The sequence below is a fragment of the Kitasatospora sp. NBC_01266 genome (genome assembly GCF_036242395.1).
In the GTDB taxonomy this organism is placed as follows: domain Bacteria; phylum Actinomycetota; class Actinomycetes; order Streptomycetales; family Streptomycetaceae; genus Kitasatospora.
Map to the genome: position 1 here is coordinate 4,397,019 of NZ_CP108458.1, position 57,671 is coordinate 4,454,689.

General features: G+C 71.0%; 47 protein-coding genes and 1 pseudogene (2 of these 48 cut by a window edge). 23 read left to right on the forward strand and 25 right to left on the reverse strand.

Going from position 1 to position 57,671, the window contains the following annotated elements; genetic code table 11:
- The 9 genes from OG403_RS19160 to dnaA form a co-directional block, all read right to left on the reverse strand.
- Positions 1 to 594, reverse strand: the 5' portion of a protein-coding gene (locus tag OG403_RS19160) for a cyclopropane-fatty-acyl-phospholipid synthase family protein (RefSeq protein ID WP_329566014.1). The gene continues 819 nt to the left of window position 1, outside the view; only the first 594 of its 1,413 coding nucleotides appear in the window; its start codon is at positions 592 to 594; its stop codon lies off the left edge, out of view.
- A 323-nt stretch (positions 595 to 917) separates the two neighbouring features.
- Positions 918 to 1,637: a DUF3566 domain-containing protein gene (locus OG403_RS19165; protein WP_329566016.1), complete on the reverse strand. Its 720-nt coding sequence runs from the start codon at positions 1,635 to 1,637 to the stop codon at positions 918 to 920.
- A 142-nt stretch (positions 1,638 to 1,779) separates the two neighbouring features.
- Positions 1,780 to 4,404, reverse strand: coding sequence for a DNA gyrase subunit A (gene gyrA / locus OG403_RS19170; RefSeq protein WP_329566018.1), 2,625 nt, complete (start codon positions 4,402 to 4,404; stop codon positions 1,780 to 1,782).
- Positions 4,405 to 4,569: 165 nt separating this feature from the next.
- Positions 4,570 to 6,594 carry a DNA topoisomerase (ATP-hydrolyzing) subunit B gene (gene gyrB / locus OG403_RS19175; protein WP_329566020.1) on the reverse strand — a complete coding sequence of 675 codons (2,025 nt, stop codon included), beginning with the start codon at positions 6,592 to 6,594 and terminating at the stop codon, positions 4,570 to 4,572.
- A gap of 260 nt (positions 6,595 to 6,854) precedes the next feature.
- On the reverse strand, positions 6,855 to 7,364 hold the full coding sequence (locus OG403_RS19180; RefSeq protein WP_329566022.1) for a DUF721 domain-containing protein: 510 nt from the start codon (positions 7,362 to 7,364) through the stop codon (positions 6,855 to 6,857).
- A gap of 67 nt (positions 7,365 to 7,431) precedes the next feature.
- A complete protein-coding gene (gene recF / locus OG403_RS19185; protein WP_329566024.1) occupies positions 7,432 to 8,565 on the reverse strand; it encodes a DNA replication/repair protein RecF in 1,134 nt (377 codons plus the stop codon).
- Positions 8,566 to 8,647: 82 nt separating this feature from the next.
- Positions 8,648 to 9,523: a phosphogluconate dehydrogenase (NAD(+)-dependent, decarboxylating) gene (gene gnd, locus OG403_RS19190; RefSeq protein WP_329566026.1), complete on the reverse strand. Its 876-nt coding sequence runs from the start codon at positions 9,521 to 9,523 to the stop codon at positions 8,648 to 8,650.
- 131 nt (positions 9,524 to 9,654) lie between these two features.
- Entirely contained in the window at positions 9,655 to 10,785 is a 1,131-nt protein-coding gene (gene dnaN / locus OG403_RS19195; RefSeq protein ID WP_329566028.1) for a DNA polymerase III subunit beta, read from the reverse strand.
- 940 nt (positions 10,786 to 11,725) lie between these two features.
- Complete coding sequence (gene dnaA, locus OG403_RS19200; RefSeq protein WP_329566032.1) at positions 11,726 to 13,696, reverse strand: chromosomal replication initiator protein DnaA; 1,971 nt, start codon at positions 13,694 to 13,696, stop codon at positions 11,726 to 11,728.
- A gap of 448 nt (positions 13,697 to 14,144) precedes the next feature.
- On the opposite strand from dnaA, the gene rpmH reads away from it, so the two are divergent.
- The 9 genes from rpmH (at position 14,145) to OG403_RS19245 (ending at position 20,934) form a co-directional block, all read left to right on the forward strand.
- Entirely contained in the window at positions 14,145 to 14,282 is a 138-nt protein-coding gene (gene rpmH / locus OG403_RS19205) for a 50S ribosomal protein L34 (RefSeq protein ID WP_329566034.1), read from the forward strand.
- Between the two features lie 20 nt (positions 14,283 to 14,302).
- A complete protein-coding gene (gene rnpA / locus OG403_RS19210) occupies positions 14,303 to 14,728 on the forward strand; it encodes a ribonuclease P protein component (protein WP_329566037.1) in 426 nt (141 codons plus the stop codon).
- A complete protein-coding gene (yidD, locus tag OG403_RS19215) occupies positions 14,725 to 15,126 on the forward strand; it encodes a membrane protein insertion efficiency factor YidD (protein ID WP_329566039.1) in 402 nt (133 codons plus the stop codon). The genes rnpA and yidD overlap by 4 nt, the downstream gene beginning before the upstream one ends.
- Before the next feature lie 3 nt (positions 15,127 to 15,129).
- Positions 15,130 to 16,299, forward strand: a complete 1,170-nt coding sequence (gene yidC, locus OG403_RS19220; protein WP_329566041.1) for a membrane protein insertase YidC — start codon at positions 15,130 to 15,132, stop codon at positions 16,297 to 16,299.
- A gap of 72 nt (positions 16,300 to 16,371) precedes the next feature.
- The gene (locus tag OG403_RS19225) at positions 16,372 to 16,911 is read left to right on the forward strand and encodes a Jag family protein (RefSeq protein WP_329566043.1); all 540 of its coding nucleotides are present in this window, start codon (positions 16,372 to 16,374) and stop codon (positions 16,909 to 16,911) included.
- Between the two features lie 167 nt (positions 16,912 to 17,078).
- The gene (rsmG, locus tag OG403_RS19230) at positions 17,079 to 17,840 is read left to right on the forward strand and encodes a 16S rRNA (guanine(527)-N(7))-methyltransferase RsmG (protein ID WP_329566045.1); all 762 of its coding nucleotides are present in this window, start codon (positions 17,079 to 17,081) and stop codon (positions 17,838 to 17,840) included.
- 248 nt (positions 17,841 to 18,088) lie between these two features.
- Positions 18,089 to 19,072: a ParA family protein gene (locus tag OG403_RS19235; RefSeq protein ID WP_329572367.1), complete on the forward strand. Its 984-nt coding sequence runs from the start codon at positions 18,089 to 18,091 to the stop codon at positions 19,070 to 19,072.
- Positions 19,069 to 20,148 carry a ParB/RepB/Spo0J family partition protein gene (locus OG403_RS19240; RefSeq protein WP_329566047.1) on the forward strand — a complete coding sequence of 360 codons (1,080 nt, stop codon included), beginning with the start codon at positions 19,069 to 19,071 and terminating at the stop codon, positions 20,146 to 20,148. Before OG403_RS19235 ends, OG403_RS19240 begins: the two co-directional genes overlap by 4 nt.
- Positions 20,149 to 20,316: 168 nt before the next feature.
- Complete coding sequence (locus OG403_RS19245; protein ID WP_329566049.1) at positions 20,317 to 20,934, forward strand: GNAT family N-acetyltransferase; 618 nt, start codon at positions 20,317 to 20,319, stop codon at positions 20,932 to 20,934.
- Positions 20,935 to 21,032: 98 nt separating this feature from the next.
- Here the strand turns inward: OG403_RS19245 and trxA are convergent, their stop codons facing one another.
- The 7 genes from trxA to OG403_RS19280 all read right to left on the reverse strand — a co-directional run bounded on the left by trxA (position 21,033) and on the right by OG403_RS19280 (position 31,482).
- Complete coding sequence (trxA, locus tag OG403_RS19250; protein WP_329566051.1) at positions 21,033 to 21,374, reverse strand: thioredoxin; 342 nt, start codon at positions 21,372 to 21,374, stop codon at positions 21,033 to 21,035.
- A 110-nt stretch (positions 21,375 to 21,484) separates the two neighbouring features.
- The gene (gene trxB, locus OG403_RS19255; RefSeq protein WP_329566053.1) at positions 21,485 to 22,456 is read right to left on the reverse strand and encodes a thioredoxin-disulfide reductase; all 972 of its coding nucleotides are present in this window, start codon (positions 22,454 to 22,456) and stop codon (positions 21,485 to 21,487) included.
- A 158-nt stretch (positions 22,457 to 22,614) separates the two neighbouring features.
- Entirely contained in the window at positions 22,615 to 23,586 is a 972-nt protein-coding gene (locus tag OG403_RS19260; RefSeq protein ID WP_329566055.1) for a zf-HC2 domain-containing protein, read from the reverse strand.
- The gene (gene sigM, locus OG403_RS19265) at positions 23,583 to 24,356 is read right to left on the reverse strand and encodes an RNA polymerase sigma factor SigM (RefSeq protein WP_329566057.1); all 774 of its coding nucleotides are present in this window, start codon (positions 24,354 to 24,356) and stop codon (positions 23,583 to 23,585) included. The genes OG403_RS19260 and sigM overlap by 4 nt, the downstream gene beginning before the upstream one ends.
- 80 nt (positions 24,357 to 24,436) lie before the next feature.
- Positions 24,437 to 26,410, reverse strand: a complete 1,974-nt coding sequence (locus tag OG403_RS19270; RefSeq protein WP_329566059.1) for a protein kinase family protein — start codon at positions 26,408 to 26,410, stop codon at positions 24,437 to 24,439.
- Positions 26,411 to 26,616: 206 nt separating this feature from the next.
- Positions 26,617 to 28,953, reverse strand: a complete 2,337-nt coding sequence (murJ, locus tag OG403_RS19275; protein WP_329566061.1) for a murein biosynthesis integral membrane protein MurJ — start codon at positions 28,951 to 28,953, stop codon at positions 26,617 to 26,619.
- Positions 28,954 to 29,118: 165 nt separating this feature from the next.
- Positions 29,119 to 31,482 carry a DUF6049 family protein gene (locus OG403_RS19280; RefSeq protein WP_329566062.1) on the reverse strand — a complete coding sequence of 788 codons (2,364 nt, stop codon included), beginning with the start codon at positions 31,480 to 31,482 and terminating at the stop codon, positions 29,119 to 29,121.
- A gap of 329 nt (positions 31,483 to 31,811) precedes the next feature.
- Here OG403_RS19280 and OG403_RS19285 point away from each other — a divergent pair, with 329 nt between their 5' ends.
- Entirely contained in the window at positions 31,812 to 33,260 is a 1,449-nt protein-coding gene (locus tag OG403_RS19285; RefSeq protein ID WP_442911077.1) for a CCA tRNA nucleotidyltransferase, read from the forward strand.
- A gap of 67 nt (positions 33,261 to 33,327) precedes the next feature.
- Here the strand turns inward: OG403_RS19285 and OG403_RS19290 are convergent, their stop codons facing one another.
- The 4 genes from OG403_RS19290 to OG403_RS19305 all read right to left on the reverse strand — a co-directional run bounded on the left by OG403_RS19290 (position 33,328) and on the right by OG403_RS19305 (position 38,070).
- A complete protein-coding gene (locus OG403_RS19290) occupies positions 33,328 to 34,308 on the reverse strand; it encodes an LppU/SCO3897 family protein (protein WP_329566064.1) in 981 nt (326 codons plus the stop codon).
- A 351-nt stretch (positions 34,309 to 34,659) separates the two neighbouring features.
- Entirely contained in the window at positions 34,660 to 35,973 is a 1,314-nt protein-coding gene (locus tag OG403_RS19295; protein WP_329566066.1) for an MFS transporter, read from the reverse strand.
- Positions 35,974 to 36,168: 195 nt separating this feature from the next.
- Positions 36,169 to 37,251: an inositol-3-phosphate synthase gene (locus OG403_RS19300; RefSeq protein ID WP_329566069.1), complete on the reverse strand. Its 1,083-nt coding sequence runs from the start codon at positions 37,249 to 37,251 to the stop codon at positions 36,169 to 36,171.
- Positions 37,252 to 37,386: 135 nt separating this feature from the next.
- Positions 37,387 to 38,070 (reverse strand): PadR family transcriptional regulator, encoded by a 684-nt coding sequence (locus OG403_RS19305; RefSeq protein ID WP_329566071.1) that lies wholly within the window; start codon positions 38,068 to 38,070, stop codon positions 37,387 to 37,389.
- Positions 38,071 to 38,641: 571 nt separating this feature from the next.
- On the opposite strand from OG403_RS19305, the gene OG403_RS19310 reads away from it, so the two are divergent.
- Both OG403_RS19310 and OG403_RS19315 read left to right on the forward strand, forming a co-directional pair.
- Entirely contained in the window at positions 38,642 to 41,473 is a 2,832-nt protein-coding gene (locus OG403_RS19310; RefSeq protein WP_329566073.1) for a transglycosylase domain-containing protein, read from the forward strand.
- 131 nt (positions 41,474 to 41,604) lie between these two features.
- Complete coding sequence (locus OG403_RS19315) at positions 41,605 to 43,251, forward strand: glycosyltransferase family 87 protein (RefSeq protein ID WP_329566075.1); 1,647 nt, start codon at positions 41,605 to 41,607, stop codon at positions 43,249 to 43,251.
- 45 nt (positions 43,252 to 43,296) lie between these two features.
- On the opposite strand, the gene OG403_RS19320 is transcribed toward OG403_RS19315, so the two are convergent.
- From OG403_RS19320 to OG403_RS19330, 3 genes are all read right to left on the reverse strand, one after another.
- Entirely contained in the window at positions 43,297 to 44,367 is a 1,071-nt protein-coding gene (locus tag OG403_RS19320; RefSeq protein WP_329566077.1) for an alanine racemase, read from the reverse strand.
- A 54-nt stretch (positions 44,368 to 44,421) separates the two neighbouring features.
- Entirely contained in the window at positions 44,422 to 45,540 is a 1,119-nt protein-coding gene (locus OG403_RS19325) for a lipid II:glycine glycyltransferase FemX (protein ID WP_329566080.1), read from the reverse strand.
- Between the two features lie 292 nt (positions 45,541 to 45,832).
- Positions 45,833 to 46,132: a hypothetical protein gene (locus OG403_RS19330; RefSeq protein ID WP_329566082.1), complete on the reverse strand. Its 300-nt coding sequence runs from the start codon at positions 46,130 to 46,132 to the stop codon at positions 45,833 to 45,835.
- 334 nt (positions 46,133 to 46,466) lie between these two features.
- Between OG403_RS19330 and rpsF the strand changes: the two genes are divergently transcribed.
- The 4 genes from rpsF to rplI all read left to right on the forward strand — a co-directional run bounded on the left by rpsF (position 46,467) and on the right by rplI (position 48,250).
- On the forward strand, positions 46,467 to 46,757 hold the full coding sequence (gene rpsF / locus OG403_RS19335; RefSeq protein WP_327067976.1) for a 30S ribosomal protein S6: 291 nt from the start codon (positions 46,467 to 46,469) through the stop codon (positions 46,755 to 46,757).
- A 98-nt stretch (positions 46,758 to 46,855) separates the two neighbouring features.
- Entirely contained in the window at positions 46,856 to 47,470 is a 615-nt protein-coding gene (locus OG403_RS19340) for a single-stranded DNA-binding protein (protein WP_329566086.1), read from the forward strand.
- A 79-nt stretch (positions 47,471 to 47,549) separates the two neighbouring features.
- Positions 47,550 to 47,786, forward strand: coding sequence for a 30S ribosomal protein S18 (gene rpsR / locus OG403_RS19345; RefSeq protein WP_030304537.1), 237 nt, complete (start codon positions 47,550 to 47,552; stop codon positions 47,784 to 47,786).
- 17 nt (positions 47,787 to 47,803) lie between these two features.
- On the forward strand, positions 47,804 to 48,250 hold the full coding sequence (gene rplI, locus OG403_RS19350; protein ID WP_329566089.1) for a 50S ribosomal protein L9: 447 nt from the start codon (positions 47,804 to 47,806) through the stop codon (positions 48,248 to 48,250).
- Positions 48,251 to 48,338: 88 nt separating this feature from the next.
- On the opposite strand, the gene OG403_RS19355 is transcribed toward rplI, so the two are convergent.
- Complete coding sequence (locus tag OG403_RS19355; protein ID WP_329566091.1) at positions 48,339 to 49,757, reverse strand: MATE family efflux transporter; 1,419 nt, start codon at positions 49,755 to 49,757, stop codon at positions 48,339 to 48,341.
- A gap of 443 nt (positions 49,758 to 50,200) precedes the next feature.
- Between OG403_RS19355 and dnaB the strand changes: the two genes are divergently transcribed.
- From dnaB to OG403_RS19380, 5 genes and pseudogenes are all read left to right on the forward strand, one after another.
- Positions 50,201 to 51,772 (forward strand): replicative DNA helicase, encoded by a 1,572-nt coding sequence (gene dnaB, locus OG403_RS19360; protein ID WP_442910938.1) that lies wholly within the window; start codon positions 50,201 to 50,203, stop codon positions 51,770 to 51,772.
- A 213-nt stretch (positions 51,773 to 51,985) separates the two neighbouring features.
- On the forward strand, positions 51,986 to 53,404 hold the full coding sequence (locus OG403_RS19365; protein WP_329566093.1) for an acyltransferase family protein: 1,419 nt from the start codon (positions 51,986 to 51,988) through the stop codon (positions 53,402 to 53,404).
- Positions 53,405 to 53,685: 281 nt separating this feature from the next.
- Positions 53,686 to 54,249, forward strand: a complete 564-nt coding sequence (locus OG403_RS19370; protein ID WP_329566095.1) for a sugar O-acetyltransferase — start codon at positions 53,686 to 53,688, stop codon at positions 54,247 to 54,249.
- Between the two features lie 9 nt (positions 54,250 to 54,258).
- A pseudogene (locus tag OG403_RS19375) lies at positions 54,259 to 54,927 on the forward strand (HAD family hydrolase); the annotation flags it as partial.
- Between the two features lie 147 nt (positions 54,928 to 55,074).
- Positions 55,075 to 55,551, forward strand: a complete 477-nt coding sequence (locus OG403_RS19380; RefSeq protein WP_442911078.1) for a class I SAM-dependent methyltransferase — start codon at positions 55,075 to 55,077, stop codon at positions 55,549 to 55,551.
- Between the two features lie 60 nt (positions 55,552 to 55,611).
- Here OG403_RS19380 and OG403_RS19385 read toward each other — a convergent pair whose 3' ends face one another.
- A complete protein-coding gene (locus tag OG403_RS19385; protein WP_329566097.1) occupies positions 55,612 to 56,049 on the reverse strand; it encodes a winged helix-turn-helix transcriptional regulator in 438 nt (145 codons plus the stop codon).
- A gap of 109 nt (positions 56,050 to 56,158) precedes the next feature.
- Here OG403_RS19385 and OG403_RS19390 point away from each other — a divergent pair, with 109 nt between their 5' ends.
- Both OG403_RS19390 and OG403_RS19395 read left to right on the forward strand, forming a co-directional pair.
- Positions 56,159 to 56,821, forward strand: coding sequence for an FMN-dependent NADH-azoreductase (locus OG403_RS19390; protein WP_329566099.1), 663 nt, complete (start codon positions 56,159 to 56,161; stop codon positions 56,819 to 56,821).
- Positions 56,822 to 57,011: 190 nt separating this feature from the next.
- Positions 57,012 to 57,671, forward strand: the 5' portion of a protein-coding gene (locus OG403_RS19395) for an MBL fold metallo-hydrolase (protein WP_329566101.1). Its footprint extends 312 nt past the window's final position; the window shows 660 of its 972 coding nt (coding positions 1–660); it begins with the start codon at positions 57,012 to 57,014; its stop codon lies off the right edge, out of view.

Sequence of the window (57,671 nt, forward strand, 5' to 3'; positions counted from 1 at the left end):
CAGACCGAGCTTGCGGCAGATCAGGTCGAGCTTGGCGAACTGGGCGTCCTCCAGGCTCTTGCCCTCGGGCGTCCAGTAGGCGCAGGAGTAGACCATCGAGCTGCCCAGCACCAGGCGGTAGAAGTCGTTGCCGACGTCGTAGTGGTGGCTGATCGCGGCCCGGTCCCGGCCCCGGCTGTGCAGCCGGCCCACCGGGCGGGCCTCCTCGGGCGGCAGCGCCGGGCGCGGGCCGAGCGCGCCGATCCTGGCCAGCACGGCGAGTGCCCGGCGGGCGGCGGGGCCGGTCAGCTCGCCGGGGCCCAGCCGCAGGGCGCGCAGCTCGGGGCGCTCGGCGAAGTGCGCCGCCTCGGACAGCACCCGGTAGAGGTCCTCGCCGGGGCCGAGCTCCAGGTCCCCGGAGACATAGGCCCGGGCCAGGCCCAGCTCGCCCGGCGCCCAGAGCAGGCGGCGCAGCGCGCGGCGGTTGCGCAGCAGCAGTACGGGGGCCTCCGGCGCCCCCGCCACGCTGCCGTCCCAGGTCTGCAGCCGGAACGGCAACTGGCTGCCGAGCAGCTCCTCCGCCGCGCCGACCAGCTGCGATGCGATCTGTGCCATCCGTGAACCTCCGCGCAACCGAGGGGAAGTCGCCGCGTGACGAACCGCCCACTGACCTGAACCGGTAGCCGTGCAGAACGCTTCAGCCAACCCAGCCGTGGACAACCGCCCTTCGAGGCACGCCGAAGGGACGGTGGCTGTCACCCGATTGACGCCGGACAACGAAGCGGACCCCTCCGATCCAACAACCGAAGGGGTCCGCGCATGCCGTTTTTCGCAAAACTGGTTCGTACTGTAGGACGTTTCTCCGAACGCCCCGCAGCGCCTGACCGCCCGCCTGGCGGGCGGTCAGTTCGCCTGCCACCTCATCAGTGGCGGGCGGCTCACTCCTCTTCGGCGAGGGTCAGCTCGATACCGCCGGTGAAGCCGGCCGCCGCGTTGTAGATGAACGAGGACAGCGTGCAGAGCGCGGTGAGCAGCACCACGTCCACCACTGCGATCAGCGCGGTGTAGGTGATCACCTTGCCGAAGCCGACGTAGTCCATGATGTTGATGCCGCCGCTGCTGCCGCCGGTGCCCGAGCCGGTGGCGTCCTTCAGCATGTTGCCCACCGAGCTGAAGACGCCGAGCGAGTCGAGCGTGGTCCACAGCACCGCGGCAGCCACGATCATGACGATGCCCAGCGCCAGCGACAGCAGGAAGCTGACCTTCATCACCGACCACGGGTCGGCCTTGATCACGCGCAGCCGCGCCCTGCGGGTGCGGCCCGCCACCCCGGACGGGGCGGCGGCGGGGGCGGCGGCGGCCGGAGCCGGCCGGCGCGGCGCACCGGCCGCCGGCGGGGCGCCGGCGTTGACCCGGGTACCGCGCGCCGGGGTCGGCTGCCCCTTGGTGTACGTCGTCGGCTGGGAGTAGCCGTTCGGGCCACCACCGCCCGGCGGTACCGGTGGCTGCGGCGGAGCCGGGTTGTACCCGCCGCCGGGGCCCACCGTGGACATCAGCGAGGTGGAGGCAGCCGGGTGCTCGGCCGGCGGCTGCGGTACACCTCCGTACGGCGCACCGCCCGGCGCGGCACCTCCCGCTGCACCCGTGGTCCCACTCACTCTGGATCCTCCCGCAGTTCCTCGCCGGTGCGCGCCTTACGCCCCGGTGGCCTCCACTGTGCGGCATCAAGCTGAGAAGCCCGAAACCGGGGCAGGCCGGTACTCCCACCACTCACGCGGAGTACCGGCTGCCCGATGTCCATCAGCCCAGGTCAGCGCCGTCAGACGGGGACGGTGCGGGGTTCGCCACACCGTCGGCCGCAGCCTGCGTGGCGTCGGAATCGCCCTCGAGCGCCAGGTCCTCGGCACTCTCGTCGTCCTCCGCCTCCGCGTTGCGGGCCATGCCCACCACCGCGTCGCGCTTTCCCAGGTTGATCAGTTGGACGCCCATGGTGTCACGTCCGGTTTCACGAACTCCGGAAACCCTGGTACGAATCACACCACCCGAGAGGGTGATCGCCATGATCTCGTCGGTCTCCTCGACCACCAGCGCCCCGACCAGCGAGCCGCGGCCCTCGACGATCTTCGCCGCCTTGGTGCCGAAACCGCCGCGGCCCTGGATCCGGTACTCGTCCACCGAGGTCCGCTTGGCGTAGCCGCCGTCGGTCGCGGTGAAGACGAAGGTGCCCGGACGGACCACGTTCATCGACAGCAGCTCGTCGTCCTCGCGGAAGGCCATGCCCTTCACGCCCGAGGTGGCCCGGCTCATCGGGCGCAGCGACTCGTCGGTGGCGGTGAAGCGGATCGACTGGGCCTTCTTGGAGACCAGCAGCAGGTCGTCCTCGGCGGAGACCAGCTCGGCGCCGATCAGCTCGTCGTCCCGACCGTTCTCGTCGGTGCGCAGGTTGATCGCGATCAGCCCGCCGGAGCGCGGCGAGTCGTAGTCCTTCAGGTGCGACTTCTTCACCAGACCCTCACGGGTGGCCAACACCAGGTACGGCTTGTCCTCATAGGTGCGCACCGCCATCACCTGGGTGATGTGCTCCTCCGGCTGGAAGGCCAGCAGGTTGGCCACGTGCTGGCCGCGGGCGTCGCGCCCGGCGTCCGGCAGCTCGTAGCCCTTGGCCCGGTACACCCGGCCCTTGTTGGTGAAGAAGAGGATCCAGTTGTGCGTGGTGGTCACGAAGAAGTGGTCGACGAGGTCGTCCTGCTTCAGCTGTGCGCCGCGCACGCCCTTGCCGCCGCGCTTCTGCGAGCGGTACAGGTCGCTGCGGGTGCGCTTGACGTAGCCGCCACGGGTGATCGTGACGACGATGTCCTCCTCCGCGATCAGGTCCTCCACCGACATGTCGCCGTCGAAGGGGATCAGCGTGGAGCGCCGCTCGTCGCCGTACTTCTCGACGATCGCGGTCAGCTCCTCGGAGATGATCTCGCGCTGGCGGGCCGGCGAGGCCAGGATCGCGTTGTACTCGTCGATCTTGCGCTGCAGCTCGTCGTGCTCGTCGGTGATCCGCTGGCGCTCCAGGGCGGCCAGCCGGCGCAGCTGCATCTCCAGGATCGCGTTGGCCTGCAGCTCGTCGATGGTGAGCAGGCTCATCAGGCCGCTGCGGGCGGCGTCCGCGCTGTCCGAGGCCCGGATCAGCGCGATCACCTCGTCGATCATGTCCAGCGCCTTGAGCAGCGCGCGCAGGATGTGCGCCCGCTCCTCGGCCTTGCGCAGCCGGAACCGGGTGCGCCGGACGATGACCTCGACCTGGTGGTTGACCCAGTGCCGGATGAAGGCGTCCAGCGAGAGCGTGCGCGGCACGCCGTCCACCAGGGCCAGCATGTTGGCGCCGAAGTTGGTCTGCAGGTCGGTGTGCTTGTAGAGGTTGTTCAGCACCACCTTGGCGACCGCGTCGCGCTTGAGCACGATCACCAGGCGCTGGCCGGTGCGCGAGGAGGACTCGTCGCGCACGTCCGCGATGCCGGCCACCCGGCCGTCCTTGACCAGGTCGGCGATCTTCAGCGCCAGGTTGTCCGGGTTCACCTGGTACGGCAGCTCGGTGATCACCAGGCACTGGCGGCCCTGGATCTCCTCGACCTCGACCACCGCGCGCATGGTGATCGAGCCGCGCCCGGTCCGGTACGCCTCCTCGATCCCGCGGCGGCCCACGATCAGCGCCCCGGTCGGGAAGTCCGGGCCCTTGATCCGGTCGATCAGGGCTTCCAGCAGCTCCTCGTTGGAGGACTCCGGGTGCTCCAGCGCCCACAGCGCACCGGAGGCCACCTCGCGCAGGTTGTGCGGCGGGATGTTGGTGGCCATGCCGACCGCGATGCCGGTGGCACCGTTGATCAGCAGGTTGGGGATGCGCGACGGCAGGACGGTCGGCTCCTGCGAGCGGCCGTCGTAGTTGGCGGCGAAGTCGACGGTCTCCTCGTCGATGTCGCGCATCATCTCCATGGCCAGCGGCATCATCTTGCACTCGGTGTAACGCATCGCCGCGGCCGGGTCGTTGCCGGGCGAACCGAAGTTGCCGTTGCCGTCCACCAGCGGCATCCGCAGCGACCAGGTCTGGGCCAGCCGCACCACGGTGTCGTAGATCGAGGTGTCGCCGTGCGGGTGGTAGTTACCCATCACGTCGCCGACCACGCGGGCGCACTTGTAGTAGCCCTTCTCGGGCCGGTAGCCGCCGTCGTACATCGCGTACAGCACCCGGCGGTGCACCGGCTTGAGGCCGTCGCGGACCTCGGGCAGCGCGCGGCTGACGATCACGCTCATCGCGTAGTCGAGGTAGGAGCGCTGCATCTCGGTCTCGAGCTCGATCGGCTCGACCCGGGAGACAAAAGTGTCGGTGGCGGTGCCTGCGTCCGGCTGCTCGCCGTCGGGACGGTTCTCGTCGACCACTGGTGGTCAGTTTCCTTTCACGCGTGACTGGAGTGCGATCTATCACGGTCGCTTGGTGAGCTGCTCCTGCGCTGCGGGCGGGTGCCGCTGTGCCGTTCGGCGTTTCTCGGCGACAACCCCACCCTCCACTGCGTCGCAGCTCAGTCGCTCAGAAGTGACTTCTCGTCACACGTCCAGGAAGCGGACGTCCTTGGCGTTGCGCTGGATGAAGGACCGGCGGGCCTCGACGTCCTCGCCCATCAGGACCGAGAAGAGGTCGTCGGCGCGGGCCGCGTCCTCCAGGGTGACCTGCATCAGCAGCCGGTGCGCGGCGTCCATGGTGGTGATCCGCAGCTCCTCGGCGTTCATCTCGCCCAGACCCTTGAAGCGCTGGATCGCGTCGTCCTTGGGCAGCCGGCGCCCGGCCGCCACGCCCGCCTCGATCACCGAGTCGCGCTCACGGTCGGAGTAGACGTAGTCGAAGTCGTCCTTGCCCCACTTGATCTTGTACAGCGGCGGCATCGCCAGGTACACGTAGCCGGCCTCGACCAGCGGGCGCATGAAGCGGAAGAGCAGGGTGAGCAGCAGGGTACGGATGTGCTGCCCGTCGACGTCGGCGTCGGCCATCAGGACGATCTTGTGATAGCGCAGCTTGGACTCGTCGTAGTCCTCCTGGATACCGCAGCCGAAGGCCGAGATCAGCGCCTGGACCTCGGTGTTCTGCAGCACCTTGTCGATCCGGGCCTTCTCGACGTTCAGGATCTTGCCGCGGATCGGCAGGATGGCCTGGGTGCGCGGGTCGCGGCCCTGCTTGGCCGAGCCGCCGGCCGAGTCACCCTCGACGATGAAGATCTCGCACTCGGCCGGGTCCTTGGACTGGCAGTCGCTCAGCTTGCCCGGCAGTGAGGCGCTCTCCAGCAGCCCCTTGCGGCGGGTCAGGTCGCGTGCCTTACGGGCCGCCATCCGGGCGGTGGCCGAGTTGATCGACTTGCGGATGATGTCCGCGGCCTCGGTCGGGTTGCGGTCCAGCCAGTCGTTCAGCTGCTCGTGCACCACCTTCTGGACGAAGGTCTTCGCCTCGGTGTTGCCCAGCTTGTCCTTGGTCTGGCCCTCGAACTGCGGCTCGCCCAGCTTGACCGAGATGATCGCGGTCAGGCCCTCGCGGATGTCCTCGCCGGAGAGGTTCTCGTCCTTCTCGCGCAGCAGCTTCTTCTCCCGCGCGTAGCGGTTGACCAGGCCGGTCAGCGCCGCGCGGAAGCCCTCCTCGTGGGTACCGCCGCCGTGCGTGTGGATGGTGTTGGCGAAGGAGTAGACCCCCTCGGTGTACGAGGTGTTCCACTGCATGGCGATCTCCACCGAGATCGTCTTGTCCTTGTCCTCCGCCTCGAAGTCGATCACCGAGGGGTGGATCACCTCACCCTTGCGGGAGTTGAGGTCCCGCACGAAGTCGGCGATGCCGCCCTCGTAGTGGTAGGTGACGGAGAGCGGCTTGCCCTCGTCGTCGGTGTGCTCGGGCCGCTCGTCGGTCAGCGAGATGGTCAGGCCCTTGTTGAGGAAGGCCATCTCCTTGAGCCGGCGGGAGAGCGTCTCGAACGAGTAGACGGTGGTCTCGAAGATGTCCGGGTCGGCCCAGAAGGTGACGCTGGTACCGGTCCGCTCGGTCGCCTCGTGCTGGACCAGCGGGGCGGTCGGGGCGCCCAGCTTGTAGTCCTGGGTCCAGCGGTGGCCGTCGGTGTGGATCTCGATCGCCAGCTTGGTGGAGAGCGCGTTCACCACCGAGACGCCGACGCCGTGCAGACCGCCGGAGACCGCGTAGCCGCCGCCGCCGAACTTGCCGCCCGCGTGCAGCACCGTGAGGACGACCTCGACGGCCGGCTTCTCCTGGCCGGGGACGATGCCCACCGGGATACCGCGGCCGTTGTCGACCACCCGGACGCCGCCGTCGGTCAGGATCGTCACGTCGATGGTGTCCGCGTGCCCGGCCATCGCCTCGTCGACGGAGTTGTCCACCACCTCTTGGACCAGGTGGTGCAGGCCGCGCTCACCGGTGGAACCGATGTACATGCCGGGGCGCTTGCGGACCGCGTCGAGGCCCTCGAGCACCTGGATGTTGCTGGCGGTGTAGGAGGTACCCGAGGACGGGTCGGTGGGGACGGGGGACTGGCTGGACTCGCCGGAATCGGCCACGAAGCGCCCTCTCTGGCACAGCACGGGCCGCATCCCCGCCCGGGTTCGGGCGAGCGTGCGACCACGGCGTTTCGACTCAGTTACCGCAAGCGGCAGTGTTTGACTCTCAGTCTACCGGTACCGCCGACAGAGATGGGCGTTTGGCAGGCCCTGAGGGCGGATTTGCCGCCCCGAATCCCCTCCGCACATGTCCCGATACTCGCCCCGGGGGCTCAGCGGCCTCACAGCGGCCGCCAGCGGTTCCGGAAGTATCCGCTCCGTCAAGGCCGGAACCGGGCGCCGTGTCACCCCCAGGTGTCGCGCGGACCCCGGCTGCCCGGCGCCCGCAGCCGGCCGTACCGGCGCTCCGGCGCGGACGGGCCGAGCACCCGGATCACCTTCACCGTGCCGTGCCCCAGCTCGTGGTTCAGACGGGCCACCAACTGCCTTGCCAGCAACCGCAACTGAGTCGCCCACGCGGTGGAGTCGCAACGCACCGTCAGGACCGCCTCGGCCTCCGCGAACTGTTCCGGGGTGCAGTGCGCGGCGATGTCGGGGCCGACGATCTGCGCCCACCGGCCCATCACCCCGCCGACCGCGGCCGGCGCCTCCCAACCACGCTCCGTGATCAAACGATTGAGCGCCGCCCCCAGCGGCACCGGATCCCGGCCGTCCGCCCTGGCCCCGCTGCGCAGCCCGTGCCGCTTCGCCTCACGCTTCTCGCGCACCTGCTCGCCCCGCTGGCGGGCCTGCTCCTTGGCCGCCCGCAGCGCGACCCGCGCCAGGTCGACACCGGAAAGCTCCGGATCGCTCATCTTCGTCCCCAGCCTGTGGACAGTCTTCTTGCCGCTCCGCCTCCCGGCGGACCATCCAGCGTACGACTCATGAGCCGATCCGGGTCACTTCCCCACCCGAGACCGCGTAGCGCGCTCCCGCGAGCGCCTTCGGGACGTCCTCCGGGACCGCCGCCGTCACCAGCACCTGCTCGCCACCGGCCACCAGCTCGGCCAGCTGCTCACGCCGCCGGGCGTCCAGCTCGGCGAAGACGTCGTCCAGGATCAGCACCGGCTCGCCACCGTCGGCGCGCAGCAGCTCGTAGGAGGCCAGCCGCAGCGCCAGCGCGAAGGACCAGGACTCGCCGTGGCTCGCGTACCCCTTGGCCGGCAGCGTGCCGAGCAGCAGCGACAGCTCGTCGCGGTGCGGCCCGACCAGCGTCAGCCCGCGCTCGGTCTCCTGCTTGCGCACCGCCCGCAGCGCCTCGAGGAGTTGCTGGTACGCCTCCTCCCGGCTGCCTGGCAGTCCGCCCTCGAAGGAGGAGCGGTACTCCAGGCGGGTCGGGCCGCCGCCCGGCGCCAACCGCTCGTACGCCTGCTCGACCAGCGGCCCGAGCGCGGCCACCAGCTGCAGCCGGAATGCCGTCAACTCCGCACCGGCCTGAGCCAGATGACCGTCCCAGACCTCCAGGGTGGACAGGTCGGCGCCCTTGCCACCGCCTGCCCGGCGGGCCATCGCCGCGGTCTTCAGCAGCGCGTTGCGCTGCTTCAGCACCCGCTCGTAGTCCGCGCGCACCCCCGCCAGCCGCGGCGCCCGGGCGGTCAGCAGCTCGTCCAGGAAGCGCCGGCGCTCCCCGGGATCGCCCTTCACCAGGGCCAGGTCCTCGGGGGCGAAGAGCACGGTGCGCAGCAGGCCCAGCACATCGCGCGGGCGCACGTTGTCCGAGCGGTTGATCCGGGCCCGGTTGGCCTTGCCGGGAGTGATCTCCAGCTCCACCAGCGTGGTCCTGGACCGGTCCACGATGGAGCCGCGGACCACCGCCCGCTCCGCGCCCTGGCGCACCAGCGGGGCGTCGGTGGCCACCCGGTGGCTGCCGAGGGTGGACAGGTAGCCGATCGCCTCGACCAGGTTGGTCTTGCCCTGCCCGTTGGGCCCCAGGAACGCGTTCACGCCCGGATCGAGGGGCACCTCGACCCGGGCGTAGGAGCGGAAATCGGCGAGCGACAGATGCGCGACGTGCATGGGTGTGGACTGCGCTCGCCTTCCGGGGCTTGCTGGGACTACTGAACTACCGTGACTGCCTTGATTATTTGGACTACTTGGACTACTTGGACTCGACCGCGTGGCCGCCGAACTGGTTGCGCAGCGCCGCAATCATCTTCATCTGCGGGGAGTCGTCCTGGCGCGAGGCGAAGCGGGCGAAGAGCGAGGCGGTGATGGTCGGCAGCGGCACCGCGTTGTCGATCGCGGCCTCCACCGTCCAGCGGCCCTCGCCGGAGTCCGCCGCGTAACCCCGCAGCTTGTCCAGGTGCTCGTCGCCGTCCAGCGCGCGCACCGCCAGGTCGAGCAGCCAGGACTTGATCACGGTGCCCTCCTGCCAGCTGCGGAAGACCTCGCGCACGTCGGTGACCTCGTCGACGGCCTCGAGCAGCTCCCAGCCCTCGGCGAAGGCCTGCATCATCGCGTACTCGATGCCGTTGTGGACCATCTTGGCGAAGTGACCGGCACCGACCTTGCCGGCGTGCACCGAGCCGAACTCGCCCTCGGGCTTGAGCGCGTCGAAGATCGGCTGGACCTTCAGGACGTGCTCGGCGCCACCGCCGTACATCAGCGCGTAGCCGTTCTGCAGACCCCAGACCCCACCGGAGACGCCGCAGTCCACGAAGCCGATGCCCTTGGCGGCCAGCAGCTCGGCGTGCGCGATGTCGTCGGTCCAGCGCGAGTTGCCGCCGTCCACCACCACGTCGCCGGGGGCGAGCAGGTCGGACAGTTCCTCGATGGTCGCCTGGGTCGCGGCACCGGCGGGGACCATCACCCAGACCACACGCGGGCCCTGGAGCTTGTCGACCAGTTCCGGGAGGCTCGCGACGTCGGCGAGGTCGGGGTTGCGGTCGTAACCGATGACGGTGTGGCCGGCGAGGCGGATGCGCTCGCGCATGTTGCCGCCCATCTTGCCGAGACCGATGAGGCCGAGCTCCATGACAAGTCCTTACCTGGGATGTCGTGCCTGACGGCGGCGCCGTTGCCGCGACACAAGAGCCTACGCCGCAGGGTGTCCACAGACTGTGCATCGTCTGTGGACACCCGTCACGTCGTCAGGTCATACCGGGCTCAGCCGGACAGGCGGACCGGCATGATCAGGTACTGGTAGGCCTCGTCGACCTCGGCGTCCAGTGCGGCCTTGCCCTTGAGCAGGGCCGGCTTGGTCGCGGTGGTGAAGCAGAGGTTGGCGAAGGGGGAGTCGATGGCCTTGAGGCCCTCCTCCAGGTAGCCGGGGTTGAAGGCGATCGAGATGTCGTCGCCCTCCAGGTCCGCCTCGATCCGCTCGGTGGCCTGCGCGTCGTCGCCCGACCCGGCCTCCAGGGTCAGCACGCCCTGCTCGAAGCTGAGCCGCACCGGGGTGTTGCGCTCGGCGACCAGCGAGACGCGCTTGAGCGCCTCCAGGAAGGGCTGGGTCTGCACCGAGGCCTCGGCGCTGAACTCGGTCGGGAAGAGGCTGCGGAACTTCGGGAACTCGCCCTCCAGCAGGCGGGTGGTGGTGCGCCGCCCGGCCCCCTCGAAGCCGATCAGGCCCTCGCCCGCGCCGCCCGAGGAGAGCGCGATCGAGACGGTGTCGCCGCTGCCCAGCGACTTGGCGATGTCCTGCAGGGTGCGGGCGGGGACCAGCGCGACCGCCGAGATGTCCGGCTGCTCCGGCTTCCACAGCAGGTCGCGAACGGCGAACCGGTAGCGGTCGGTGGCGGCCAGGGTGATCCGGTCACCCTCGATCTCGACCCGGACGCCGGTGAGCACCGGCAGCGTGTCGTCACGGCCCGCGGCCACCGCGGCCTGGCTGACGGCCGAGGCGAAGACCTCGCCGGAGACCGTGCCGGTGGCGGTGGGCATCTGGGGCAGTGCCGGGTACTCGTCCACCGGCAGGGTGGGCAGCGTGAAGCGCGAGCTGCCGCAGACCACGCTGACCCGCTGGCCGTCGGTGGAGATCTCCACCGGCCGGTTGGGCAGGTTGCGGGCGATGTCGTTGAGCAGCCGGCCGGAGACCAGCACGGTGCCGGCCTCCTCGACGTCCGCCTCCAGCTCGACCCGGGCCGAGACCTCGTAGTCGAAGCCGGACAGTGCCAGGCTGCCGTCCTGGGCGGTCAGCAGCAGGCCGGCCAGCACCGGCACCGGCGGCCGCGCCGGGAGGCTGCGAGCAGCCCAGGCCACCGCCTCCGCGAGGACGTCACGCTCCACCCGGAACTTCACCGGTCACCGCCTCCTGGGTCTGCAGTCGATATGCAGCTCTTGATCGTCTTCTGGCATCTGGCGGGCACCGGGACCGCGGGCCGAGCCCACTGTGGCTCCAGGTGCCGAAGGACAGTCTGACGTACTCCGCCGACAGTCGGGGCAGACGGGCGGAAGCAAGCCGAACGGATGTCGGGATCGGCTTGTCCACAGATTTCGGCGCACCCCGCTGTTGAGCGATTCCAGGGGTCTCTAGGTGTAGTGGTAGTAGTAGGGCCTGTGGATACCGTGGATAACCCCGTTTCCGCAGGTCAGCCCCACTTTTTTGTCCACACAGGGTGTGGACGGGACCAGTGGATAACCAGGCGTCGCTGTGGACAGCGGAGCGTTACTCACAGCCCACCGAGCGTATCCACAGGTTTTCCCCAGCGCCGTCCCCAGATTCTCGCAGGGTTATCCACGAGCCCCGGTCAACTTCTCGTGACGGCTTTCACACCAGCCGATGAACAGGGCCCGTCCGTTGTCGAACAGTGGATAGAGCTGTGGAGAAGCTGGGGATAATCGGCCTTCCCCTGGGGACAGCCGGTGGACAACTTTCCGGACGGGCTGACGGGCCGCCAACTGTCCACATGCTGTGGATAACTGTTGTGCACAAGTCCACAGGCGGCTGACCTGCGGCGAAGAGCGTAGCGGCGAGGCAGCTGTGGAGGAATTCGGGATAACTCGGCGATCCCCATGCTGTGGACGGGGCAGGACACCCGCCGCTGTGGACAACGCCTGCTCAGGCCCGCACTGTTCGAATTGATGCTCAGATGTGCGAGAAGGCCTGGGGCTTGGCGGATCGTCAGTCGCTGGACCGAGCCTTCCCCGGCCGATCCGACTTCACACCACCTCGGACATGCCGAAGGGGCCGGTAGCGACGCGGAACGTCGCGACCGGCCCCTCAGCAGGCCTGGCAGCCTTAGCTCTTGATGCGGTTGGTCAGCTCGGTGACCTGGTTGTAGAGCGAGCGCCGCTCGGCCATCAGGGAGCGGATCTTGCGGTCCGCGTGCATCACCGTGGTGTGGTCACGGCCGCCGAACTGGGCGCCGATCTTGGGCAGTGAGAGGTCGGTGAGCTCGCGGCAGAGGTACATGGCGATCTGACGGGCCGTCGCCAGCACCCGGCTGCGCGAGGAGCCGCACAGGTCCTCCACGGTGAGCCCGAAGTAGGCGGCCGTCTGCTGCATGATGACCTGCGCCGTGATCTCCGGCCCCGCGTCCTCGTCGCCGCCCGGGATCAGGTCCTTGAGCACGATGCCGGCCAGTTCCAGATCGACCGGCGAGCGGTTCAGGTTGGCGAAGGCCGTCACCCGGATCAGCGCGCCCTCCAGCTCCCGGATGTTCCGGGTGATCCGGGAGGCGATGAACTCCAGTACGTCGGCAGGGGCGTTGAGCCGTTCCTGGATCGCCTTCTTGCGCAGGATCGCGATCCGGGTCTCCAGCTCGGGCGGGGTGACGTCGGTGATCAGCCCCCACTCGAAGCGGTTGCGCAGCCGGTCCTCCAGGGTGATCAGCTGCTTGGGCGGCCGGTCCGAGGAGAGGACGATCTGCTTGTTCGCGTTGTGCAGGGTGTTGAAGGTGTGGAAGAACTCCTCCTGGGTCGACTCCTTGCTCGCCAGGAACTGGATGTCGTCGACCAGCAGGATGTCCATGTCCCGGTAGCGCTTGCGGAACGCGTCCGCCTTGCCGTCCCGGATCGAGTTGATGAACTCGTTGGTGAACTCCTCCGAGCTCACGTACCGCACCCGGGTACCGGGGAAGAGGCTGCGCGAGTAGTGGCCGATGGCGTGCAGCAGGTGCGTCTTGCCCAGCCCGGACTCGCCGTAGATGAAGAGCGGGTTGTAGGCCTTGGCCGGCGCCTCGGCCACCGCCACCGCCGCCGCGTGCGCGAAGCGGTTGCTGGCGCCGATCACGAAGGTGTCGAAGAGGTACTTGGGGTTGAGCCGGGCGGCCGGTTCGTCCTTGCGCGAGCTGTCCGCCGAGGGGGCGCCGGGCGGGGCGGGCACGCCCGGTACCGGGGTGCGGTCGGTGACCCGCTCCGGCAGCGCCGGGGCCGTGGGCCGCTCCGGTTCACCGGACGGCGAGCCGGCCGACTGACCCGGCGGGCCGGGCAGGTCCTGGCCGGCCCGACCCGCCGGGCGGATGGCCGGCGGCAGGTCGCGGCGGACGGGCGGGCCGGGGCGGGTGCCGCGCGAGCGCTGCTCCTCACCGGTGGAGTCGTACGCGCCGCCGAACAGGTCGCCCTGGGACGGCTCGCCCCCGGGGCCGGGGCCGCCGACGGACGGCTGCGGCCGGTTCTCCCCCTCGCGGCTCTCCCAGTCGCGGTAGCCGCGCTCCTGGTAGGGCTGCGGCGGGCCGGCGGGGTAGCCCGAGGCCGGGTACCCGCCGTAGTTCGGCTGCTGCTGAGGGTAGGACTGCTCCTGCTGGTAGCCGTCGTACGAGGGCTCCGGGTAGGAGTAGCCGTTCTCGTAGTGCTGCTCGCGGTAGCCCGGGGCCGGGTAGTCGTGCGCCGGGCGGGGCGCACCGGGCCAACCCTGCTGGGGCTGCTGCGGCTCGGCGGGGGCCGCCGGCTCGGGCTCGGGCTCCGCCAGCTGCGGGGGCGCGGGCACCGGGGTGGGCGGCACGGCGTTGGCGTCCACCATCACGGCGATCCGCACCGGGCGGCCGAACTGCTGGCTCAGCCCGTCGGTCAGCTGCGGCAGCAGCCGCCCCTCCAGCACCTGCTTCGCCCACTCGTTCGGGGCGGCCAGCAGCGCGGTGTCGTGCATCATCCACATCGGCTGGGTGCGCTGCACCCACAATTTGTCCTTGTCACCGACCGAGGTGTCGTTGACCAGCCGCTCGACGACCTTCGCCCAGGCCGGGACGAGGTCGCTGTTGACATCAGCCACTGGTGCACGCTTTCTCGTTCCCCTGGAAGGAGGGGGATGGTCCTGGTCAGGATCGGTGGGGCGGGCCGGCTCGGGACGGAGCACTCGGCGGGGAGCTAGAGAGGGACGAACAAAACCAGACAAGTCCTGCAACGGTAGTCAGCGGGCAGACCTGATTCAAGTTGTTGTCCACAGGCTGTGAACATCCTGCCGATCGGAAGCCGGTTTGACCCTCGGGTGCCGTCCCGCGTACCGTAACCAGGTCGAGTTGTCGATGGCCGCTGCCGCATGTCCGCGGGTCCGCCCCGCTTCCAGAAGGCGCGCAGCACGGGCGCCGTGGATTGCCTGGAACCCAGCAGACCTGGGGATTCGGGCCGGATTTCCCAGGTATGAAGGGGAGATCACGCGGCCGCACGGTGACGGCCAAGCCGCAATTCGTCACCCTACGATTCACCCCAGGAGCCCCCGAGTGAGCAAGCGCACCTTCCAGCCGAACAACCGTCGTCGCGCCAAGACCCACGGCTTCCGGCTGCGGATGCGTACCCGCGCCGGCCGCGCCATCCTGGCGGCCCGCCGTGGCAAGGGCCGCACCAGCATCTCCGCCTGATCCGCGAATAAGGGTCTGCAGTGCTGCCCTCCGAGAATCGGCTGCGGCGGCGCCAGGACTTCGCGATCGCGGTGAAACGCGGCCGCCGGGCCGGTCGGCCCCTGCTGGTCGTCCATCTCAGACGAGAGGACGAGCAGACGGGGCAGGTCGCCGGGTACAGCGACTTCCACCCGCACGTCGCCGAGGGGACTTCCTCGGCGCGTGCGGGTTTCGTCGTGAGCAAGGCGGTTGGTCCTGCCGTGGTGCGCAACCTGGTGAAGCGTCGCCTGCGTCACTTGGTCCGGGAGCGTCTGGGCGGGTTGCCCGCAGGTAGCCTGATAGTGGTACGGGCGTTGCCGCCGGCGGCGACGGCCTCGTACCAGGATCTTGCACATGACCTGGACGCCGCGCTGAAGCGGTTGCTCCGGACAGATCCGGCCTCTCCGGCAACAGGATCAGGGCGATGAAGTACCTGCTGATGGGACTGATCAGGCTCTACCAGTGGACGATCAGTCCGCTGCTCGGGCCGGTCTGTCGCTATTACCCCTCGTGCTCGCACTACGGATACGAGGCGGTGCGCACCCACGGTGCGGTGAAAGGCAGTGTGCTGACCGCTTGGCGGATCCTGCGGTGCAACCCGTGGTCCCCCGGTGGGGTGGACCATGTGCCGCCGCGCAAGCGTCCCGTTTGGCATCAGCGGCTGCGTGCCCTGGTGCAGTCAAGGACCGGTAGCGCCGCGAGCCCGGAGCCGGATGGCTCCGAGGCCCACGACCCGGTCACCACAGGCTCGACGGCTGCTGGTCAGACGTCGGTAGGCCCGATGTCCGCAAGCCTGACGACCAAGCCCAATGCTCAAGGAGTCTGACCGGTGACCTGGTCCTTCCTGAACCCCCTGTACACCGCGGTGTCCTGGATCATCGTCCAGTTCCACTCGCTGTACAGCCATGTCTTCAACCCCGATGGCGGCTGGGCCTGGGGCCTGTCGATCGCCTCGATGGTCGTCGTGATCCGGATCTGCCTGATCCCGCTCTTCGTGAAGCAGATCAAGTCGACCCGGGCCATGCAGGCGATCCAGCCGAAGATGAAGGCGATCCAGGAGCGCTACAAGAACGACCGGCAGCGCCAGTCCGAAGAGATGATGAAGCTCTACAAGGAGGCGGGCACCAACCCCTTCTCGAGCTGTCTCCCGATCCTGGTGCAGATGCCGTTCTTCACCGCCCTGTACGGGGTGCTGAGCTCGGTCGCCAAGGGCCACCCGATCGGTGTCATCAACGGCGCGCTGCTGGCCAGTGCCGGCAAGGCGCACATCTTCGGCGCTCCGCTCTCCGCCAGCTTCGTGCACAGCACCTCGACGAACGTCAAGATCGTCACCGCGGTCATGATCGTGATGATGTCGGCGTCGCAGTTCATCACGCAGCGCCAGCTGATGACCAAGAACATCGACCTCTCGGTCAAGACGCCGTTCATGCAGCAGCAGAAGATGCTGATGTACGTCTTCCCGGTGATGTTCGCCGTGATGGGCATCAACTTCCCGGTCGGTGTGCTGGTCTACTGGCTGACCACCAACATCTGGTCGATGGGCCAGCAACTGATCGTGATCCGCAACAACCCGACGCCGGGCAGCCAGGCCTGGGACGAGCGCCAGGCGCGGCTGAAGGCGGCCGGCCGGCTCAACCCGGACGGCACGGTCATCAAGGGCAACGGCCCGTTCGGCTTCCTCGGCGCGGGCAAGGCGGCTGCGCAGCAGCAGGCCGCGGCAGCGCTCACCGAGTCGGTGCAGGTGCGCCGCCAGCAGCCGCGCCGGCAGACCAAGGCGCAGCGCCAGCAGGTGCACACCGGTGCGGTGAAGGCCGAGGAGGCCAAGGAGGACGCCCCCGAGGACGCCGCACCGGTGCAGGACGCGGTGCCGAGCGCGCAGGGCGCGGGCAAGGCGCAGGCCTCGAGTGGGTCCAAGCGCCCGGCCACCAAGCAGGGTGGCGGGAGTGCCAAGCGTGGGCCGCAGCAGGGCGGCGCTCAGCGGCCCAAGAAGAAGCCCTGAGCCGGCGCCCCACCCTCTGACCCTTGATTTCGGCCCGTAACCGTGGGCCCTGTCTTTGAAGGAGTCCCTCCCGTGACGGAAGGCACCACCTCCGCCGTCGATGCCGGATCGGGCGCTGCGGCGCAGGAGTCGGCGGACACTCTGGTTACCCGCCTGGAGCAGGAGGGTGAGATCGCGGCCGACTACCTGGAAGGCCTGCTCGACATCGCCGACCTGGACGGTGACATCGATATGGACGTGGAGGGCGACCGGGCCCTGGTGTCCATCGTCGGTGACGGCGACGACCGCACGCTTCAGCGGCTGGTGGGCCAGGACGGGGAGGTCCTGGAGGCGCTCCAGGAGCTGACCCGGCTGGCGGTGCACCGGGAGACCGGGGAGCGCAGCCGGCTGATGCTGGACATCGCGGGCTTCCGGGCGCGCAAGCGCTCGGAGCTGGCGGAGCTCGGGGCCCAGGCCGCCGAGCAGGCCAAGAGCACCGGCGAGTCGGTGAAGCTGCGGCCGATGACGCCGTTCGAGCGCAAGGTGGTCCACGACGCGGTGGCCGCGGCGGGCCTGCGCAGCGAGTCGGAGGGCGAGGAGCCGCAGCGCTGCGTCGTCGTCCTGGCGGGCTGAGGTCCGACGGGCTGAGGTCCAGGGAATCGTCCCTCGTCGACCCCGTTCGCACGGCCTGTGCGAACGGGGTCGACGTTCCTCGGGGCAGTGGCGTTCCCCGGGGCAGACGTTTCACGTGAAACGGTGGTGTGCGGGGGTCGGTGGAATCGGTGAGCGGAGAGGCTGAGATGGCGACGGAGAGTGCGGCGGCCGACGGTGACGGCGGGCCCCAGGGGCTGGCTGAGGCTCCGCCACAGGCGCGGGAGATCTTCGGCGAGCGCTTCGCCGAGGCGCAGCGCTATGCGGAGCTGCTGGCGTCGGCGGGTGTGCAGCGCGGGTTGATCGGGCCGCGGGAGGTGCCGCGGCTCTGGGATCGCCATGTGCTGAACTGTGCGGTGCTCTCCGAGCTGCTGCCCGCCGGTGCGACGCTCTGCGACGTGGGCTCGGGTGCCGGGCTGCCGGGGATCCCGGTGGCGCTGGCGCGCCCGGACGTCTCGGTGACGCTGCTGGAGCCGCTGCTGCGACGGACCACCTTCCTGGAGGAGGTGGTCCGCGAGCTCGGGCTGGAGAACGTCACCGTGCTGCGGGGACGGGCCGAGGAGATGGTCGGGAAGGTCTCGGTGGAGATCGTCACGGCGCGCGCGGTCGCGCCGCTGGACCGGCTCGCGGGCTGGGGGCTGCCGCTGCTGCGGCCGTACGGGCAGATGCTGGCGCTGAAGGGCGACACCGCCGAGCAGGAGCTCGCCGATTCGCGGGCCGCGCTGACCAGGCTCGGCGCCGTGGAGTGGGCGGTGATCCCGGTGGGCGAGCGCGCGCTCGGCGCGGCCACCCGGGTGGTGCAGGTGAAGGTCGGGGAGAGCCCCGGCGGAGTGAAGGCGGCGACCCGGCGGGCCAAGGCGGCCCGGGCGGGGCGGGCCGAGGCTCGTGGTACCGGGCGGCGCCGGCGCTGATCGGCGCGGTTCAGCAGGCCCCGGGAGTGATCCGCACTCCCGGGGCCGCTTGCGTTCTCGGAGTGTCGCACCGTCAGATTTCCGGCATTGCGGGCATGGTGTTTCACGTGAAACGACGCTCGCTGCTTCCCGTAGCCCTCGACCTGCGGCTGCGCCGCGGGCTCGGCCGTGGCCGGGCGGAGACTGTTGCCGCTCCGGTTTCACGTGAAACACTGGGCCCCATGCAGGACTCGGAGACCATCGACCAGATCGATGACACCCCTATCGCACGGGCGGCGCAGGCCGCTGTCCAGGCATTGGGGCGGGCGGGCGAGGGCCTGCCCAGGCCGCCGGCGACCCGCGTGATCGTGGTGGCCAACCAGAAGGGCGGGGTGGGGAAGACCACCAGTACCGTCAACATGGCCGCCGCGCTGGCCATGCACGGGCTGCGGGTCCTGGTGGTCGACCTCGATCCGCAGGGCAACGCCTCCACCGCGCTGGGCATCGATCACCATGCCGAGGTGCCGTCGATCTACGACGTGCTGGTGGAGGGCAAGCCGCTGGCCGATGTGGTGCAGCCGGTGGTGGACGTGGAGGGGCTGTTCTGCGTCCCGGCCACCATCGACCTGGCCGGCGCGGAGATCGAGCTGGTCTCGCTGGTCGCCCGGGAGAGTCGGCTGCAGCGGGCGATCGCGGCTTATGAGCAGCCGCTGGACTACATCCTGATCGACTGTCCGCCCTCGCTGGGCCTGCTGACGGTCAACGCCCTGGTGGCCGGCCAGGAGGTGCTGATCCCGATCCAGTGCGAGTACTACGCGCTGGAGGGGCTGGGGCAGCTGCTGCGCAACGTCGAGTTGGTGCGCGCTCACCTGAACCCGGCGCTGCACGTCTCGACCATCCTGCTCACCATGTACGACGCCCGGACCAGGCTGGCCGCACAGGTCGCCGAGGAGGTCCGCAACCACTTCACCACCGAGGTACTGCGCACCGCGATCCCGCGCTCGGTGCGGATCTCGGAGGCCCCGAGCTACGGGCAGACCGTGCTCACCTACGACCCGGGCTCCACCGGTGCGCTCTCCTACCTGGAGGCGGCCCGGGAGATGGCGCTGCGCGCGGTCGGGCTGGAGATGCCGCCCACCGCCGTGGAGCAGGCAGCCGCCGAAGCGCTCGGCGCGGTGGGACACAACCGGCACACGATCGGCGCGCAGGCGACGCCGATGGCACAGCAGAGCACGATGGAGGGCAATCGGTGAGTGGTCGCAGGGGTCTGGGCAAGGGGCTGGGCGCGCTGATCCCGTCGGCCGGTTCGCCGGCGCCCGCCGCGGGAGCGGGGACGACCGCGCCGGAGCGGTCGGCGGTGCCCGCCGCCAAGGCGGTCCTGGCAACCGGGGTGGTGTCGCCCAGCGCGGTGCCGGTGCTGCCCTCGGGGCGCGGCACGGTGGCGGCCAGGGCGGCGGAGAGCGTGCGGGTGGAGCAGGCGCCGGTGGACGGGGCGCGGTTCGCCGAGCTGCCGCTGGACGCGATCACGCCCAACCCGCGGCAGCCGCGTGAGGTCTTCGACGAGGCCAAGCTGGAGGAGCTGATCGCCTCGATCAAGGAGGTGGGCCTGCTCCAGCCGGTGGTGGTGCGTCAGGTCGCTCCGGAGCGCTATGAGCTGATCATGGGCGAGCGGCGCTGGCGGGCCTCCCGGGAGGCCGGGCTGGAGCAGATCCCGGCGATCATCCGGGCCACCGGGGACGACAAGCTGCTGCTGGACGCGCTGCTGGAGAACCTGCACCGGGCTGAGCTCAACCCGCTGGAGGAGGCGGCGGCCTATGACCAGCTGCTGCGCGACTTCGGCTGCACCCATGACGAGCTGGCGGACCGGATCGGCCGTTCGCGGTCGCATGTGTCCAACACGATTCGGCTGCTCAAGCTCTCCTCCGCGGTTCAGAAGCGGGTGGCGGCCGGGGTGCTGACCGCCGGCCACGCCCGGGCGCTGCTCGCGGTGCCGGACAGCGAGCGGCAGGACCAGCTGGCCCGCCGGATCGTGGCCGAAGGCCTCTCGGTGCGCAGCATCGAGGAGATCGTGGCCCTGCTGGACCACGAGGAGAAGCCGCAGCGCCAGACCGGCCCGCGGGCCGGCAAGCTGCTCTCGCCGGCCTTCAACGACCTGGCCGACCGCCTCTCGGACCGCTTCGAGACCCGGGTGAAGGTGCAGGTCTCCCAGCGGGACGGCAAGCTGGGCAAGGGCAAGGTGGTGCTGGAGTTCGCCTCGGTCGAGGATCTCAACCGGATCCTGGACGGCCTGGCACCGGGGGAGGACGGGCTGCGGCTCTCACAGGGCTGAGTCGGCGCTCGAATGTCGCTGGACCGGTGGGTGCATGTTTCACGGTGACTCTGTTTCACGTGAAACATGCACCCACCGGCGTCTGTACGGGTCCTTGGGGGGACCGGGTCCGGCCGTTCCGGTTGGTCGCTGCCCCCAGGGGAGGAACCGAACGAGGAGGTGTGCCGCATGGGTCGCAGGGTCGTCCCCCTGACGCTGGACAACCTGGCGGACCTGCCCGCGTCCTGCCGCTCCTGTGTCTTCTGGGAGCTCGATCCGGTGAGTGGTCGGCAGGCGGTCGACGAGGGCAAGGCGGAGGCGGAGAAGGAGGGGTGGATCTCCGCGGTGCTGCTCGAGTGGGGATCCTGCGGGCGGCTGGTCTACGTCGATCAGGAGCCGGCCGGTTTCGTGCTCTACGCGCCGCCGGCCTACGTGCCGCGCTCGCAGTCCTTCCCCACCAGTCCGGTTTCGCCGGACGCCGTCCAGCTGATGACCGGTCGGGTGCTGCCGGGGTTTCAGGGGCAGGGCATCGGACGGGTGCTGGTGCAGCAGGTGGCCAAGGATCTGCTGGGGCGCGGGTTCCGGGCGATCGAGGCCTTCGGCGCGGTGGGCGGGGCGCAGTCGAGCTGCCTGCTGCCGGCCGACCACCTGCGCGCGGTGGGGTTCAAGACGGTCCGGCCGCACCACCGCTTCCCCAGGCTGCGGCTGGAGGCGCGCGCCACGCTCTCCTGGAAGGGCGGGGCGGAGGGGGCGCTGGAGCGGCTGCTCGGCGCGGGGCGCAAGGAGCCGGTGCTCCGGCCGTTCTGAGGCTCGGCCCCGCCGCTCGGCGGCTCACCGCATGGCGAAGCGGTACGGCGAAGGGGCGGGCCCACTCGGGCCCGCCCCTTCGCCGTACCGCCGTGGGCTCAGCCCTGGTCGACCGTGATGATGCCCGCCAGGTCGCGCAGCAGCGCGGCCTTCGGCTTGGCACCGACGATGCTCTTGACGACCTCGCCGTTGACGTAGACGTTCAGCGTCGGGATGGAGACGACGCCGTACCGCGCGGCGACTTCCTGGTTGTTGTCCACGTCGATCTTGGCGACGGTCAGCTGGTCGCCGTACTCCTCGGCGATGGCCTCCAGGACGGGGGCGACCTGCTTGCACGGGCCGCACCAGGTGGCCCAGAAGTCCACCAGCACGGGCTTGTCGCTCTTGAGGACCTCGCTGTCGAAGGTCGCGTCGGTCACGGTCTTGGTGGCGCCGGCCACGGGGACTCCTAGGGTCGCGTTCGGGGGTGCTGCTCGGGCTTCGTGGTTCAGAACAAAGGGGAGGCGGATTCTGTTTCGCCGCCTCCCGGGCGGCCTCAGACGGGCGGGCCTCAGACCGCGACGGCGGCCTTGGCGTCCTGCTCGGCCGCGTCGGCCAGGTGAGCCAGGTAGCGCTCGGCGTCCAGTGCGGCGGAGCAGCCGGTACCGGCCGCGGTGATCGCCTGGCGGTAGCTGTGGTCGACCACGTCACCGGCGCCGAAGACACCGGGGATGTTGGTGCGGGTGGTGGGCGAGTCCACCTTGAGGTAGCCCTCGGCGTCCAGCTCCAGCTGGCCGGTGAAGAGCTCGGTGCGCGGGTCGTGGCCGATCGCGATGAACAGGCCGGTGACCGGCAGCTCGCGCAGCTCGCCGGTGGTGGTGTCGCGCAGGGTGACGTGGGTCAGCTTCGGGTCGCCGTGGATGGCCTCGACCGCGCTGTCCCAGGCGAAGCTGATCTTCGGGTCGGCGAAGGCCCGCTCCTGCATCGCCTTGGACGCACGCAGCTCGCTGCGCCGGTGCACGATGGTGACGCTCTTGGCGAAGCGGGAGAGGAAGGTGGCCTCCTCCAGGGCGGTGTCGCCGCCGCCGACCACCGCGATGTCCTGGTCCTTGAAGAAGAAGCCGTCGCAGGTCGCGCACCAGGAGACGCCGCGGCCCGAGAGCGCGTCCTCACGGGGCAGGCCGAGCTTGCGGTGCTGCGAGCCGGTGGTGACGATCACGGCGCGGGCCCGGTGAACGGTGCCCTCGGAGTCGGTGACGGTCTTGATGTCGCCGGTGAGGTCGACCGCGACGATGTCGTCGGGGACCAGCTCGGCGCCGAACCGCTCGGCCTGGGCCCGCATGCTGTCCATCAGCTCGGGGCCCATGATGCCGTCCCGGAAGCCGGGGAAGTTCTCCACCTCGGTGGTGTTCATCAGGGCACCACCCGCGGTGACCGCACCCTCGAAGACCAGTGGCTTGAGGGAAGCCCGTGCGGTGTACAGAGCCGCCGTGTAGCCGGCGGGGCCGGAACCGATGATGATCACGTTACGGACGTCGCTCACTGAATCTCCTGGTTCGCATCGCGACCCGCGCCAGGCGGGGAGGGTGGCGGTCCTGCTCCGCCGCCCGGGACAACGACTCACCAGTGTCGCGCATTCCCGGGCCTCGACCTACCAGGGCCCACCCGCCGGCTCGCTGTGGCGCCGAGCCCGGCCGGCGATCAGGAGGCGGGCACCTCCTCGTGCAGCAGGACGTCGGCCGTACCGGCCGGCGTGGCGGTGGCGCAGCCGGGGGTGAGCAGGAAGACGTCCAGCTCGGTCGGATCGCCGCTGACCCGGAAGACATAGACGTCGACCGGGGCGGACCGGAAGCTGCCGTGCGTGACCAGCAGCGGCTGCTGGCCCTGGTGACCGGTGACGGCGGCCTGGACGCAGCTGGGCAGTGCGGCCGGCACGCTGTCCGGTGACGGGCCCTCCTGTTCGGCGCCGACGTGCGGCAGCGTGCCACGGTCGCTGGGGGCGGCGGGCAGCAGCTGCCGGATCTGCCCGGGCAGGCCGGTGGCGGTGAACGCGGGGCCGAACGGGGTGCCGGCGGGCGAGGTCGGCACGGCAGCGGCCGGGTTGTCCTGCTGACCGGCTGCGACGGAGGTGTCGGCCGGCCGTTGCGAGCCGCTGCCGGGGCCGGAGACCAGGGCGGCGGTGCCCAGGCCGAGCACCGCGAGGCAGGCGACGGCGGCAGCCAGCAGTGCGCTGCGGCGCCGCCGACCACGCGGTACTCGGCCGACCCGGCCGGGCCCGGTGCTCCGGTCGGCCCGGCGCGGCGGCGCGCCGGGTGCCGTCGAGGGGTGGTGCGGTGGTGCGCCGGCCGTGTTCGACGCCTCGGCGGCCGGGACAGCGGCGGCGCCCGGAGCTGTGGCAGCGGCAGGCTCGGCGAGTGCCGCGGCCAGGGCGGCGTCGATCCGCAGGGCGACGTCCGAGGGCATCGCCGGCGGCTCCTCCTCGGCGAGCAACTCGGTCAGTTCGGCCAGGGCCGCCAGCGTGTCCGCGCAGTCAGGGCAGTGCGCCAGGTGCCGGCGCAGTTCCGCGGCCTCGGCGGTGCCGAGCAACTCCTCCTGCAGATCGGCGAGCTGGTCGACGCTCGGATGGGACGCGGACGGCGCCGACTCGCCGGGTTCGGGTGTCTGGTTCGTCATCGGGGCGTCGCGTCTCCTTCCAGGCTCGGATTCTGCGTGGGGATGCGGGTGGCCGGCGATGGGACGGAACCGGCGCCCGATGGGTTCCCTGCTCTCGGGCCGGGCGGTGTTTCACGTGAAACGCCGCCGGGTTTCCGGTCGGGCCGTGTTTCACGTGAAACATGGTCGTCGCCGGCCTGCGGTCGAAGGTGACGTACCAGCGGCAGCAGCCGGGCCCGGCCCCGGGCGCAGCGGCTCTTCACCGTGCCGACCGGCACGCCCAGCAACTCGGCGGCCTCGGCCACCGGGTAGCCCTGCATGTCGACCAGGACCAGTGCGGCCCGCTGCTCGGCCGGCAGCTCGGCCAGCGCGGCACCGAGCTCGCGGCGCAGCTCCTGGCGGAGCACCAGGGACTCGGCCGGCTCGGCCGCCGGGACCAGGGAGTCGAGCCGGCCCGGCTCCTCGTCGAGCGAGCCGGTCCGCCTGCTCCCGGCTCGCCGGGCCCGGTCCAGGCAGGCGTTGACCACGATCCGGTGCAGCCAGGTGGTGACGGCCGCACGGCCCTGGAAGGTGTGCGCGGCGCGCAGCGCCGAGACCAGCGCGTCCTGCAGTGCGTCGGCCGCCTCCTCGCGGTCTCCGAGGGTGCGCACGGCGACCGCCCAGAGGCGGTCGCGGTGACGCCGCACCAGCAGGCCGAAGGCCGCCTGGTCGCCGGACACGTGCCGGGCGAGCAACTCCGCGTCGCTCGCCTCGCCGGCCTCGGGCGGCTCTGGTCGTGCCGGTCCTGCCATCTGCCTGCCCCTCGGGTGCCGCTCGGTGCGGTCGGCTGGTGGGTCCCGCAGCCGTGCCGCCTGACGGTCCGCTGCTGGGGTCAGCCGGTGACCTTGATCGTGGTCACCTGGCCTCGGTAACTGCCGCTCCCATCCTTGGGGAGGCTGGTCAGCCAGATCAAGAGGTAGCGGGAGGAGACCGGGGACTTCAGCTGGAACTGGGCATCCTCGCCGGTGGCCGTGGCGAGCGGCTGCCCGAAGTCGCTGAGCTGGGTCGGGGTGGCGCCGCCGGACGCGGCGGGGACCCGCAGTTCGGCGGTGGTGCTGCCGATGAACTGCACCTCGACCGAGCTGACCGGCTTGGCCGAGCCGAGGTCGACCAGCAGGCCGGTGCCGTGGCCCAGGGCGGTCAGGTCCTGGAAGTAGCCGTCGGTCTGCCAAGCGGCGTTGGGGTTGCCGCTGTTGATCTGGGAGATCAGGTTCGGGTGCATCGGCCCGGTACCGGCGGGGTTGAAGGACTGGATGTTGCTGATCGCCAGCTGGGTGGGCTTGGCCGACGGGAGGCTGCTGGCCGAGGGCGCGCTGCTGACGCCGGAGCCGCCCAGCGCCTGCCTGTCGCCGCTGTTGCCGAGTTGCCCGGCCAACTCCCAGGAGCCGTAGCCGATCGCGGCCAGCAGCAGCACCGAGACCGTCCAGTTCGCCACCCGCCGGGCCCGGCTGCGCGGGCGCGGGTGCGGGCGCGGCGCGGGCATGGGCATCGACGGACCGGGGCCGGGAACGGGGGCCGGGGCGGGGGCGGGGCGGTGGCCGCCGCCGGGCGGCACCGGGCGCAGTACCTGGGTGCGGGCGCTGCTCTGGGCCGGTGCCGGGTAGCGGGGAGTGGTGCGGTCCAGGGCGGCCGGGGCCGACTCGGGCTGGCGGATCCGCGGCAGCAGCGCGATCTCCTTGGCCAGCGCGGCCGGTGAGGTGATCGGTGCCCGCTGGTCGCCCAGTGCGCGCACCGCGAGGTCGGCCAGGCCCGGGTGCACGTCGGCCCGCAGCCGGGCCGGCGGGACCGGGTCGGCCTCCTCGGGCACGCCCTCCAGGTCGTAGCGGCCCTCGGGCTGCGGCCAGCGGTGGGTCAGCGCGGCGTACAGCAGGGTGCCGATCGCCCGGGTGTCCGTCAGCTCGGCGTCCTGCTCGGGCAGTCCGCGCAGTGCCGCGTCGACGGCCACCCCGTTGATCCGGTACTGGCCGGTATCGGTGCGCAGCACGCAGCGCGGCGTCAGCCGCAGGTGGGAGCGACCGGCCTGGTGGGCGGCGGCGATCGCGTCGGTGACCTGGCGGGCCAGCTGATAGGCGTCGTAGGGCGCCATCGGGCCCGAGCCGAGCAGGGTGGCCAGGTCGGTGGCGTCGGGCAGCCACTCCCGGATCACGTAGACCAGCTCGCCCTCCTGGACGGCGTCCAGTACCTGAACGAAGCGCGGGTCGCCGAGCAGCGCCGCCGCGCGGGCGGCGGCCAGCACGTTCTCGGCCTGCCGGCTGCCGGCCGCCAGCAGGTGGACGCCCACCGCGCGGCGCAGCTTCTCGTCCACGGCACGCCAGCTGCTGAACGCCTCCGAGCGGGAGATGCACTCCTCCAGCCGGTAGCGGTCCGCGATCCGGTCGCCGCTGTGGCGCTCCGGGACGGGCAGCCGCTCGGGCGGCGCATCGGTGCCGTCCTCGGTGTCTTCCTCGGTGTCGTCCTCGGTGGTGTCTTCCTCGGTGTCCACTTCGGCGTCGTCTTCGCTGTCACCGCAGGAGGCGATCTCCGCCTCCGGGGCGGCGCCGGCAGCCTCGTGGGACCGGTCGGCCTCGGCGGTTGGCCCGGTCCCCGCCTCGGCCTCGGCGGGCACCGGCAGCACCTGCGTGGCGGTCAGTTCGGCGTCGGGGCCGCTCGGGGTGGCAGCGGTGCCACCGGCCAACTCGGCGGCGAGCTCGGCGGCGGAGAGCGGCGCGGTGATCTCACCGGACACCTCGCTCGGGGTCTCGACCGCTGCTTTGGCGGTCGAACGCTCGACGACTGCCTTGGTGCGATCCTTGGTGCGATCAGCCACCGTCGTCCTGCCTCCCCTTGTAGCGCCCGGTGCGGCATCCCCGCCCGCCCGCCTCTCGGAGGGCGGGCAAGCGAAGACCCGGGTCTGCAGACCAAGTCGTCCGAGACAATTGTGCCCACTCTTCCCGCCCGAGTACGACCGCGGACGGGGCCATCTGGTTCCGGCGGACCCTGAAGGGTTCGGTAGGTGGACAAACTGATCCGTGGTCAGCGGCCCAGTCGGGTACGGACCATGCCGATCATCGCGTTGAGTTCCTCGATCCGCATCCGTCGGGCCAGCGTGAGGAAGACAGCCAGTTGCCCGGCTCCGCCGAACAGTACCGCGAGCACGCTGCCCAGCCAGCCGCCCAGCAGCCCGCCGAGCACCGTGGCGACCAGGAAGCCGACCAGCGCGGCCGGCACGCAGGCGATCGCCAGGCGGGCGTAGGTCTTGGCGATCCGGCCGGTGTCCAGTCCGCCGATCCGCTGCTTGAGCTTCGGCAGGGCCACCCCCACCCCCACCAGGTAGGAGGCGCCGTAGCCGAGCGCCATCCCGGTGACCGCCCACTGCGCGGGCAGCAGCAGGAAGCAGAGCAGCGCGGCGGCGGCCTGGGCGGCGGCGACCCAGACGGTGTTGGAGAACGGGGTGCGGGTGTCCTCGTAGGCGTAGAAGCCGCGCAGCAGCACGTACTGCACCGAGTAGGGGATCAGGCCCAGCGCAAAGGCGGAGAGCATGAAGCCGACCGCGGTGGTGCCGTGCGCGGCGCTGCCGCCGTTGCCCAGGCCGTAGATGGCGCCGCCGATCTGCGGGCCCAGCGCGAGGAAGAGGAAGGCGGCGGGGACGATCGCCACCGCCGAGGTGCGCAGCCCGTAGGAGAGGTCGTCGCGCACCGCGGCGGCGTCGCCGTCGGCCGCGGCACGGGAGAGCCGGGGCAGCACCGCGCTCATCACCGAGACGGTGATCACCGCCATCGGCAGCTGCCAGATCAGCAGCGCGTTGGAGTAGGCCGCCAGGCCCACCCCGAGGTAGCCGGCCGTGGCGGCCTTGCCCCCGGCCGCGGTGGCCAGCTGAGTGACCACCAGATAGCCGGCCTGGTTGGCCAGCACGAAGAGGAAGGTCCACTTGGCCAGCCGGGCAGCCTTGCCCAGCCCGTGCCCGCGCCAGTCGAAGCGCGGCCGGAAGTGGAAGTCGGCGGCCCGCAGGTAGGGGATCATCGCCAGCGCCTGGACGGCCAGGCCCAGCAGGGTCCCGATGCCGAGCAGCCGCAGGCCCTCGGGACTGACGCTCTCGGGGGTGACCCGGCTGTGCTGGAAGGTGCCGAAGACCCACAGGTACATCGAGAAGGTGAAGATCACCACGACGTTGTTGAGTACCGGGGTCCACATCATGGCGCCGAACCGGCCGCGTGCGTTGAGGATCTGCCCCATCACCACGTGCACGCCCATGAAGAAGATGGTCGGCAGGCAGTAGCGCGCCAGAGCCACCGTGGTGTCGGCGCTGGTCGGCGTGCTCATCAGCGAGTGCGAGATCAGCTGGACCAGCAGCGGGGCGGCCAGCACGGCCACGAAGACCACACCGGCCAGTCCGGTCATCACCAGGGTGAGCAGCCGGTTGGCGTAGGCGGTGCCGCCGTCCTCGTCCTGCTTCATGCTGCGGACCAGCTGCGGGACGAAGACCGCGTTCAGCGCGCCGCCGCCGATCAGGATGTAGAGCAGGGTGGGCAGGGTGTTGGCGGCCGAGTAGGAGTCGCCCATGGTGCCGACGCCGATGGCGGCGGCGATCACCATGGTGCGCAGGAAGCCGGTGGCCCGGGAGACCAGGGTGCCGGCCGCCATGATCGCGCTGGAGTTCACCAGGCCGGTGACCTTGCCGCGGGAGACGGCGGGCTCGGCGGGGTCGGCGACCTCCGTCGGGTCGGTCGGTTCGGCCGGGTCGGCGGATTCGGTCGGGTCGCCGGGTGTGCCGGGCCGGTCCGGTGCGCCGGGCTCGGTGACCGGAGTGCCGGTCTCGGACGGCCTGCCGGGCGGTGTCGCTTCGGGTTCCGGCGCGGCGGGGGGCTCAGCGGCCGGTTCAGCGGTCGGTTCGGTGGTCGCGGCGAGGGCCGGCTCGCCGACCGCGGCGGCCCGCAGGCCGACCTCTTCGGCGCTCAGCGGCGGGTCGAACTCGATCACCGGCACGAACGGCCGCTCCGGCGCCTCGGCGACGGCGCTGTGACCGCTGTGACCGCTGTGAGTACCCGAGCCGCCGACCCCGGTGCCACCGCGGGACGGGGCACCGGCCGGCTCGGGTTCGGCGGTCGGGCGGATCCAGCGGGAGGCGGGGACCACCGGTTCGACCAGCGGCTCGCCGTGCTCGCGCTGCGGCGGCGGGGCCTGCTGGGCGCTGCTCCCGGCATCGGCGGCGGCGCCGGTCCCGGCGTCGACCGGTGCCGGGTCGCTCTCCTGGTCGTAGGGACCGGGCCCGGCCTCGGTGGCGTACGGGTCGGCGGCGAACGGGTCACGCGCGAAGGTCTCGGCGAGGTACCAGTCGGACTCGTCACCCGCCGGGCCGGCGGTTGCCGCCACGGGGCGCTCCTCGCCGTTTCGCGAGTCCTTCCCCTGCGGCCCGGCAGGGGGGACCGCCTTGCTCCGCTCGGTCATGCCACCTCATCGCTGGTCGGATCCGGCCGTCTCACCGAGACCTACTGTCTCATCACCGCAGACCCGATTCCGGCTTTCGACGCCCGAGCGCTAGGGGTGCGCCGCAGCCCCTTCGGTGGGCGCCTGGCCGTCCGGTTCGTACGGATCCGTCCCCAGGGGGGCGGCCTCGCCGTCCGCCGTTGCGGCCCCATCGGTGCCCTCGGGCGCGTCGGGGTCGATCAGCGGTGCGTCCGGGTCCTCGTCGGGCTCGCCACTGCGCTTGCGGCGCTGCAGGAAGAACCGCAGTCCGGCGAGCAGCACCAGCGCGCCGCCGGCCCCGACCACCCACCAGACCCCGCTGGTCACTTGGCTGACCTCGACGGTGAACGTCACCTCGGGGCCGTAGCGCTGCGCGTCGGGTCCGGTGGTGTACAGCTGGGCGGTCATCTGCACCGGCCCGTTGCCCTTGGCCTGGGCGAGGAACTTGAGCGAGGTGCTCTGGCCGGCGCTCAGCACTATGTCCTGCTGCTTGCTGACGTTCAGCCGGGTCGGCTGGCTCGAGGTGAGCCGCAGTTCCAGGTTGGTCACCGGCTGCGTGAGCTCGTTGCGGACGCTGACCTGGATCAGCCCCTCATCACCCGCAAGCGTGATCTTGCTGCTCTTCTTCGGGATGAAGACCGCGCCGGTCAGCTGCGTCAGGTAGTTCTGGACGTCCTGGCGGTAGCTGCTGCCAGCCGGCTCGGCGCCGCGCCAGGAGGTGGAGACCGAGCGGAGTATGGCGGCGCTGAACGGGCTGCTGACCCGGTTCTGCAGGGTGAGGATCCGCAGCAGCTGGTCCATCCCGTTCTGGGTGCTGGCGACCTCCTGGAAGCCGCTGATCGGCAGTTCGGCGCCGCGCAGTGCACCGGGGTAGTTGTCGGCGGGGGCGATCACGGTGCCGTCGGTGGCCGGGTCGGCGGGGGCGCTGGTCACCTGGTCCAGCGTCGTCATCCGGACCCACTGGCCCTGCGCCTTCAGCAGCGACTCCTGGAGGACCTGCGCGGTGTCGGCGGACAGGTTGCGCGGCGGCATCACCACCAGGGTCCGCGAGGTGTGCGGCTGCTCCCGGGAGGTCGCCAGGGTCTCGGCGAGCAGCCGCTGCTCGATCGCCGCCTTCGCCCCCGGCGCGCTCGGGTTGTAGGACTGCAGCAGGTCCGCGATGGTGCTGTCGGCGACCACCGCCGTCAGTCCGTTCGGCAGCGGTCGCGCGGCGCTCGGGGTGTAGTTCAGGGAGCGCGGATCGGTCACGCTCGAGCTGTTCACCACCACCCGCGAGGCGCCCAGCTGCTGGGCGACCTGGGCGGTCTGCTGGTCCAGGTAGCCCTGGTAGGGCCAGGCGACGTCGTCCTGCGGGTGGTCCAGCGAGAGCCGGCCCTCCACGGTCAGCTGGCCGGCTTGCTGGGCCTTGCTGAGGGCGGTGTTCAGCGCGGGCAGATTGCCGCCGTTGTGCGCGATCGAGGCCAGGTCGGGGTCGCCGTACGGCAGCGCGACCACCTCGTCGCCGGACTTGGTGACGGCATCGCGCAGGTCCGCCAACCACTGTGTGGCGACCGCCCGCCCGGTGCCGGCGGTGGTGGTGTCGTCCCGCGCCGGGGTGCCGGGGGGACCGGGCAGCTGGACCCGGTACGGCTTGGTCATCGCGTACACCGCGTCCAGCAGATCCGGGTCGATCACCCAGGTCAGCGACGGGATGCTCTTGCCGAGGGAGAGCAGCTGGCCCAGCCGCCCGTCCGGCTTCAGCTCGGTGGCCAGGTTGTCGTCGCGCAGGACCGGGGTCTGGTCGGCGTCCGGCATGGTCTGGGCGACCAGCTCGGGGGCGTGGGTGAGCGGCCAGAGGGTGGCGACCTGGCTGGGGTCGGAGTCCGTGGTGCCGCTCGGGGAGTACGGCAGCAGGGTGCGGGCGATGCCGACCTGGTGCGGTGTCGAGTCGTCCGAACTGCCGGCGTCGACCTCCACCGCCAGCTCGTAGACGCCGGGCCGAGGCAGCTTGAGGTCGCTCTGCGCCACCTGCGGCAGGGTGAACGGGACGCTGGCCCCCGGCGCCAGGTCGCCCACCGTGGTGACGGGGGCGGACAGTTGCTGGCCGTCGCCGTTGCTCGGGGTATGGGCGGACAGGTCGCTGATCGCGCTGCGACCGAGCAGCGGCTGCTTGCCCGCGCCCAGCGCCAAGCCCAGCTGCGCGTTCGTGAGCGTGCTGGTGCTGGTGTTGGTGACGGTGCCGCTGATGTTCAGGGGGTCGCCGGTGGCCGCACCGGGCTGCTGGACGGCGGAGATGGTGACCGTGACCGGGGAGTCGGAGGAGGAGGTGGCGAACTCGGCCATGGGGCCGCCGGCCGCGGCGGCCGGCGCGACGCCGACGGTGCCGAGCAGCGCCAGCGCGCCGGTGAGCAGCAGGGAGGACCGCAGCGCCTTGGTCAGCCGCCTGGCGGGCGGCACAGCCGCGCCTGGACTTCCGGTGTGCCGTACTGGCTCGCCCACGCGCTTCGTCCTCGCCGTCCTGATCCGCGGTCGTCATCGCCCCGGTCCGCAGCACCGCGACGACACGCGGCGTCGGGCTCGCGCCCGCTGCGGACCATCGGTCCCACCGGCATGGTAACGACGCTGCCGGGTCCGCAGTGTTGCGGGCCGGACAATGGAGGCCGGTGACCGGGCGCCCGGTGCGGCCGGGAAAAGCCGTGAGCTGCGGAGCGACGGGGCACGTACCCTTGTGTGCCGTGTCCAACGACGATGAATCCACCGCCGCCCGCCCCGCTCCCGCCGACCCGATCAGTGCGCTGCCAGGCCTGAGCGAGGCCCAGACGCTGGGCCTGCAGGAGCTGCTCCGGGTCTCCCCGGTCGCGGACGAGATCGCCCGGCGGTTCCAGGAGGCCGGCTTCCGGCTGGCCCTGGTCGGGGGTTCGGTACGGGACGCGCTGCTCGGCCGGCTCGGCAACGATCTGGACTTCACCACCGACGCGCGCCCTCAGCAGGTCCTCAAGCTGGTCCGGGGCTGGGCCGACGCGGTCTGGGACGTGGGCATCGCCTTCGGCACCGTCGGTGCCCGCAAGGACACCGCCGATGGCAGCTTCCTGATCGAGATCACCACCTACCGCAGCGAGGCCTACGACCGCACCTCGCGCAAGCCCGAGGTGACCTACGGCGACACCATCGGGCAGGACCTGGTCCGGCGCGACTTCACGGTGAACGCGATGGCCGTGGACCTGCCGGGACGCGGCTTCGTCGACCCGCACCACGGTCTGGAGGACCTGGAGGCCCGGGTGCTGCGCACCCCCGCGACCCCCGAGGAGTCCTTCTCCGACGACCCGCTGCGGATGATGCGCGCCGCCCGCTTCGCCGCCCAGCTCGACTTCGAGCCCGCGCCCGAGGTGGTCGCGGCGATGACCGCGATGGCGGAGCGGATCTCCATCGTCTCGGCCGAGCGCGTCCAGGCCGAACTGAACAAGCTGCTGCTCGCCAAGCACCCGGTGAAGGGCCTGCGGCTGCTGGTGGAGACCGGGCTGGCCGGCCAGGTGCTGCCCGAGCTGCCCGCCCTGCAGCTCGAGGAGGACGAGCACCACCGGCACAAGGACGTCTACGAGCACTCGCTCACCGTGCTGGAGCAGGCCATCGCCCTGGAGCAGGACGGCCCGGACCTGACGCTGCGGCTGGCCGCGCTGCTGCACGACATCGGCAAGCCGCGCACCCGCCGCTTCGAGTCGGACGGACGGGTCTCCTTCCACCACCACGAGATGGTCGGCGCGAAGATGACCCGCAAGCGGATGCGGGAGCTGAAGTACTCCAAGGAACTGATCGACGACGTCTCGCGGCTGGTCGAGCTGCACCTGCGGTTCCACGGCTACGGCGGCGGCGAGTGGACCGACTCCGCGGTGCGCCGCTACGTGACCGACGCCGGGCCGCTGCTGGAGCGCCTGCACAAGCTGACCCGCTCCGACTGCACCACCCGCAACAAGAAGAAGGCCGTCACCCTCTCGCGCACCTACGACGGCCTGGAGGTGCGGATCGCCGAGCTCAAGGAGCGGGAGGAGCTGGACTCCATCCGCCCCGAGCTGGACGGCAACCAGATCATGGAACTGCTCGAGCTGAAGCCCGGCCCAGTGGTGGGCAAGGCCTACAAGCACCTGCTGGAGCTGCGCCTGGAGCACGGCCCGATGGAGCACGAGGCGGCGGTGGCAGCCCTCAGGCAGTGGTGGGCGGCGGAGCAGGACGGCGCCTGACGGCGTTCGGCCCGTTGCCGGGCGCGCGGACCGCGCGCCCGGCAACGGGCCGATGGGCCTGCTCGGATCAGACGCTGGAGCCGGCCGGGTCTGCCGAACTGCCGTCGCCCGAGGTGTCGTCAGGGGTGCTGCTCGGCGCGTTGCCCGGTGTGTTGGGTGCCAGGCACAGGACGAAACTGTCGCCGGCGTTCGGGTGCGCGTAGTAGGTCGTGGCGGCCGGGTAGACGGAGCAGGCGTCGGCGGGGTTGTCCAGGCTGGCGACCCGGCCGAGCACGCGGTACTGGGCGTGCGTGTCGCCGCACGGCACGACGGTGACGTCCGGGTTGGTCTGGTTCTGGATCGCCGCGCCGTTGGCGTCCCGCAGGCAGTCGCCGCCGTTGGCGTTGAGCACCGAGGTGCCGACCACGTTGTCGGTGCCGTCGGAGTTGGCGAGGCCGACCAGCACCAGGGCCAGCACCGTGATCGAGGCCACCACCGAGACGAGGGGCACCAGCAGCATCCAGATCGCGCCGCGCTTGGTGAGCGGGGTGCCGGGATCGAGCTGCGGGCCGTGGGTGCCGGGGGCGGGCGGCGGAAGCTGACGGATCTTCTGATAGGCGGACCGGGTGCGCAGCAGGGCGATCAACGTGAAGAGCGGTGAGAGGTAGGCCCACCAGCCGCGCAGCAGGGTGTACTGGGAGAGCTGACGGACCGTCGCCGTGCCGCAGACCTGGCAGTAGGGGCCCGGCTGTCGCAGGAAGCGCATCAGCACGATCAGGCCCTGGTGCCCGTACACCGTGACGTCCGCGGCCGGCATGCCGCCGCAGACCCGGCAGGCCGGCGGCACCGGCGGGTAGCCGTAACCGTAGTCATAGGCGTACCCGGGCTGGGCGTATCCGGCTTGGGCGTATCCGGGCTGGGCAGAGCCGGGCTGGGCAAAGGCGGCGTCGGCGGGCTGGGCGTACGGGTTGGGAGGGTACGGGCCGGGGGCGTACGGGTTCGGCGCGGTGTCCTGCGGCTGGGCCGGGCTGGGTGCCTGGGCGGGGGCGGGCGGCGGTGTCGCCGGCATCGGCGGGGCTTGCGGTGCTACGGCCTCGGCTGTTGGTGCTGCCTCAGGGACGGGCGGTGCCTCAGGGGCCGGCGGTGCCTCGGCAGCGGGCGCCGCGTCGGTCACCGGTGCGGCCTGGGTGGGGAAAACCGGCGGCGGCAGCGTGGGCATCGGCGGGCGGTCGGAGGGCTCCGCCGGAGGCACCGGTGGGGTGTACGGGTTCGGTGGCTGGTTCGGACTGCTCACGACGGCTCTCCGAGCGCGGCACGACGGCCAAGGGGCGACAGAAAGGGAACGGAGTGGAGTGGTTCTGTGACGCGATGGTGCGGACGTACCCTAGCGATTCACGCCGTCGCGGTCACCAGCGCCCGCTCACGCGGGCCGGCGGGCGTACAGCGCGGCGCTGAGCCCGTACACCGCGGCGACCCCGAGCACCACGCCCGCGGAACGACCGTTCAGCGGCAGCACCAGTGCGGTGACCCCGGCCGCCGCCACGAAGGCGACGTTGAAGAGCACGTCGTAGAGCGCGAAGACGCGGCCCCGGTAGTCGTCCTCGACCGCGTTCTGCACGATCGTGTCGGCACAGATCTTGGTGCCCTGGGTGACCACGCCGAGCAGCAGCGCGGCGGCCATCGCGGGTCCGGCGGTGAAGAAGAGCCCCAACCCCGGGACGAAGACGGCGGCCGAGCCGAGGCAGGCGACCATCCAGCCGGTGAGTCCGAGCCGCCGGGTGAACCAGGGGCTGACGACCGCGGCCAGGAAGAAGCCGACCGCCGAGAGGCCGAGTGCGGTGCCGAGGGTGGCCAGTCCCGCCTGGCTGTCGGCGGGGTTGTTGAAGGTGTACCGGGAGAGCATCAGCACGGTGACGATCAGCACGCCGTAGCAGAACCGCGCCGCGGTGACCGCTGCGAGCGCGTGCAGGGCGGGCCGGCTCTCCTTGACCAGGTGGCGGAGCCCCTCGACCAGTGCGTGGCCGGCCCGGCCGAGCGCGGCCCGCAGGTCGGGGCGGTCCGGGTGGTGCTCGGGACCGAGCAGATCCGGAGCCATCCGGCGCGCCGCCAGCGAGGCGGCGAGGTAGAGCGCGGCGGCCACGGTGACCAGGGCGGCGTCCGCGCTTGGTCCGGGCGGCAGCACCTGGTGGACCAGGAACCCGACGCCGCCACCGCAGGCGGCTGCGATGGTCCCGGCGGTGGGGGAGAGCGCGTTGGCCGTGACCAGCTGGGCGGGCTCGACGACCCGGGGCAGCGCGGCCGACAGGCCCGCCAGGATGAACCGGTTGAGCGCGGTGACCAGCAGCGCGGAGGCGAAGAAGAGCCACTCGGGCGCCCGCCCGAGCAGCAGCGCGGCGGTCGCCAGGCCCAGGCCGAAGCGGGCCAGGTTGCCCAGGTAGAGCACCTGACGGCGGCGCCAGCGGTCGAGCAGCACACCGGCGAACGGGCCGACCACCGAGAACGGCAGCAGCAGGACCGCCAGCATCGAGGCGATGTCGGCGGGGGTGGCCTGGCGCTCCGGGGAGAAGATCACGTAGGAGGCCAGCGAGACCTGGAAGACCCCGTCGGAGAGCTGGGAGACCAGCCGGACGGTCAGCAGCCGCCGGAAGTCCCGGGTGCCCAGCAGCGCGCGGAGCGTGGCCCGGTCAGCGGACTGGGAGCTGCGGATCGGGGCCGGCCTTCTGGTGATCGCCATCAGCTCAGGGTGTCATGACGATGGCCGATGTTTCACGTGAAACATCGGCCATCATCATGACGCCGGCTCAGCCGGCTTTCAGCGTCGAGCGCTCAGCGCTCAGTGCTGAACAGTCGCGACCCGCTGCGGAGCAGCTAGTCGATCGGAGTGCTGCGCTCAGCGCTCAGCGTTGAACAGTCGCGAACCTCGCTGCGCTCAGCGCTCGACCTCACCGCGGATGAACTTCTCGACGTTCTCCTTGGCCTCGTCGTCGAAGTACTGCACCGGCGGGGACTTCATGAAGTACGACGACGCCGACAGGATCGGGCCACCGATGCCGCGGTCCTTGGCGATCTTCGCGGCGCGCACCGCGTCGATGATGACGCCGGCCGAGTTCGGGGAGTCCCAGACCTCGAGCTTGTACTCCAGGTTCAGCGGAACGTCACCGAAGGCGCGGCCCTCGAGGCGGACGTAGGCCCACTTGCGGTCGTCGAGCCAGGCGACGTAGTCGGACGGGCCGATGTGGACGTTCTTGGCGCCCATGTCGCGGTCCCGGATCTGCGAGGTGACGGCCTGCGTCTTCGAGATCTTCTTGGACTCCAGGCGCTCGCGCTCGAGCATGTTCTTGAAGTCCATGTTGCCGCCGACGTTCAGCTGCATGGTGCGCTCGAGGATGACACCGCGGTCCTCGAAGAGCTTGGCCATCACGCGGTGCGTGATGGTGGCGCCCACCTGGGACTTGATGTCGTCACCGACGATCGGCACGCCGGCCTCGGTGAACTTGTCCGCCCACTCCTTGGTGCCCGCGATGAACACCGGCAGGGCGTTCACGAAGGCGACCTTGGCGTCGATGGCGCACTGCGCGTAGAACTTGGCAGCGGCCTCGGAACCCACCGGCAGGTAGCAGACCAGGACGTCGACCTGGCGGTCCTTCAGGACCTGCACCACGTCGGCCGGAGTCTCGTCGGACTCCTCGATGGTCTCCCGGTAGTACTTGCCGAGGCCGTCGAGGGTGTGGCCACGCTGCACGGTGACGCCGGTCGGCGGCACGTCGCAGATCTTGATGGTGTTGTTCTCGCTGGCGCCGATGGCGTGTGCGAGGTCCTGGCCGACCTTCTTGGCGTCGACGTCGAACGCCGCGACGAACTCCACGTCACTGACGTGGTACTCGCCGAACTGCACGTGCATAAGCCCGGGGACCTTGCCGGCCGGGTCGGCGTCCTTGTAGTACTCGACACCCTGCACCAGCGACGCGGCGCAGTTACCCACGCCGACGATGGCTACGCGAACCGAACCCATTCCGGTTGCTCCCTGTGATCTCGTGAGGCCCACCGGAGACCGGCGGCCCTCGTCCTGCTTCTTCATCTGACTCATCGACGGGCGCACTGCGCCCACTTCCGCCGCGTGGCACACGCAGACGCGGCGGCGGCACTCCTAGTCGGAGCGCCCCGGGCGGTCGTGCGGTGGCCGGAGCGGATCGGGGGATCCGCTCTCGTCGCCACGGCCGTCCGAAGACTGTGGTGCCGGGGTTCTGCCCGGCGGGGCGGCGGCGCGCCCGGTGCGGTTGGCCCGCTCGGTCTCGATCAGCTCGTTCAGCCAGCGGACCTCGCGCTCCACCGACTCCAAGCCGTGCCGCTGCAGTTCGAGCGTGTAGTCGTCGAACCGCTCACGGGTGCGCGCGATCGAGCTGCGCATCCGCTCCAGCCGCTCCTCCAGCCTGCTGCGGCGACCCTCCAGGACGCGCATCCGCACGGCCCGGTCGGTCTGCCCGAAGAAGGCGAAGTGCACGCCGAAGTGCTCGTCCTCCCAGGCGTCCGGGCCGGAGTCGGCCAGCAGCTCCTCGAAGCGCTCCTTGCCCTCCGGGGAGAGCCGGTAGACGATCTTCGACCGCTTGCCGTTCAGCGCGGTGGCCGGGACATACGCGGTGTCCGGGTTGTCCTCGACCAGGAAGCCCTGGGCGACCAGGCTCTTCAGGCAGGGGTAGAGCGTGCCGTAGGAGAACGCGCGGAACGAGCCGAGCAGCACGTTGAGGCGTTTGCGCAGCTCATAGCCGTGCATCGGAGCGTCGTGCAGGAGGCCGAGAACGGCGAACTCCAGCACTCCTGAGCGCCTGCTCACGCTGTCCGGCCTCCCTTCGACGAGCTCCTGGCCAGTACTTCGCCGTGGGCTATGCCGCTGCGATGTATCGACTCGATATATCGAGAACGATAGGCCTGGGTCACGATTGGGGCAAGAGGGGCACGGGTGAATGTGATCACAAGAGTCCTGGATGTCCGTCGGCGGACCCCTGTCGCCTGCTTGTCACCTCCCCGTCAACCGCTTGCCGACCTGCCCGCTGACCTGCCCCGCCGACCTGCCGGTCGACCGGCCGAGGCCGGCCCGAGGTCGGCGCGGACCGGCCCGCAGATCTGCCCCGGCCGCTCCGTCGGGCGGTCGTTCATGCCGTCATCGACCGTCCGTCAAGGCCAACTCGGGGTTTATTGGCAACGGGGACGTAATGATCTGCCAGCCGTTCGCGGCAGTTGTGGCGATATGCCCGATTGATGCCTCATCAGGGATGCGTACGCTGTCGCGTGTGCACGAGGACCACCATCGGGGCGGCGGCCTGAAACAGGCCTAGGGCGGTTGCGGGCATCGGAAGTGGATCCTGTCTACAGGCGTCCGTGCCTGGCCGAGGAGTTACTGGACTATGAGCGAACACCGGCGCCGGTCGCCGAACTCGGGCGGCGGCGATCAGCCGCCTGGCGGACCGAACGGCCAACGCCCGTACGCCTACGGCTCCGCGCCGGAGGGCGCGCCCAGCTACGACCACCCGGGGCAGCCCCGCCCCAACCGGGCGGCCGGTCCGCGTGGGCCGCAGAGCGGCATGCGGGAGACGAGCCAGCAGCCGCGACTGAGCCGCGCCGAGATGCGGAAAGCAGCCCAGAAGCGCGGTCGCAAGGGCGGCGGCGGACCTGAGGGTCCGGGCCGAGACGGTCGCGGGGCCGGCGCCAAGCCGCCGGGCAAGAAGCGCTTCATCGACTACCCCCGCTGGGGCAAGAGCGGGGTGAAGCGCTGGATGCCCTCGTGGAAGCAACTCCTCACGCTCTTCCTGATCTTCTCCGGCGGCGGCGTCGCGGCGGTCGGCACCGCCTACGCGATGACCAACGTGCCGCTGCTCAAGGACCTGGTGAACGACCAGCCCAACACGTACTACTGGGCCGACGGTTCCCCGATGACCAGTACCGGGAGCACTCACCGGGTCATCGTCCCGATCGGCGACATCAACCCGTCCGCACAGAACGCGGTGATCGCGGCCGAGAACGAGACGTTCAAGACCGACAGCGGCATCGACCCCAAGGGCATCGCCCGCGCCATCTACAACATGGCGTCCGGCGGGGCCACCCAGGGCGGTTCGACGATCACCCAGCAGTACGTGAAGAACGCCTACCTGAACCAGAGCCAGACGATCAGTCGCAAGCTCAAGGAGTTCTTCATCACGCTCAAGATCAGCCAGAAGGAGTCCAAGGACGACATCCTGGACGGCTATCTGAACACCAGCTGGTTCGGTCGTGGCTCCACCGGCATCCAGGCCGCCGCCCACAACTACTACGGCGTCGACGCCAAGGACCTGAACACCTGCCAGAGCGCGATGCTGGCCGGTCTGCTCAAGGGCGCGGCGCTCTACGACCCCTCGCTCAGCGCGGCCAACCACGCGAACATGTTCGGCCCGCCGGGCAAGCCGGCCGCAGGCCGCTGGGAGTACGTGCTGGGCCGGATGGTGGCCGGCAAGTCCATCACCCAGGACCAGATGAACCAGTGCATGAGCGCCGGCTTCCCCGAGCCGATCAAGCAGGTGACGCAGACCAACATGACGGGGCAGGTCGGCTACATCGTCGACACCGTCAACAAGTACCTGGAGCAGAAGGACCCGACGATCACGGACGCCACCCTGGGCGCGGGCGGCTACCAGATCTACACCACCCTGCAGAAGGACAAGGTCGACGAGCTGAGCGCGGCGGTCGCGCAGATGCAGCAGCAGAACCTCGACCCGACCAAGCGTCCCAACACCGACACCTTCGTCCAGGTCGGCGCGGCCTCCGTGGTGCCCGGTGACGGCGCGCTGGTGGCCATCTACGGCGGCCCGGGCCAGGACAAGGGGCAGTACAGCAACAACGCGGACTCCGTCGGTGTCCCGGTCGGCTCGACCTTCAAGCCGTACGTGCTGGCCACCGCGATGCAGGTCGGTCTGCAGACCCAGACCGGTCCGGACGGCAAGCCGCTGCGGATCAACGAGGACAGCCGCTACAACGCCGACGACGAGAGCACCATCCGCAAGCCGGACGGTTCGCTGGTGACCAACCCGGACGGCTCGGTCTTCAAGCAGAAGAACGACGAGAACGGACCGCAGGGTTATGTGACGCTGCGCGACGCGATGATCAACTCGTTCAACGTGCCCTACGTGCAGCTCGGTGAGGACGTCGGCGGCCCGAACGTGGCCAAGCTGGCCGAGCAGATGGGGCTGAGCGCCGCGTCCATGCCGGTGGCCAACCAGAACACCGCCTCGTTCGCGATCGGTACCTCGACCCCGAGCGCGATCCAGATGGCCTCCGGCTACTCGGTCTTCGCTGCCCGCGGGCAGCAGACCGACATGTACCCGGTGACCAAGGTGCTCTTCTCCGGCAAGCAGCTGAGCACCTTCACCAAGCCCGCCCCGAAGGCGGTGCTCGACCAGGCGGTGGCCGACAACATCACCAGCGTGCTCCAGGACGTGGTGCAGAAGGGCACCGGTACCAAGGCCCAGGCGGTCGGCCGTCCGATAGCCGGTAAGACCGGTACCACCGACAAGGGCACCTCGGCCTGGTTCGACGGATACACCCCGTCGCTGGCCACCGCGATCACCATGTTCCGCGCGGACCCCAACAAGCCCGGGCTGCTCTCGCTGGTCGGCACCGGCGGCCGCAGCGAGTTCGCCGGTGGTGACCTGCCGACCGAGATCTTCGCCAGCTACATGAAGGCCGCCCTGGCCGGTACCCCGGTGCAGAACTTCCCGGCGCCGGAGCCGGTCAACACCGAGGTCGACGAGTCGGGTGCGCCGAGCACGGCCTCGCCCTCGCCCTCCGCCTCGGCCAGCGCCACGGCCTCGGCGACCGCCACGGCCACCACCCAGGCCCCGGTCACCGCGCCGCCGACCACCCAGGCACCGGTCCAGCCGCCCACGGGCGCGCCGGAGACCTGCGTGCCCGGCGTGGACTGCGGCGGCCAGCCGTCCACCAGCAAGGCGCCGCCCGGTGGCGGCAACGGCGGTGGTACCGGTGGCGGCAACGGCGGCGGTCCGGGCGGCGGTACCGGTGGTGGCAACGGCGGCGGGACCGGCGGTTGCATCCCGATCCTGCCCGGCGACTGCTCGACACCGAGCCCGACGTCCTCCAAGCACGGCGGGCCTGGCGGCGGTACCGGTGGTGGCAACGGCGGCGGAACCGGCGGCGGCACCACGCCACCGACCGGCACGGCCACCGGAGCTGCCGGGGCAGGGCAGTAACCGATCCGATCCGAGGGCGGTCCCGCGTGCTGCGGGGCCGCCCTCGGGCGTTCCCCGCCCCGGGCGCGCCCGAGGCGGATGTGTGGGACCAGTCCTCGTCCGATCGGCGCGCGTGCGGCAGTATGTCCGGCATGACGTCCAGCACCCGTGACGAGACCCCCGCCACCGAGACCGCGGTGGCGCCGGTCGAGGGCCCGCTGCCCAACACCGTGGTGGTCCCCGCCGACGAGGACCCGATCGCCGCGGCCGGCAGTGAACTGCTCGGCGGCCCGCCCGGGCGCCGGGCCCTGCTGGGCGTCTCCTGGTGGATCCCGGCCCGCTTCCTGGCGCTGGCCACCGTCCTGACGTACCTCGTCGGCATGGTGCAGAAGCTGCCCTGCTACACCAGCGGCTGGTTCTTCGGCGCCACCGCGCAGTACACCCACGCCTGCTACAGCGACATCCCGCACCTGTACACCGCGCGCGGCTTCGCGGCCGGGTTGCACCCGTACCTCGACATGCTGCCCTCGCCGTCGCCGGACATGAAGTACCTGGAGTACCCGGTGCTCACCGGCGGCTTCATGCAGATCGCCGGCTGGCTCACCCCCACGGCCGGCGTGATCGAGGACCGCGAGCGCTGGTTCTGGATGGTCAACGCCGGGATGCTGCTGATCTGCGCGGTGATCACGGTGATCGCGCTGACCCGCACCCACCGCCGCCGCCCGTGGGACGCGCTGCTCTTCGCGCTGGCGCCGTGCCTGGCGCTGGACGCCACGGTCAACTGGGACCTGCTGGCGGTCGCGCTGACGGCCGTCGCGATGGCCTACTGGTCGGGCCGGCGCACCGTGTGGGCCGGCGTCTTCATCGGACTGGCCACCGCCGCCAAGCTCTACCCGGTGCTCCTGCTCGGCCCGCTGCTGGTGCTCTGCTGGCGCTCGGGCCGCTGGCGGGAGTTCTGGCAGGCCACGGCCGGCGCGGTCGGCGCCTGGCTGCTGGTCAACGTGCCGATCATGATCGCCAACTTCGACGGCTGGGCCACCTTCTACAGCTTCAGCCAGAGCCGCAAGGAGGACTTCGGGTCCTTCTGGATGATCCTGATGCAGGACCGCAACGAGTCACTGGCCGGTCTGAACAACTGGATCGCCGCCCTGCTGATCGCCTGCTGCCTGGGCATCGGCTGGCTGGCCCTGACCGCGCCCCGCCGGCCGCGCTACGCCCAGCTGGTCTTCCTGGTGGTGGCGGCCTTCGTGGTCACCAACAAGGTGTACTCCCCGCAGTACGTGCTCTGGCTGATCCCGCTGGCCGCCCTGGCCCGCCCGCGCTGGCGGGACTTCCTGATCTGGCAGGCCTGCGAGGTGCTGTACTTCCTCGGGATCTGGTCCTACCTGGCTTTCATCAGCGACCCCAAGCAGCACGGGATCGGTCAGGACTGGTACCACTTCGCCGTGGTCCTGCACCTGGCCGGCACGCTCTACCTCTGCGCCAAGGTGATCCGCGACATCCTGCGTCCCGAGCACGACCCGGTGCGCTGGGACGGCAGCGACGACCCGTCGGGCGGCGTGTTCGACTCCGCGCCGGACGTCTTCGTGATCGGTGCGGCGCGCCGGCTGCGCGAGCAGGAGTCCTACGCGGCCTTCGCCCCGGCGGACGGGGTGGACTGGCTGGCGGAGGACCAGCGGGACGTGGCGGACCGGTGGGACGTCCAGGACGAGCCGGACGCGCCGGACCGGCAGCCGCTGGAGGACGCCCGCCCGCCGGCACCGACCGTGGCGCCGGCGGGGGACCCCGGGCACTCCTGAGCACCCGTCGGCCGGATCCGGTCAACCTGGTCCGGCCGGACCAGGTCAGCCGGTCCGGTCGGTCACCTGGTCGAAGTGGGTCGTGGTGTGCCGGGTGACGACCGGCAGCTCGTCGCCGACGGCCGGCGGCTTGTCGCTGTCGGGCAGGAACAGGATGCTCACCTGCATGTGCGGCGGCTCGGCGAACCAGAGCTGGCGCCCGTTCCACTGGTAGGGCGACAGGGTGCGGTTCACCGTGGCCAGCGCGGCCCTGGCGATCCCCTTGGCGCGCGGCAGCAGGCCCTGCACGTGTCTCGGTGTCTCCATGCCGATGCCGTGCGCGGTGCCGCCGGAGACCACCAGCAGGTGGCCGTTGGAGGGCGCCTTGCGCTGGCGGTAGCCGTAGCGCTCGCCGCGGGCCACCGCGGTCACGTCCAGCACGGTGGCCCGGGCGCTCAGCGCGTCGACGTCGCCGAGCCAGAGCCGGGTGCCGATCCGGGAGCGGAACTCGGTGTGCGGATGGGCGGCGCGCAGTGCGGTGACGCCTTCCGAGCTCAGGTGACTCAGGTAGACGGTGCCGGCGGGCAGCCCCGCGGCCCCGATCGCGGTGACCCAGTCGGCGACCTCGGCGACCGGGTCGGACATGTCCCGGCGGTCCAGCGGCAGGTGCAGCGCGAAGCCCTCGATGGTGGCCGCCGCGCCGCCCCGGGCGGTGGCCTCGGCCAGGTACTCGAGCTCGGCGCGCGCGATGCCGTGCCGGCGCATGCTGGTCATGCACTCCACCACCACCCGGTGGCCGGCCAGTGCGCCCAGCGCCTCCACGCTCCCCACCGTGCGGACCACCTGGCCGGCCCGGAGTTCGGGCGCCTCCTCGCCGATCCGATAGGGCGTCAGTACCAGCACGTCGCCCTGGAATCCGCCGGCCCGCTCGCTGTCGCGCAGCACGTCGGCGGCCTCCGCCGCGGTACCCACCGCCAGCGCACCGGTGCCCAGCAGCACCGCCTCCCGGGCGAGCCGGAGGTTGCCGAAGCCGTAGCCGTTGCCCTTGGCCACCGGGACCAGCGCGGGGAACTCGGCCAGCAGCGTGCGCTGATGCGTCCGCCAGCGGTCGGTGTCGACGTACAGCGAAAGGGTCATCGAGCTCTCCCCGGGGGGTGGTGCGGGCGGTGCGATGGGCGGCGCGTGGCCGGGTCAGCGGCGCGACATGTAGAGGTCGAGGGCCTTGTGCAGGAGCTTGTTCAGCGGGAAGTCCCACTCGCCCAGGTATTCGGCGGCCTGGCCGCCGGTACCGAGCTTGAACTGGATCAGCCCGAAGAGCGGGTCGTCCTCCTGGAGGGTGTCGCTGATCCCGCGCAGGTCGTAGGTGCTCGCGCCCAGCGCGTAGGCGTCGCGCATCATCCGCCACTGGATCGCGTTGGACGGCTTGACCTCGCGCTTGTGGTTGGCCGAGGCGCCGTAGGAGTACCAGACGTGCTCGCCCACGGTCAGCATGGTGGTCCCGGCCAGCGGCTCGCCGTCGTGGTAGGCGAGGTAGAGCCGCATCCGGTTGGGGTCCTCGTAGTTCAGCGACTGCCACATCCGCTGGAAGTAGCCCAGCGGGCGCGGGGTGAAGTGGTCGCGCTCGGCGGTCACCACATAGAGCCGGTGGAAGACGGCCAGGTCCTCGTAGTTGCCCTGGACCACCTCGACGCCGCTCTTCTCGGCCTTCTTGATGTTGCGCCGCCACAGCTGGTTGAAGCCGCGCTGGATGTCGTCCAGCGAGCGGCCGGCCAGCGGCACCTGGAAGACGTAGCGCGGCTGCACGTCGCCGAAGCCCGCGCCGCCGTCCTCGCCCTGCAGCCAGCCGGCCCGGCGCAGCCGGTCGGCCATCTCGAAGGCCTGCGGTTCGTACCAGTCCGGGTCGAGGTCGCGCAGCCGCTTGGCCTGCCCGCCGGCGATCGCCTCCTTGATCGAGGTGGCCTCCCAGCGCCTGATCACCACCGGCGGCCCCATCTTCACCGAGAACGCGCCCTGCGCCTTCAGGTGCGCCAGCATCGGGCTCAGCCAGCGGTCCAGGTCGGGGTCGAACCAGTCGATCACCGGGCCCTCGGGCAGGTAGGCCAGGTACCGCTTCAGCTTGGGCAACTGCCGGTAGAGCACCAGGCCGGCGCCGACCACCGCACCGGAGGCGTCGATCCACCCGATCGACTCGCTGCGCCACTCCGACTTCACCTCGCCCCAGGACGGCACCTGCATGTGGCTGGCGGAGGGCCGGCCGCGCAGGAAGGCGAGGTGCTCCTCACGGGTGATCGTCCTCAGACGCAGGCTCATGCTCGGGATGCTCCTTGGAGTGGACTGGCGGGGTGTCGGCCTCGTGACCCTATGACTCTGTGACCCTATCGATGGCTCTGTGACCTTATCGTCCGAATGGTCCGTTTCGGCCGGGTCGCGCGCGGCACGCTGACGGAACCCTAGGGGCGTGGTCCACCGGCGGGTACCGGAACGGCGCGAACGGCGCCCTCCGGAGGGGGAGGGCGCCGTCTCATACGCCTGGTGCGCGCCGGTGTGCCGGTGTGCCCGGTCGGGCGCGCGGTGGCCGACGAGGCGTCGGCCGGTGGGCGGGCTAGCCGAAGAGCCCGCCGTGGGCCAGACCGACGCCGAGGCCGAACGCGGAGGCGGCCAGTGCGATCACCGTCACGAAGCGCTCGGCGGTGGTGACGGAAATGAACTGGGACCACAGGCCGATGACGACACCACCGAGTCCGGTCCAGGAGCTCAACAGGTGCAGGCTGTGGACGAACGACGTGCTGAAGGCCACCAGGCCCAGGATCACGGTCAGGCCCACCAGGGTGTTCTCCCTGGGGTGCCGGTGACCGTCGGTGTTGAGGGTGAGCGCGGGGAATCGGCGGATGGTCTGTGCCATGGAACCCACCTCCTGCGGAGGGCGAGCGCGGTGTGTGTACCCGTTCTGCCCAAGATTGCGCCGCTCCAGACGTCCCGGCAATTCATGGGCGTTTTGTTCGTCCGGATGGGTGCGGGTAGGCTGAGCGATCTGCACTGGTGTATCTGTGCCCTCGCCTGCCCGCTCGCGGGTCGTGACCCGTCCCGGGTCCGGCGGGGCCCGGTTGTCAGACCCGGTCACTACGGTGGTTCCACCACAGTGGTCCGCGGTCGGTACAGCTCCAGTGCCGACGCCGTACAACCCTCCTGCCACGGAGAGACCGTGGCCGCTGAGTCCAAAGGAGGTGGGTTTACCCATGCGTCACTACGAGGTGATGGTCATCCTCGACCCCTCGGTCGAGGAGCGCGCTGTCTCCCCCCTGATCGAGAACTTCCTCAACGTCGTCCGCACCGGCGGTGGCACCGTTGAGAAGATCGACACCTGGGGTCGTCGCCGCCTGGCGTACGAGATCAAGAAGCAGCCCGAGGGCATTTACTCGGTCATCGACCTGAAGGCCACGCCTGAGGTCGTCAAGGAGCTCGACCGCCAGATGTCTCTGAGCGAGTCGGTGCTGCGGACCAAGGTCCTGCGCCCGGACACCCACTGAGCCACCCTCGGGACTACTGAAGTCCCGAAGGCTCATGTCCGATGTTTCACGTGAAACATCGCTGAACGGAACTCTTCCTCCCGAGAGGTCAGCACACCATGGCAGGCGAGACCGTCATCACCCTCGTCGGCAATCTCGTCGACGACCCCGAGCTGCGTTTCACCCCCTCGGGTGCGGCGGTCGCGAAGTTCCGCATCGCGTCCACCCCCCGCACCTTTGACCGCCAGACCAACGAGTGGAAGGACGGCGAGAGCCTCTTCCTCACGTGCAACGTCTGGCGTCAGCCGGCGGAGAACGTGGCCGAGTCGCTGCAGCGCGGCATGCGCGTGATCGTGCAGGGCCGACTGCGCCAGCGGTCTTACGAGACCAAGGAAGGCGAGAAGCGGACGGTCTTCGAGGTTGAGGTCGACGAGGTCGGCCCGAGCCTGCGCTCGGCGACTGCCAAGGTGACCCGGGCCAACCGGTCCGGCGGTCCTGGCGGTGGCGGCGGCTTTGGTGGCGGTGGCCAGCAGGGCGGCGGCGGCCAGGGCGGCGGCTGGGGTGGCAACGGCGGTGGCCAGCAGGGTGGCAGCTGGGGCGGCAACGCCTCGGGCGGCCAGTCCGGCCCCTCCGACGACCCCTGGGCGTCCAGCGCTCCCTCTGGTGGCAACCAGGGTGGCGGCGGCTGGGGTGCCCCGTCCGGTGGCGGCTTCTCGGAAGAGCCTCCGTTCTAAGAGCTGACAGATTTCGTGCGACCCGGGGCGCCCGCACTCGATGCGGGTCCCGGATCGTGATCCTCATTTGGAGCACACCATGGCGAAGCCGCCTGCTCGCAAGCCGAAGAAGAAGGTTTGCGTCTTCTGCAAGGACAAGGTCAACTACGTTGACTACAAGGACACGAACCTGCTGCGGAAGTTCATTTCCGACCGCGGGAAGATTCGTGCCCGCCGGGTCACCGGCAACTGCACCCAGCACCAGCGCGACGTCGCCACGGCCGTGAAGAACAGCCGTGAGATGGCGCTGCTGCCCTACACCAGCACCGCGCGCTAAGAGAGGGTGACCGAAAAATGAAGATCATCCTCACTCACGAGGTCCCTGGCCTCGGTGGCGCCGGCGAGATCGTCGAGGTCAAGGACGGCTACGCCCGTAACTACCTGGTTCCGCGTGGCTTCGCCATCCGCTGGACCAAGGGCGGCCAGAAGGACGTCGACGCGATCCGTCGCGCTCGCAAGATCCACCAGATCCAGACCATCGAGGCGGCCAACGAGTTCAAGGCCAAGCTCGAGGGTCTGCAGGTCAAGCTGGCCGTTCGCTCCGGCGACGCCGGCCGCCTGTTCGGCTCGGTGACCCAGGCCGACGTCGTCGAGGCCGTCAAGGCCGCCGGCGGCCCGGCGGTCGACAAGCGTGCCATCACGATCGTCTCGCCGATCAAGACCGTGGGTACCCACAAGGTCTCGGTCAAGCTGCACGCCGACGTCAAGGCTGACCTCGACGTCGCCGTCGTCGCTGCCTGATCCAGGCTGCTGCGGTAACGCGTCAACGAAGGGCCGGTCCTCCCGCAGGGGAGGGCCGGCCCTTTCGCGTGCTCGGGGGTACGGCCGGTCAGCCCCGGACCGCCCCGGTCACCAGCCAGCGGCCGGTGCGCAGCCGGCCCACCAGGAAGGCGCAGCGCAGCAGGATGAACAGGTTCAGCGCCCACCAGATGCCGGCCAGCCCCCAGCCGAGCGAGGGCACCGCCAGGGCCAGCGGCGCGAAGACCGCCAGCGTGCCGAGCATCGCCCAGGCCAGGTAGCCGCCGTCACCCGCGCCCATCAGCACGCCGTCCAGCACGAAGACCGGTCCGGAGGCGGGCTGGGTCAGCGCGACCAGCAGCAGGACCGCGGAGAGCTGCTCGCGGACCGCCGGGTCGGTGGTGAAGAGCGGGATGTACAGCGGCCGGGCCAGCACCACCAGCAGGCCGAGCAGCAGCCCCGAGCCGAGACCCCACTCGACCATCCGCCGGGTTGCCGCCCGGGCGCCGGCCCGGTCCCCGGCACCCAGGTAGCGGCCGATGATGGACTGCCCGGCGATCGCGATGGCATCCAGTGCGAAGGCCAGGAAGCCCCAGAGCGCCATGGCGATCTGATGGGTCGCCACCTCGCGGTCGCCGAGCCGCGCCGCCACCGCGGTGGCCAGCACCAGGACCGCGCGCAGGCTGAGGGTACGGATCATCAACGGCCCGCCGGCCCGGGCGCAGGCCCGGATCCCGACCGGGTCGGGGCGCAGCGCGGCCCGCTCGCGGCGGGCGCCGCGGACCACCACGGCCAGGTAGACCGCGGCCATCCCGTTCTGCGCCAGCACCGTGCCCCAGGCCGAGCCGGCCACGCCCAGGCCCGCGCCGTAGACCAGGGTGAGGTTGAGCCCGAGGTTGGCGCTGAAACCGGCCACCGCCACCAGCAGCGGCGTGCGGGTGTCCTGCAGGCCGCGCAGCACGCCGGTGGCGGCCAGCACCATCAGCATGGCGGGGACGCCCAGCGCGCTGATCCGCAGGTAGGTGACCGCGTACGGCGCGGCGGTGGCCGAGGCGCCGAGCAGGTCGGCCACCTGCGGGGCCAGCAGGGCCGCCAGCAGCGCCACCGGAACGGCGAGCAGCAGGGCCAGCCAGACGCCGTCGATGCCCTGCTGGACGGCCGCCCTGCGGTCCCCGGCACCGATCCGGCGGGCCACGGCCGCCGTGGTCGCGTAGGCCAGGAAGACGAAGATCCCGGCGAGCGTGCTCAGCGCGGTGCCGGCCACGCCGAGGCCGGCCAGCTGCGCGGTGCCGAGGTGGCCGACGATCGCCGAGTCGCCGAGCAGGAAGAGCGGTTCCGCCACCAGCGCGCCGAAGGCCGGCACGGCCAGCGCGAGGATCTCGCGGTCGTGCCGGCGGCGGTCCTGGCGCGGCTGGTGGTGCTGCCGGCTGTCGGGTCGTGAGTGGTCGGGAGCCCCGGGCCCGCTGGGCGCGGGGGGAGTCGGCTCAGCGATCGACTGGCCACCTGTCATGCGGGATACGGTAAGGCACCGTGGGTAAGTAGCGCCAGAGATCTTGGTCATTACGACCGGCGCGTGCCCAGGCGTGTGAAGTTTTTCTCATGCACAGCCGGTGGAAAGAGTCACCGCAGGTCAGCGAGTTGACACCAGGCGGATCGTGTGGTTATCCACAGGAGTTTCCCCACCCTTGTGCACAGGATTCGGGCGGTTGTCCACAGCGAGAGCCGCTTCATCCACACCCCCTGTGGATAACTGTCCCGGATTTTCTTGGAGCTAGGCCCGCGTGCGCCTTAGCGTGGTCGCTCACCCGACGCGCCGCGCCCGTACCCGGCCGCCGTCCTGTCGGCCGGGTGGCGTATGAAGGAGGTGGAGCGGACCGTGATCGTGCCCGTCCACCACCGAGGCCACCTCGTCCTTGCACCAGACTCGCACCGCTTGCTGAACGGGGAAAAAGCGTGACCGGCCCCCAGTACGACGACCACGACGCGCCACCGCCCCCGGAGGACGACTGGCAGCCGTCCGACGACGCTTTCGGCCCTTCCTTCCCCGCCGACGGCCCCAGCGACCGCCTGCCGGTCTCCCGCAACCGCGGCCAGGCCGCGGCGGGCGGTGGCGGTGGCGGCAAGGGCGAGTTCCGCAAGCGGGACGGCGAGCGCGGCCGGGACGGCGGGCGCGAGGGCGGCCGGGAGGGCGGCGTCGAGGGCTTCGAGCGGGTCCCGCCGCAGGACATCCCGGCCGAGCAGTCCGTGCTCGGCGGCATGATGCTCTCCAAGGACGCCATCGCCGACGTGGTCGAGGTGCTCAAGCCGCTCGACTACTACCGCCCGGCCCACGAGCTCATCCACAGCGCGATCCTCGACCTCTACGCCCGTGGCGAGCCGGCCGACCCGATCACCGTCGCCAGCGAGCTGACCAAGCGCGGCGAGCTGACCCGGGTCGGTGGCCCCGGCTACCTGCACACCCTGGTCAACTCCGTCCCCACCGCCGCCAACGCCGAGTACTACGCCGAGATCGTCCACGAGCGCGCCGTACTGCGCCGCCTGGTCGAGGCCGGCACCCGGATCGCCGGCATGGGCTACGCCGCCGAGGGCGACGTGGACGAGATCGTGAACGCCGCCCAGGCCGAGATCTACGCCGTCACCGAGCAGCGCACCAGCGAGGACTACGCCCCGCTGGCCGACATCATGGAGGGCGCCCTCGACGAGATCGAGGCGATCGGCTCCCGGCAGGGCCAGATGTCGGGCGTGCCGACCGGCTTCGCCGACCTGGACGCGCTGACGAACGGTCTGCACCCCGGTCAGATGATCGTCATCGCGGCTCGTCCCGCGATGGGCAAGTCCACCCTCGCCCTGGACTTCTCCCGGGCGTGCTCGATCACCAACGGCCTGCCGAGCGTGATCTTCTCGCTCGAAATGGGCCGCAACGAGATCGCGATGCGCCTGCTCTCCGCCGAGGCCCGGGTCGCGCTGCACCACATGCGTTCGGGCAACATGACCGACGACGACTGGACCCGGGTGGCCCGTCGGATGCCGGACGTGACGGCGGCTCCGCTCTACATCGACGACTCGCCGAACCTGTCGATGATGGAGATCCGCGCCAAGTGCCGGCGGCTGAAGCAGCGCCAGGACCTCAAACTGGTGGTCATCGACTACCTCCAGCTGATGCAGTCCGGCGGTTCGCGCCGGGCCGAGAGCCGCCAGCAGGAGGTCTCCGACATGTCGCGAAACCTGAAGCTGCTGGCCAAGGAGCTCGAGGTCCCGGTGATCGCGCTCTCCCAGCTGAACCGTGGCCCCGAGCAGCGCACCGACAAGAAGCCGATGGTCTCCGACCTGCGTGAATCGGGCTCCATCGAGCAGGACGCCGACATGGTCATCCTGCTCCACCGCGAGGACGCCTACGAGAAGGAGTCCCCCCGCGCGGGTGAGGCCGACCTGATCGTGGCCAAGCACCGTAACGGCCCGACCGCCACCATCACGGTGGCGTTCCAGGGCCACTACTCGCGGTTCGTGGACATGACGCGGGACTGAGGCACCGCTTGCAGGGCCTAAGATTTCATGTCGGAACCTCAGGGCTGATGTCGGATCAGAGTCGGACACGACACGGTGTGGACCGGTCGTCGTGGATCTGAAGCCGCGCCGGCGGCATCAGCGGATCAGCGGCGACCTGTGACACGAACCGCGAGACCCCGCAAGGCACTGGGGCAGCACGTTCAGGACTCCGAATGGGTTAGTCTCCGGCGGGTGATTACCAAGGGATTGCCGACTCGGTGGACAGCACGGACGGCCGGGCGAGGGGAACGTGCCGCCGCTCCGGGGAGCCGGCTCGGCTGGCTGGACGCGCTGCGCGGGGTCGCCGCGCTGGCCGTGGCGGCCCACCACTTCCAGATCTTGACGCTGATCCCGCACGGCGGCTACATCGCCGCCCACTTCGACCTCGGCTTCTACGGGGTCATCGCGTTCTTCATCGTCAGCGGGTACATCATCCCGGCCTCGCTGGAGCGCCGCGGTGACGTCCGGGCCTTCTGGATCAGCCGGATCTTCCGGATCTACCCGGCGCTGATCGTGAGCATGGTCCTCTCCGAGTGCATCCGGCCGTACTCCTACCATGTCCTCACCTTCGACGGCTACGGACACCACCTGCTCTGGCTGGCGGGCAACGGCCTGAATCTGTCGGACATGCTGGGAGTGGTGAACGCGCTCGGCATCTCGTGGACGCTCACGTACGAGATGCTCTTCTACTTCTTCGTCAGCAGCCTCTTCACGGTCGCCTGGCACCGGCGCAGCACGCCGATCGCGGTCGTGGCGGCGGCGATCGCACTCGTGCTGGGCGTCTCGATCCCGTCGTACAGCCTGACCCACAGCCTTCCGGAGCTCAGGAACCTCGTGGCCGCCGCTGTGGCCGTCGTGGGCATGGGCATGCTCTGCATGGTCAGCGGCAAAGCGGGGCTGGCCCGCATCGGTGGTCTGCTGCTGGGCGGGTTCGGTCTGCTGCTGGTGTTCACCAACGGCCGGGATCCCGCGTACGAGACCTTCACCATCCTCGCGACGATGTTCGCGGGCACGGTGATCTACCGGGCGCAGCATGGGCAGATCGAGCGCATCGAGGCCTGGCTGTCCGTCGGTTTCGTGGTGGTGGCGGGCGCCATGGTGGGGTGGATGTACAACCGGGGCGCGATGGGGAACGCGACCTCGACTTTCACCTGGCAGGCGTGGACCAACGCCTACCTGGGAGCGTGGGCGTCGTTCGGGCTCTTCTTCCTGCTGCGCAACCGGCGGCTTCCGCGCGCGATGACCTGGCTGGGCGCGGTGAGTTTCTCGGTCTACCTGCTGCACTGGCCGGTCAAGGAGTTCCTGCTGTCGCGGCTCGGCTGGGACCCTTATTACTACTACTACAAGCTGGCCGCGATGCCGTTCGCCGAGCGGTGGTCGTACGTGGCCGGGTACGTCGCGGTGCTGCTGGTGGCTTCCTGGCTGATGCACCGGCTGGTGGAGCTGCCGTTCCAGAACCTGGGCCGCAAGCTGACCAAGGCGGCGAACCGCCGCTGGCCGCAGCAGTCCCTGGAGCAGCCGGCACCGGTTGCGGCGGTGGCCGTCGCCCCGGGGCAGCCCGCCGGGGCGGCGGAGCCGGAGCTGACCGGCACAGGCGCGGGCCTGAGCTGACCGAACCGAGGCGTCGGGAACATCGACCTGGTGGTCGACGCCTTCGGGTACTACCGGAACGGTTCGACCGACCGGCACGCCGGATCCGATGGGCCCCTGGGGTGGCATGGATTGCCGCCCCCGGGGCCCTTCGCGTCCCACCGGATGGCCCATCCGGGGTCAGCGGTGGGCCGGGAGGTGGACGAGGTGGCAGCCGTCGCCGGGCCGGTGGGCGAATTGCAGGGGCGTCGCGGGGGACGGTGAGGGTGGGAGTGGGGCTGGGCCGAGTCGGGAGGACATTCGTGGGCGAGAACAAGGAGCGCATGCTGGCCGGGGACTGGTACCTCCCCGACGACCCCGAGCTGGGGGCGGACTCCGAGCGCCGGGCCGAGCTCTGCGCCGCGTACAACGGCGGTGGCCGGCTGGCTCCGGCCGAACGCGGCAGGATTCTGCGGGAGTTGCTCGGCTCGGTGGGCGAGGGAGTGCGGGTCCGGGCGCCGTTCCACTGCGACTTCGGCTACCACATCAGCATCGGGGCCCGTACGTTCGTCAATTTCGGTGCGGTCTTCCTGGACGCGGCACCCATCACCATCGGGGCGGACGTGCAGATCGGGCCGAACGTCCAGCTGCTGACGCCGACTCACGAGCTGGATCCGGAGCGCCGGCGGGCCGGTTGGGAGAGGGCGGTGCCGGTGGCGATCGGTGACAACGTCTGGCTAGGCGGCGGGGTGATCGTCTGCCCGGGAGTGAGCATCGGCGAGAACACGGTGGTCGGTGCCGGGGCGGTGGTCACCAAGGATCTGCCGCTGGGTGTGCTGGCGGTGGGCAATCCGGCCCGGATCGTTCGCGCGCTGGGCGGGACCTAGTCTGACCCGATGACAGAAACGGATAACCGTACGAACGAAGCCGTCGACCTGGTCATCTTCGACTGCGACGGGGTGCTGGTGGACAGCGAGCGGATCGCGGTCCGGGTGCATGTCGCGCTCGGTGCCGAGTTCGGCTGGCCGCTCACCGAGGCTCAGGTGATGGAGCGGTTCGTCGGTCGCTCGGCCGCCTCGATCGCCGAGCTGGTGGCCGAGCGGCTGGGCGCCACGGTGGCCGAGGAGTGGCGGCGCCGCTTCGAGGAGCTGCACCGGGTGGCGGTGGAACGGGAGTTGGTCCCGGTCGACGGGATCGAGGAGGCGCTGGCGGCGCTGCACCGGCCGTCCTGCGTGGCCTCCAGCGGCAGCCACCAGAAGATGCGGCACACCCTGGGGCGGACCGGCCTGTACGGGTACTTCGACGGTCGGATCTTCAGCGCGACCGAGGTCGACCGGGGCAAGCCCGCTCCTGACCTGTTCCAGCACGCGGCGGCCCGGATGGGCGTGCCCGCGGCAGCCTGCGTGGTGGTGGAGGACAGCGGCCCGGGTGTCCGGGCGGCCCGCGCGGCCGGGATGCGGGTGCTCGGCTACGCGGGCGGCCTGACGCCGGCCGAGCTGCTGGTGGCGGCGGGCGCGCAGCAGGTCTTCCACGACATGCGTGAGCTGCCCGCGCTGCTCACGGCCCTGGCGGCCGGCTCGGACCGGCCGACCGCCGCCGGCACGGCCGGCTACCAGGAGCAGGCCGCCGCGCTGGCCGAGCAGTACGAGAGCGTCAGCTTCGAGCAGGTCCACCACGGGCGGTTGCACCTGCTGCCGCCGGCCCCCGCCCGGGTGCTGGACCTCGGTGCCGGTTCCGGGCGGGACGCCGCCGCGCTGGCCGCGCTGGGCCACCTCGTCACCGCGGTGGAACCCACCGCCGCGCTGCGCGAGCACGGTGAGCGGCTGCACCAGGGAGCCGGGATCCGCTGGGTGGACGACGCGCTGCCCGCGCTGCCGGCGCTGGTGGCCGAGGGTGCCCGCTTCGAACTGATCACGGTGATCGCGGTCTGGATGCACCTGGCCCCGGCCGAGCGGGCGGTGGCGATGCGCACGGTGGCCGAGCTGCTCGCCCCCGGCGGGACGCTGCTGCTGACACTCCGCCACGGTCCGGTACCGGCCCGGCGGCGGATGTTCACGGTGCGGGCCGAGGAGGTGGTCGACCAGGCGCAGGCAGCGGGGCTGCGCTTGGTGCACCGGGGCGAACGCGGGGACCTGCACGGACGGGACGACGTGCGGTGGAGCGAGCTGGGGTTCGGCAAGGAGAGCTGAACCGCTCGGTACGGCTGCGCGGCTGGTCAGTGGCTGGTCAGTGGCCGGCCCGAGGCGCTGTCAGCAGCCGGGCGGGACGGCTTCCGGCAGGTGGGCGGCGGCCCAGATCCGCAGTTCGTCCAGGGCCGGGCGCAGCGCTCGGCCCGCCTCGGTCAGCCGGTAGCTGACCCGCAGCGGCGGTCCCTCGTCCACCTCGCGGACCACCAGGCCGGCCTCGGCCAGCTCGGTCAGGCGGTCGGAGAGCATCCGCTCGCTGATCCCGGGGATGGCCCGGCGCAGCTGGGAGAAATGCGCGGGGCCATGGCTGAGGACCGCCACCACCAGCCCCGACCAGCGCTTTCCGAGCAGCGTGAAGACCCGGGTCAGCGCCTGGTCGACGCTGCTGCACGGCCCGGCCCCGGTGCCGCCCGCCGTCGGCGCGGCCCCGCACAGCTCGTTCAGGTCCTCCACCGGCCCGCTGCTGCAGGGGCCGGTCGGATCCAGCTCTGGCTCGCCCATGCCGTCCAGCGTACGGCCTTTCCGTAGTGACTGCAGAAAAGTTAGCTGCTACGGTAATCGCAGCTGCCAAGGAAACGGCAGTTCCTATCGCAATGTATGGAGGATTGCCATGCCCACGCTGCTGCACATCGACTCGTCGGCCGTGACCGAGGGCTCGGTCTCCCGCGAGGTCGCCGCGACCTTCAGCCGGGAGTGGCAGGCCGCGCACCCGGACGGCACGGTGATCTACCGCGACCTCGGCGCCAGCCCGGTGCCGCACCTGAGCGGTGCCGCGATCGCCGGCCAGTTCACCCCCGCCGAGCAGCACACCGAGGAGCAGCGGGCGGCCGTCGCGCAGCGCCTGGAGCTGATCGCCGAGCTGGAGCAGGCCGACGCGGTGCTGATCGGCGCTCCGATGTACAACTTCACGATCCCCTCCACGCTGAAGGCCTGGCTCGACCAGGTGGTGCTGTTCGGCCGCACCGGCGGCGAGGGCGGCTCGGTCGCCGGCAAGCCGGTCACCGCGGTCGTCTCGCGCGGTGGCGCCTACGGCCCGGGGACCCCGCGCGCCGAGTTCGAGTTCGTCGAGAGCTACCTGCGCAAGGCGTTCACCGGGCTGCTGGGCATGGACGTGGACTTCGTCGTGGCGGAGCTGACGCTGGCCCGGGTCAACCCCGCGCTCGCCCAGTTCATCGAGCAGGCGGACGCCTCCAAGGCGCAGGCCCACCAGGACGCGGCGGCCAAGGCGAAGGCGCTGGCCGAGCGGCTCGCGGTGCCGGCCGAGGCGGTCTGACGGTTCGCGCGTCACATCGGCTCACTGACGGCGCGTCGAACGGTCGGTGGCGGGTCGTGACAGCGGCCCGCCGCGGCTCACCCGCCCGGGCGCGCCTGCCGGGCGCCGTGCTGGGGCGGCTTCCATGCTGGTCCCGACAGCGCCCCCGCCCGGCGGGGCCTGGGGACCGCCGCGGATCAGGGAGAGCCAAGTGACCTCGTCGCCACCGCCGTCATCGCCGCACGAGCAGGACCGGCCGGGCGGGGACGGCAACGGCAGCGGCGGGAACGGCGGCGCGAACGGCAATGGCGGCAATGGCGGCAATGGCCTCACCCGGGTTCCGGTGGGTGCCAGCGCGACCACGTCGCCCGGCCCGCCGCTGGCGATCGAGGTCTTCACCGGACCCGAGTCGGCCTTCTTCGCCACCTCCAGCCTGATCCTGGGCGCCCGGGACGCGATCCTGGTGGACGCCCAGCTGACCCGCAGCGCCGGGCGGGAACTGGCCGAGTGGATCGCCGGCAAGGGCCGGAACCTGCTGGCCGTGGTGATCACCCACCCGCATCCCGACCACTACTTCGGGGTCGAGGAGGTGCTGCGGCTCTTCCCGCAGGCGCATCTGCTGGCCGCCCCGCCGGTGGTGGACGCGATCGCCGCGACGGCCGCCGACAAGGTCCGGCAGTGGCGCCCGGTCTACGGCGACGACATCCCCGAGACCCCGATCCTGCCCCGCCCGCTGCGTCCGCAGCCGCTGATGATCGACCGTCAGCTGATCCGGGTGCTCTACCTGGGGCAGGGCGACTGTGCCACCAGCACCGTGGTGCACGTCCCCGGCTCGCGCACGGTGATCGCCGGTGACCTGGCCTGGAACGGC

Bases quoted from the DNA above. Each gene is read 5' to 3' on its own strand.
- OG403_RS19180 (WP_329566022.1), bottom strand. From the start codon at position 7,364: ATGAGCGATCCGGAGCTTTCCGGTGTCGACCTGGCGCGGGTCGCGCTG.
- recF (WP_329566024.1), bottom strand. From the start codon at position 8,565: ATGCACGTCGCGCATCTGTCGCTCGCCGATTTCCGCTCCTACGCCCGG.
- gnd (WP_329566026.1), bottom strand. From the start codon at position 9,523: ATGGAGCTCGGCCTCATCGGTCTCGGCAAGATGGGCGGCAACATGCGC.
- yidD (WP_329566039.1), top strand. From the start codon at position 14,725: ATGAAGTACCTGCTGATGGGACTGATCAGGCTCTACCAGTGGACGATC.
- rsmG (WP_329566045.1), top strand. From the start codon at position 17,079: ATGGCGACGGAGAGTGCGGCGGCCGACGGTGACGGCGGGCCCCAGGGG.
- OG403_RS19245 (WP_329566049.1), top strand. From the start codon at position 20,317: ATGGGTCGCAGGGTCGTCCCCCTGACGCTGGACAACCTGGCGGACCTG.
- OG403_RS19260 (WP_329566055.1), bottom strand. From the start codon at position 23,586: ATGACGAACCAGACACCCGAACCCGGCGAGTCGGCGCCGTCCGCGTCC.
- sigM (WP_329566057.1), bottom strand. From the start codon at position 24,356: ATGGCAGGACCGGCACGACCAGAGCCGCCCGAGGCCGGCGAGGCGAGC.
- OG403_RS19290 (WP_329566064.1), bottom strand. From the start codon at position 34,308: ATGCCGGCGACACCGCCGCCCGCCCCCGCCCAGGCACCCAGCCCGGCC.
- OG403_RS19295 (WP_329566066.1), bottom strand. From the start codon at position 35,973: ATGGCGATCACCAGAAGGCCGGCCCCGATCCGCAGCTCCCAGTCCGCT.
- OG403_RS19300 (WP_329566069.1), bottom strand. From the start codon at position 37,251: ATGGGTTCGGTTCGCGTAGCCATCGTCGGCGTGGGTAACTGCGCCGCG.
- OG403_RS19310 (WP_329566073.1), top strand. From the start codon at position 38,642: ATGAGCGAACACCGGCGCCGGTCGCCGAACTCGGGCGGCGGCGATCAG.
- OG403_RS19315 (WP_329566075.1), top strand. From the start codon at position 41,605: ATGACGTCCAGCACCCGTGACGAGACCCCCGCCACCGAGACCGCGGTG.
- OG403_RS19320 (WP_329566077.1), bottom strand. From the start codon at position 44,367: ATGACCCTTTCGCTGTACGTCGACACCGACCGCTGGCGGACGCATCAG.
- OG403_RS19325 (WP_329566080.1), bottom strand. From the start codon at position 45,540: ATGAGCCTGCGTCTGAGGACGATCACCCGTGAGGAGCACCTCGCCTTC.
- OG403_RS19330 (WP_329566082.1), bottom strand. From the start codon at position 46,132: ATGGCACAGACCATCCGCCGATTCCCCGCGCTCACCCTCAACACCGAC.
- rpsF (WP_327067976.1), top strand. From the start codon at position 46,467: ATGCGTCACTACGAGGTGATGGTCATCCTCGACCCCTCGGTCGAGGAG.
- OG403_RS19340 (WP_329566086.1), top strand. From the start codon at position 46,856: ATGGCAGGCGAGACCGTCATCACCCTCGTCGGCAATCTCGTCGACGAC.
- rpsR (WP_030304537.1), top strand. From the start codon at position 47,550: ATGGCGAAGCCGCCTGCTCGCAAGCCGAAGAAGAAGGTTTGCGTCTTC.
- rplI (WP_329566089.1), top strand. From the start codon at position 47,804: ATGAAGATCATCCTCACTCACGAGGTCCCTGGCCTCGGTGGCGCCGGC.
- OG403_RS19355 (WP_329566091.1), bottom strand. From the start codon at position 49,757: ATGACAGGTGGCCAGTCGATCGCTGAGCCGACTCCCCCCGCGCCCAGC.
- OG403_RS19385 (WP_329566097.1), bottom strand. From the start codon at position 56,049: ATGGGCGAGCCAGAGCTGGATCCGACCGGCCCCTGCAGCAGCGGGCCG.
- OG403_RS19390 (WP_329566099.1), top strand. From the start codon at position 56,159: ATGCCCACGCTGCTGCACATCGACTCGTCGGCCGTGACCGAGGGCTCG.